The organism is Paenibacillus sp. BR1-192, assembly GCF_029542445.1.
In the GTDB taxonomy this organism is placed as follows: domain Bacteria; phylum Bacillota; class Bacilli; order Paenibacillales; family Paenibacillaceae; genus Paenibacillus_AQ; species Paenibacillus_AQ lautus_A.
Genome location: NZ_CP120718.1, coordinates 1,461,372 through 1,519,042 on the forward strand (window position 1 = coordinate 1,461,372; position 57,671 = coordinate 1,519,042).

43 protein-coding genes and 1 pseudogene (2 of these 44 cut by a window edge) are annotated in these 57,671 nt (G+C 51.2%); 32 read left to right on the plus strand and 12 right to left on the minus strand.

Annotation, left to right across the window (positions count from 1 at the left end):
* Positions 1-593: the 3' portion of a PTS fructose transporter subunit IIABC gene (locus P0X86_RS06240; RefSeq protein WP_277748122.1), read on the plus strand. The gene continues 1,426 nt to the left of window position 1, outside the view; 593 of the gene's 2,019 nt are visible here — the last part of the coding sequence; its start codon lies off the left edge, out of view; its stop codon occupies positions 591-593.
* A 131-nt stretch (positions 594-724) separates the two neighbouring features.
* On the opposite strand, the gene P0X86_RS06245 is transcribed toward P0X86_RS06240, so the two are convergent.
* Entirely contained in the window at positions 725-1,705 is a 981-nt protein-coding gene (locus P0X86_RS06245; RefSeq protein ID WP_277748123.1) for a BtrH N-terminal domain-containing protein, read from the minus strand.
* The gene (locus tag P0X86_RS06250; protein WP_277748124.1) at positions 1,689-2,261 is read right to left on the minus strand and encodes a PadR family transcriptional regulator; all 573 of its coding nucleotides are present in this window, start codon (positions 2,259-2,261) and stop codon (positions 1,689-1,691) included. The genes P0X86_RS06245 and P0X86_RS06250 overlap by 17 nt, the downstream gene beginning before the upstream one ends.
* A gap of 841 nt (positions 2,262-3,102) precedes the next feature.
* Here P0X86_RS06250 and P0X86_RS06255 point away from each other — a divergent pair.
* The 8 genes from P0X86_RS06255 (at position 3,103) to P0X86_RS06290 (ending at position 14,451) form a co-directional block, all read left to right on the plus strand.
* Positions 3,103-4,806 (plus strand): alpha-L-fucosidase, encoded by a 1,704-nt coding sequence (locus P0X86_RS06255; protein ID WP_277748125.1) that lies wholly within the window; start codon positions 3,103-3,105, stop codon positions 4,804-4,806.
* A 117-nt stretch (positions 4,807-4,923) separates the two neighbouring features.
* Entirely contained in the window at positions 4,924-5,958 is a 1,035-nt protein-coding gene (locus P0X86_RS06260) for a glycoside hydrolase family protein (RefSeq protein WP_277748126.1), read from the plus strand.
* Between the two features lie 414 nt (positions 5,959-6,372).
* Complete coding sequence (locus tag P0X86_RS06265; protein WP_192569563.1) at positions 6,373-7,323, plus strand: ABC transporter permease; 951 nt, start codon at positions 6,373-6,375, stop codon at positions 7,321-7,323.
* A 16-nt stretch (positions 7,324-7,339) separates the two neighbouring features.
* The gene (locus tag P0X86_RS06270) at positions 7,340-8,212 is read left to right on the plus strand and encodes a carbohydrate ABC transporter permease (protein ID WP_096775111.1); all 873 of its coding nucleotides are present in this window, start codon (positions 7,340-7,342) and stop codon (positions 8,210-8,212) included.
* A gap of 138 nt (positions 8,213-8,350) precedes the next feature.
* On the plus strand, positions 8,351-9,931 hold the full coding sequence (locus tag P0X86_RS06275; protein WP_192569562.1) for an extracellular solute-binding protein: 1,581 nt from the start codon (positions 8,351-8,353) through the stop codon (positions 9,929-9,931).
* Positions 9,932-10,141: 210 nt separating this feature from the next.
* Entirely contained in the window at positions 10,142-11,167 is a 1,026-nt protein-coding gene (locus P0X86_RS06280; protein ID WP_277748127.1) for a response regulator, read from the plus strand.
* A complete protein-coding gene (locus P0X86_RS06285) occupies positions 11,164-13,008 on the plus strand; it encodes a cache domain-containing sensor histidine kinase (RefSeq protein ID WP_277748128.1) in 1,845 nt (614 codons plus the stop codon). The genes P0X86_RS06280 and P0X86_RS06285 overlap by 4 nt, the downstream gene beginning before the upstream one ends.
* Before the next feature lie 576 nt (positions 13,009-13,584).
* Positions 13,585-14,451: a helix-turn-helix domain-containing protein gene (locus P0X86_RS06290; RefSeq protein WP_277748129.1), complete on the plus strand. Its 867-nt coding sequence runs from the start codon at positions 13,585-13,587 to the stop codon at positions 14,449-14,451.
* A 204-nt stretch (positions 14,452-14,655) separates the two neighbouring features.
* Here P0X86_RS06290 and P0X86_RS06295 read toward each other — a convergent pair whose 3' ends face one another.
* Complete coding sequence (locus P0X86_RS06295) at positions 14,656-15,135, minus strand: GNAT family N-acetyltransferase (RefSeq protein ID WP_277748130.1); 480 nt, start codon at positions 15,133-15,135, stop codon at positions 14,656-14,658.
* Positions 15,136-15,530: 395 nt separating this feature from the next.
* Here P0X86_RS06295 and P0X86_RS06300 point away from each other — a divergent pair, with 395 nt between their 5' ends.
* The gene (locus tag P0X86_RS06300) at positions 15,531-18,110 is read left to right on the plus strand and encodes a class III lanthionine synthetase LanKC N-terminal domain-containing protein (protein ID WP_277748131.1); all 2,580 of its coding nucleotides are present in this window, start codon (positions 15,531-15,533) and stop codon (positions 18,108-18,110) included.
* Positions 18,107-19,363: an MFS transporter gene (locus P0X86_RS06305; RefSeq protein ID WP_277748132.1), complete on the plus strand. Its 1,257-nt coding sequence runs from the start codon at positions 18,107-18,109 to the stop codon at positions 19,361-19,363. The genes P0X86_RS06300 and P0X86_RS06305 overlap by 4 nt, the downstream gene beginning before the upstream one ends.
* Before the next feature lie 866 nt (positions 19,364-20,229).
* Here the strand turns inward: P0X86_RS06305 and P0X86_RS06310 are convergent.
* A complete protein-coding gene (locus P0X86_RS06310; protein ID WP_277748133.1) occupies positions 20,230-22,050 on the minus strand; it encodes a glycoside hydrolase family 97 protein in 1,821 nt (606 codons plus the stop codon).
* A gap of 285 nt (positions 22,051-22,335) precedes the next feature.
* On the opposite strand from P0X86_RS06310, the gene P0X86_RS06315 reads away from it, so the two are divergent.
* From P0X86_RS06315 to P0X86_RS06345, 7 genes are all read left to right on the plus strand, one after another.
* Positions 22,336-25,116: a discoidin domain-containing protein gene (locus tag P0X86_RS06315; RefSeq protein WP_277749004.1), complete on the plus strand. Its 2,781-nt coding sequence runs from the start codon at positions 22,336-22,338 to the stop codon at positions 25,114-25,116.
* A 78-nt stretch (positions 25,117-25,194) separates the two neighbouring features.
* Positions 25,195-27,789 (plus strand): glycoside hydrolase family 95 protein, encoded by a 2,595-nt coding sequence (locus tag P0X86_RS06320; protein ID WP_277748134.1) that lies wholly within the window; start codon positions 25,195-25,197, stop codon positions 27,787-27,789.
* A 221-nt stretch (positions 27,790-28,010) separates the two neighbouring features.
* The gene (msrA, locus tag P0X86_RS06325) at positions 28,011-28,976 is read left to right on the plus strand and encodes a peptide-methionine (S)-S-oxide reductase MsrA (protein ID WP_277748135.1); all 966 of its coding nucleotides are present in this window, start codon (positions 28,011-28,013) and stop codon (positions 28,974-28,976) included.
* Positions 28,977-28,997: 21 nt separating this feature from the next.
* Positions 28,998-29,165 carry a hypothetical protein gene (locus P0X86_RS06330; RefSeq protein WP_213580391.1) on the plus strand — a complete coding sequence of 56 codons (168 nt, stop codon included), beginning with the start codon at positions 28,998-29,000 and terminating at the stop codon, positions 29,163-29,165.
* A 221-nt stretch (positions 29,166-29,386) separates the two neighbouring features.
* On the plus strand, positions 29,387-30,349 hold the full coding sequence (locus tag P0X86_RS06335) for a phosphotransferase enzyme family protein (protein WP_277748136.1): 963 nt from the start codon (positions 29,387-29,389) through the stop codon (positions 30,347-30,349).
* 306 nt (positions 30,350-30,655) lie between these two features.
* Complete coding sequence (locus P0X86_RS06340; protein WP_096775120.1) at positions 30,656-31,270, plus strand: hypothetical protein; 615 nt, start codon at positions 30,656-30,658, stop codon at positions 31,268-31,270.
* 72 nt (positions 31,271-31,342) lie between these two features.
* A complete protein-coding gene (locus tag P0X86_RS06345; protein WP_277748137.1) occupies positions 31,343-33,223 on the plus strand; it encodes a cyclic nucleotide-binding domain-containing protein in 1,881 nt (626 codons plus the stop codon).
* Between the two features lie 61 nt (positions 33,224-33,284).
* Here P0X86_RS06345 and P0X86_RS06350 read toward each other — a convergent pair whose 3' ends face one another.
* Positions 33,285-34,499: an L-dopachrome tautomerase-related protein gene (locus tag P0X86_RS06350; protein WP_277748138.1), complete on the minus strand. Its 1,215-nt coding sequence runs from the start codon at positions 34,497-34,499 to the stop codon at positions 33,285-33,287.
* A 145-nt stretch (positions 34,500-34,644) separates the two neighbouring features.
* The gene (pyk, locus tag P0X86_RS06355) at positions 34,645-36,060 is read right to left on the minus strand and encodes a pyruvate kinase (protein WP_009594353.1); all 1,416 of its coding nucleotides are present in this window, start codon (positions 36,058-36,060) and stop codon (positions 34,645-34,647) included.
* Between the two features lie 175 nt (positions 36,061-36,235).
* Between pyk and P0X86_RS06360 the strand changes: the two genes are divergently transcribed.
* Positions 36,236-37,015: a helix-turn-helix transcriptional regulator gene (locus P0X86_RS06360; protein WP_096775124.1), complete on the plus strand. Its 780-nt coding sequence runs from the start codon at positions 36,236-36,238 to the stop codon at positions 37,013-37,015.
* 44 nt (positions 37,016-37,059) lie between these two features.
* Here P0X86_RS06360 and P0X86_RS06365 read toward each other — a convergent pair whose 3' ends face one another.
* A complete protein-coding gene (locus P0X86_RS06365; RefSeq protein ID WP_277748139.1) occupies positions 37,060-38,016 on the minus strand; it encodes an LCP family protein in 957 nt (318 codons plus the stop codon).
* A 184-nt stretch (positions 38,017-38,200) separates the two neighbouring features.
* Here P0X86_RS06365 and P0X86_RS06370 point away from each other — a divergent pair, with 184 nt between their 5' ends.
* The gene (locus tag P0X86_RS06370; RefSeq protein WP_277748140.1) at positions 38,201-38,950 is read left to right on the plus strand and encodes a MerR family transcriptional regulator; all 750 of its coding nucleotides are present in this window, start codon (positions 38,201-38,203) and stop codon (positions 38,948-38,950) included.
* Between the two features lie 341 nt (positions 38,951-39,291).
* Positions 39,292-39,498 (plus strand): annotated as a pseudogene (locus tag P0X86_RS06375) (KGG domain-containing protein); the annotation flags it as partial.
* 139 nt (positions 39,499-39,637) lie between these two features.
* Here the strand turns inward: P0X86_RS06375 and P0X86_RS06380 are convergent.
* Positions 39,638-39,982 carry a winged helix-turn-helix transcriptional regulator gene (locus P0X86_RS06380; RefSeq protein ID WP_277748141.1) on the minus strand — a complete coding sequence of 115 codons (345 nt, stop codon included), beginning with the start codon at positions 39,980-39,982 and terminating at the stop codon, positions 39,638-39,640.
* Positions 39,983-40,136: 154 nt separating this feature from the next.
* On the opposite strand from P0X86_RS06380, the gene P0X86_RS06385 reads away from it, so the two are divergent.
* Both P0X86_RS06385 and P0X86_RS06390 read left to right on the plus strand, forming a co-directional pair.
* Complete coding sequence (locus tag P0X86_RS06385; RefSeq protein ID WP_096775126.1) at positions 40,137-41,075, plus strand: aldo/keto reductase family protein; 939 nt, start codon at positions 40,137-40,139, stop codon at positions 41,073-41,075.
* Positions 41,076-41,339: 264 nt separating this feature from the next.
* Entirely contained in the window at positions 41,340-45,392 is a 4,053-nt protein-coding gene (locus tag P0X86_RS06390; RefSeq protein WP_277748142.1) for a tail fiber protein, read from the plus strand.
* A gap of 85 nt (positions 45,393-45,477) precedes the next feature.
* Here the strand turns inward: P0X86_RS06390 and P0X86_RS06395 are convergent, their stop codons facing one another.
* The gene (locus P0X86_RS06395; RefSeq protein WP_277748143.1) at positions 45,478-46,452 is read right to left on the minus strand and encodes an aldo/keto reductase; all 975 of its coding nucleotides are present in this window, start codon (positions 46,450-46,452) and stop codon (positions 45,478-45,480) included.
* Between the two features lie 274 nt (positions 46,453-46,726).
* Between P0X86_RS06395 and P0X86_RS06400 the strand changes: the two genes are divergently transcribed.
* The 7 genes from P0X86_RS06400 to P0X86_RS06430 all read left to right on the plus strand — a co-directional run bounded on the left by P0X86_RS06400 (position 46,727) and on the right by P0X86_RS06430 (position 52,739).
* Positions 46,727-47,041, plus strand: a complete 315-nt coding sequence (locus tag P0X86_RS06400) for a DUF2628 domain-containing protein (RefSeq protein WP_277748144.1) — start codon at positions 46,727-46,729, stop codon at positions 47,039-47,041.
* A 196-nt stretch (positions 47,042-47,237) separates the two neighbouring features.
* Positions 47,238-47,702 carry a DinB family protein gene (locus P0X86_RS06405; protein WP_277748145.1) on the plus strand — a complete coding sequence of 155 codons (465 nt, stop codon included), beginning with the start codon at positions 47,238-47,240 and terminating at the stop codon, positions 47,700-47,702.
* A gap of 129 nt (positions 47,703-47,831) precedes the next feature.
* The gene (locus P0X86_RS06410; protein ID WP_213580401.1) at positions 47,832-48,341 is read left to right on the plus strand and encodes a CYTH domain-containing protein; all 510 of its coding nucleotides are present in this window, start codon (positions 47,832-47,834) and stop codon (positions 48,339-48,341) included.
* 364 nt (positions 48,342-48,705) lie between these two features.
* Positions 48,706-49,377 (plus strand): helix-turn-helix transcriptional regulator, encoded by a 672-nt coding sequence (locus tag P0X86_RS06415; protein ID WP_096775132.1) that lies wholly within the window; start codon positions 48,706-48,708, stop codon positions 49,375-49,377.
* 57 nt (positions 49,378-49,434) lie between these two features.
* Entirely contained in the window at positions 49,435-50,607 is a 1,173-nt protein-coding gene (locus P0X86_RS06420) for a MalY/PatB family protein (protein ID WP_277748146.1), read from the plus strand.
* 148 nt (positions 50,608-50,755) lie between these two features.
* Positions 50,756-52,270: a Na+/H+ antiporter NhaC gene (nhaC, locus tag P0X86_RS06425; RefSeq protein ID WP_036662210.1), complete on the plus strand. Its 1,515-nt coding sequence runs from the start codon at positions 50,756-50,758 to the stop codon at positions 52,268-52,270.
* 82 nt (positions 52,271-52,352) lie between these two features.
* Entirely contained in the window at positions 52,353-52,739 is a 387-nt protein-coding gene (locus P0X86_RS06430) for a RidA family protein (protein WP_277748147.1), read from the plus strand.
* 114 nt (positions 52,740-52,853) lie between these two features.
* Here P0X86_RS06430 and P0X86_RS06435 read toward each other — a convergent pair whose 3' ends face one another.
* On the minus strand, positions 52,854-53,609 hold the full coding sequence (locus tag P0X86_RS06435; RefSeq protein ID WP_012819295.1) for a YheC/YheD family protein: 756 nt from the start codon (positions 53,607-53,609) through the stop codon (positions 52,854-52,856).
* An 80-nt stretch (positions 53,610-53,689) separates the two neighbouring features.
* Complete coding sequence (locus tag P0X86_RS06440; RefSeq protein ID WP_012819296.1) at positions 53,690-54,082, minus strand: hypothetical protein; 393 nt, start codon at positions 54,080-54,082, stop codon at positions 53,690-53,692.
* A 147-nt stretch (positions 54,083-54,229) separates the two neighbouring features.
* On the opposite strand from P0X86_RS06440, the gene P0X86_RS06445 reads away from it, so the two are divergent.
* Complete coding sequence (locus P0X86_RS06445) at positions 54,230-54,595, plus strand: MmcQ/YjbR family DNA-binding protein (protein ID WP_145038895.1); 366 nt, start codon at positions 54,230-54,232, stop codon at positions 54,593-54,595.
* 121 nt (positions 54,596-54,716) lie between these two features.
* Here the strand turns inward: P0X86_RS06445 and P0X86_RS06450 are convergent, their stop codons facing one another.
* Positions 54,717-55,991, minus strand: coding sequence for a chitinase (locus P0X86_RS06450; protein ID WP_277748148.1), 1,275 nt, complete (start codon positions 55,989-55,991; stop codon positions 54,717-54,719).
* A 397-nt stretch (positions 55,992-56,388) separates the two neighbouring features.
* Here P0X86_RS06450 and P0X86_RS06455 point away from each other — a divergent pair, with 397 nt between their 5' ends.
* Positions 56,389-57,671: the 5' portion of an MATE family efflux transporter gene (locus P0X86_RS06455; RefSeq protein WP_012819299.1), read on the plus strand. 70 nt of this gene lie beyond the right edge of the window; only the first 1,283 of its 1,353 coding nucleotides appear in the window; the start codon lies at positions 56,389-56,391; the stop codon falls past the right edge of the window.

A 57,671-nucleotide genomic window follows, 5' to 3' on the forward strand; every position in this document is an offset into this window, starting at 1 on the left:
AAGCGATAGAGGATCCTGCGGGAGTAGGTGAATCGTCGACAGTAGACGCGGCTGCACCCATGGCTGCGGACTCAGCTGAAGTGGATTCAACCGTGATCCATAATGGTACAGCAACGGAAGTTTCTGCTATCCGCGTTGAGAAATTGACGGATATTGTGACACCGGATCTCATTAACCTGAATTTGGTCGGAACGACACAGGATGCTGTGATCGACGAAATGATCGGTATATTGGAGCGGAATGGGGCGGTAAGAGCTGACGGAGATTTTAAACAGGCCATATTAGCCCGGGAACAAGAAAGCTCCACAGGCATCGGCATGAATATTGCGATTCCTCACGGTAAATCGGATGCTGTCCTGAAGCCAAGCGTGGTCTTTGGTATCCAGCAGGAGGGCGTTGACTGGAAGAGTCTGGACGGCAGCGAAGCCAAACTGATCTTTATGATTGCCGTGCCGCGTAATAGTAAACAGAATGCGCATTTGAAAGTGCTGCAAATGTTGTCCCGCAAGCTGATGGACGATGAATTCAGAGAAGCGCTCTTGGCGGTGACAACGAAGGAAGAGGCCTATCAATTGCTCGATCAGGTGCATTAATTCAAGAGACTGAATGAATTCACCTAGACCAGCCCCGCACAGAAATGAGCGGGGCTGGTTTTGTCTGTTTCTCGACTTACTTCCGCAAAATCCACGGATTTGCTTGTCAGCCGGCGCCATGCCAATCGCTTTCACAGCAATAACTCCATGGCTGCGCGTTCTTTATCCGCAATCTCCAGCAAGAGGTTGGACGCGTGCTGTAGCTCCTGGTGGTTACCTGATCTTCCCGCAAGGTCGATCGATGCGGAGACACTGGCCCACATTGGCGCGATCTCCGTAAACAAAAGGTAGGCTTGTTCGATTTTCGGGTCTTCCAACCGATCGGCGCATTCCTTCAAGTAATCCCGATACAGATTCCGAAACAAAGCACCGCCGGTTCCCGCACGCTCCATCAGCAATGCGGTCAGGCATAAATCATGTTCGAAATGGTTGCTGCGGGAAGGCCACTTCAGGATCTCTTTGCTCATTTTTACAATGCCTTTATTCCCAATATTGCGAATGGGCGGGTTCAGATAGTCATGCGCATTCTTGGTCAAGGATTCGCGTAATGCGGGAGCGAGCGGCGGTAAGGCGTCGATTGGCTTGAGCGTAAATGAGCGATTTCGGGAGCTCATGGCTCCTTTTGCGTTTCTGGCTGCGGCCAAGCTTGTCAAACGCGTCTTCACCAGTCCGCCCTGTTGCCAGGTATCTGCCATGTAGGCATATTCGTCATCCACGCCGTATAGGACCGCATAGTGACCGGCAAAGTGCACTTTGTTGGTGAAATAGTCCAAGTAATAGGAATCCAATTTCAGACCAACCGGAATTCCGCGTTCGATGCAGCTTCGTACGTTCCGCCATGCTTTGTCGACGGACGACGTTTCTTGAACATTAACGGTCAAACCCAGCCTGTCGGCGAGGTTGGCTGTTAACTTATCCACTTTCACCCTTCCTCCGATGAACGGAAAATCCATTCCCTTCGAGTCCCAATAAATGAATCCGAGCCCCTGTCCGAGTCCGAACAGCATCGGCTCCGATAGCTGGACTCCTGCATGTTGCATTAAATTGCCCATGGTGGTCGTTTCGCAATGGTCGCCTTGGTAAGGAACAAAACCTTCAATGATGGTGGTCATCTTCCCTGGTCTCCTTCGACAATTCATTAATTAGACTGGCAACGAACGCTTGCTCACTCTCCATTAGGCTGATCGGATGCAAGAACAGCGCCCTTACGTTCAGCGGCAAATGGACGCCGCCCTGGGATTCGAATTTTTGCTTTAAGCCTGTTGAAGCCTCCCGAAGAAAATCCAACCGTTTCCGCAAGGCAGCCATGGCCATGTCGTTCCCGATAAGAGGCAATGCGGCTAAACCGAGATCGAAGCGGTTGTCGCGTTCCCGTGCTGACGAAAGACTGTCAAGGACTTCATCTTTCAGCTTGACCATACCGGCTTCGGTGAGGACAAACCGGGTCGGCATGGGTCCCTTGCCGGATTTTTCGTCGGATTCCTCGGATGCAATCCATCCTTTATCGCTCAGTTTCCTCAGTCCTACGTAGATTGAAGTCGTGCCGATGTTGGCCCATTCCCGATAGCCTCGTTGATCGACTAACTTCTTGATATCGTACCCCGAAGCTTGACGACATTCTGCGATCATTTGCAGCAGCATGAATTCGACGTTTGAAATAGGGTGCATGAAGAACCCCCTTGTCTTTTAATATTTCACATATGTAATATAACACCAGTGGAATATAAGATCAACAACGGAATTCAGACACTCGACAGTACGCCGAAAGATAATCATTGATACTAAACCTTTAAAACCATGAGCGGATGAATTGAAATGTATGAGTATCACGGATGGGCAACTATTAGAGAGAGTTCTTCAATTGAATTTTCAAATGACAAAATAATAGGTGATCCTTTTTTATAGCGAATTAATTTCCATTAAACTAAAGCCAGCCGTTTACCCGGCAGGCCTTCGGAATTCGGTGTTATAAATCGTATTTTCGTTTTTCAGTTCCAGTATCTTAGCAGAGATCGAACCGAAGACGTTTATTACATGTATGTTACTGACGTAAATAATGAGCAGTATCTAAAAAAGTTTGAAAGTAACCTTGGAATTGATATTGATCCATATGATTCAACACAAAATGAGTTGATACTGACTAAAGTAGGAGTAGAGAATTGGAGAAAAGTTTTGCCGCCAGAATTGTTGTAATAAAGTTTTTCTGGATATGATTTTGACGAAAGCATGACGGCAAATTACTAACTTCATGAAATAAAGTAAAGTGGAGCCGTTTCCTATTCGGGAGCGCAGCTTCTTTTTATGTTATAACCAGGCTGAAAAGGAATGTAATCTAAGAAAATTCAACTCATTTACAGTTTACATATCTATCGAATGAACCATACTTTCCCCCCACCTCAACAAAACACAACCTCAACCCAAAAAAACAAAGAGGCTGCAACAGCGTACCTTCTATAATGGAGGTTACTAGACTGTCGGACCGTTAACTGGCAGGTGGGGAGGGACAAACATGAAGCGGGATGAATACATGGATGGGGCCGGATGGGAGCAGGAACGCTCGGATATTATCCCGACTGATCTATTGGTGAACGACCGAGATCACAATCGTCGGATAGCCTGGTGGAGGGAAGCGCGTTTTGGGCTGTTTGTGCATTGGGGGCCTTACTCGATGCTGGGCGGAATGTGGAAGGGCGAGCGAGTGGATGCGAATTATGCCGAGCATATCCAGCTTAGGGGGAAGATACCTGTAGCTGAGTATGCAGAAGCCGCAGCCGGTATGAATCCGGAGGCGTTCGATGCGCATGAGTGGGTGTCGCTGGCCAAGCGGTCGGGGGCCAAATACCTCATCGTGACGGCGAAGCATCATGACGGGTTTGCCATGTATGATTCCAAGGTTTGCGATTATTCGATTACCCGGCATGCAAATTTCCCGAGAGATCCGATCAAGGAGCTGGCAGAGGCATGCGAGGCCGAGGGGATTCGGCTCGGGATTTACTATTCTCACGCCATGGACTGGCATCATCCGAATTCGCAGGGGAACACGCTGGATTACCCGGGGAATATCGGTGCATGGGATCTGCTGGAGGACTGGATCGACGATCAGGATAAGCGGGAACGCTTTGAGCGTTATCTTCATGAGAAGGCTCTTCCCCAGGTCGAGGAGCTGCTGACCGATTACGGCCCGATCGGGTTGATGTGGTTTGATTGCGGCCATAAGATCAGCGACGAACACGCCGTGTGGTTCCATGATCGGGTACGCCGGCTGCAGCCGGATTGCCTGATTAACAAGCGGCTTCGGGATGACCGCTTTGCGGATTACGGGAATCCGCATGATAACCAGCTGCGATTTCATCCGGTGCAGCAGGACTGGGAGTCGATTCATACGCTGAATGATTCTTGGGGATTCCGGTATGGCGATGACCATTGGAAGAGTCCGGAGGAATTGATCGACCAGCTGCTGCGCGTGGCAGCGGCGAACGGCAATCTGGTGCTGAATGTCGGTCCGCTCGGAAACGGGGCGATTGACGAGAAGTCGAGAAGCCTGCTGGAGACGGTGGGCAGCTTCCTGGAGCGGAACGGCGAGGCCATATATGGCACGAGCGGCAGTCCGATCGGTACGCCGCAGTGGGGCTACTGCACCTGGAAGCCTGAAGAGAACAGCTTGTATCTGCTGGTTAGAGATTGGCCACAGGACGGTTATTTGATTCTGCCCGGTCTCGCAAGCGGAGTTCAATATGCGAGGCCTATCGGCTCGAAGGCCAAGGAGGACCGCCTGCCGATCCGGCAGCTTGGGCGATGGGACTGGCAAATTGATGTGCGTTCGGTACCTCAGGACGCCTATGCGACTGTGCTAGAGCTGAAGCTAAGCGGGGAGCAGCTGGAGAGCAACGGGACTCCTAGATTCATATCTTCAATGCCGAATACGTTTTGGGCATATGATGGTGTTATCGAGGGCGACGGCCTGCGCCGCGACAATGGAAAAAGAGGGCATGACGGCGTTACCGGGTGGACCGCTCCACATGCGGCTGTTCAATGGGCGTTTCGTTCGGAAGAAGAAGCGCCCGTCCACTGCCGAATCATCGTCACCTTGTCCGCCTCAGCGGATCAGGCGGGGGACGCTTTGAATTGTCCCTGGATGAACAGAAGCTGGCTTGTACCGTTTACGATACGGGCGGGGACGGATGCTGGGGAGATTTTGAGATCGGTCAATTGACGATTCATTCGGCAAGCCTACACCGTCTTGAAGTCCGCGGAATATCGCTGGCATCGGATTCTTTGATGAATTTGCGCAAGGTTACGCTGCTGCCAATGGAAGGGGAGTGAGGAGTTTATGAAAATCGTATTTGATCCTGCACCGGTTGCAGGAGGCTTTCGAATGCCGGGGTATTGGGTATGGTGCGGCAGCGTCATTCGAGGCGAGGATGGCCGCTACCATATGTTTGCTTCGCGCTGGCCGAAATCCATGCCCATGCACCCCGGATGGCTCGCGGCCTCGGAGATCGTCCGTGCCGCCGCCGATCATCCGGCAGGACCGTACGTGTACGAGGAGACGGTGCTTGGGGCCAGGTCTCCGGCCTATTGGGACGGCTGCAGCGTGCACAATCCGCATATCGTGAAGGTTGATGGCATATATGTGCTCTATTATATGGGCACGACGTTCCCGTTTCCGCTGCCTGACGAAGGGGAGGCGCTGCTGCCGCACGATCCGCTCGCCGTGGTGGCTAGGGCCAACAAACGGATCGGCGTTGCGACCGCCCCTTCCGTAACCGGCCCTTGGACACGAAGGGATCTTCCGGTTCTGCTGCCGCGCCCGAATCAGTTTGACAGCTTTTTCGTGTCCAATCCGGCACCCTGTGTTCATGCCGACGGCTCGGTGCAGCTGATCTATAAATCCCGGCCCTACGAAGGGCATACCTATGGCAACATGCAGCTGGGCTTGGCCAGCGCTGAATCGGTATACGGTCCATACGCCCGCAAGCCTGAGCCGCTGTTTCCGCCTGCCATTCATATTGAAGATCCCTTCATTTGGCGTACGGCACGGGGGTACGAGATGATTGCCAAGGACATGGACGGCACCATCTGCGGAGAGCGCTATAGCGGGGTCCATGCGTGGTCGGCAAACGGAGAGCAGTGGGAGATGACAACCCGGCCAGGGGAGCCGGCGTATTCCCGCAGGGTACTGTGGGACGATGGCGCGGAGCGGCTGATGGGCAACCTGGAACGGCCGTTTTTGCTCATGGAGGACGGTCGTCCGGCCTGGATGTTCGCAGCGACCTCGAATGGAACCAACGGATTTCACGACTGCACGGAAACCTGGAATATGGCGATTCCGATTCGGGAGATGGAGGAGAAGGAGCACGAATAGGGCAGCCTTTTCCGGTGCAAACGAATGGATGAGCTTGTTTTTCCCGCGAAGCCGCATGTGATATATTTACGATCCAGATGATCCATCGGATCTCTCCTGATAACCGGGGGACCGCCGTCCTGCAACACCGAACCGAGCATCGTAGTCGAGCGAGGTTCGTCACACGACGGCAAGGTTGTTCCCATGGACACAGTAGGCCTGTGTCCATGCCCCATAAGCATAAGCCCTTTGGCGAAACTTGGCCGCATTAGACCGGGTTCCCTAAAGGGTTCTTTTTTGTGTCACACCCCTTTCGCCGTGCCCTCTACAAACACAATCGTAAAAAAACACATCGACAAACAAATGCCGCCATTGTTGGCGAAGCACTCCGCTTATAGGATGAATACGAAGGCAAACTTACAACGGGAGGTCCTTATGGCGAACATCAACCCAAGCACGCGGCTAACACCGTCAGCGCGGAGCCGGGAATGGTTATCCAGCTTTCGCAAGTACAAGGCGATATACCTCATCTCGATTCCGGGCATCCTCTATTTTCTCGTATTCAAATACGTCCCTTTATTCGGCAGTGCCATGGCTTTTCAGGAGTACAACTTATTCAAAGGCATATGGGAGAGCCCTTGGGTCGGGCTGGACCAGTTCTACCGGATGTTTCAGTACGAGGAGTTTCTGCGGATTTTCTGGAACACCCTGCTGATCGGGATGTACAGCATCGCATTCGCGTTTCCGGTACCGATCATTCTGGCCCTGCTATTGAACGAGATTCGCCTTGTCCTGTACAAGCGGGTGCTCCAGACGGTCATCTACATGCCCCACTTCCTGTCCTGGGTCATTATCGGGGGGATTGCGGTGGGCATTCTGTCTCCGACCACGGGGATCATCAATCAGATCCTGATGTGGGTGGGACTCGAACCGATTTACTTCCTTGGCGAGGAAAGCTACATTCGCAGCATTCTGATCGGCTCGGGCATCTGGAAGGAAGCGGGCTGGGGAACGATTATTTACCTGGCGGCGTTGGCCGGAATCAATCCGGACCTGTACGAAGCTGCACGCGTAGACGGCGCGAACCGCTGGCGCCAGACCTTGGCTATTACGATTCCGTCGATTCTGCCAACCATCATGATTCTATTCCTGCTGAACATCGGCAACTTCCTCGATTTCGGGTTTGAACGGGTGTTTGTGTTCCTGAACGCCTTGAACGAGAACAAGGGCGACATTCTGGATACGTACATCTATCGCGTCGGTCTGCTTGGACAGCAGTACAGCTACACCACGGCCATCGGGCTGTTCAAATCGCTCATCGGGCTGCTGCTCATTGTGGGCGGTAACGCCATCAGCCGTAAAACGACCGGAAATTCCTTATACTAGGCAGGTGACCGAAAACATGATAAAACGATCAACAGGCGAAATCGTATTCGAAATGTTCAACTATATCTTCCTGGCCGTCGTGTCGGCCGCCATGATCTTTCCGATCCTGCACGTAGCGGCGCAATCGCTCAGCAGCGATCTGGCCATCTCCAGGGGGGACGTCGGCCTGTGGCCGGTTGAGTTTACGCTCTCGAACTACGCCATCGTATTGAACGATACCTCGGTATGGCGTTCCTTCATGATCAGCGTATTCGTGACCGTCGTGGGGACGGGAATCAACTTAATCGCAACGGCTTCGCTGGCTTACCCGCTGTCGCGCAACGAATATCGGGGACGGAAGGTCATTCTCATGCTCGTCCTGATCACCTTTATTTTCAGCGCGCCGCTCATTCCCAACTATCTGCTCATTAAATCGCTGAATATGCTGGATACGGTCTGGGCCCTCATTATTCCGGGCGCCATCAGCGCATACAACCTGTTCATCATGCGCTCGTTCTTCATGAATCTGCCTAACGAGATTATCGACTCGGCAAGGATCGACGGGTGCGGAGAGCTGCGGATCATATCAAGCATCGTGCTTCCGCTATCCAAGCCGGTGATGGCGACGATGGGACTGTTTTACGCCGTGGCGCATTGGAATTCGTACTCGTCCGCTCTATACTATATCAATAGCCGAAAGCTGTTTCCGCTGCAGGTTCGCCTGAGGGAAATCGTGATCACCGATCAGATGGGAGAGATGGACACCACGTTCGAGAACTTGGCCAACATGTCCCCGGAGGGCATCAAGATGGCCACGATCGTCATCGCTACGCTGCCGATCATCCTGGTATACCCGTTCCTGCAGAAATATTTTATCAAGGGCATGCTTATCGGTTCGATCAAATCCTGATCGTAAAAGAACACAAATCCATAATAAGAACGCCAATTCTGCGCATGAGGGTTATGAGCTACGATGAAATGGATTTTACGAAAGCGCTTACCTCATGAATGAACCACTTGTCTATTTTTGCGAAAAGGGGAGAGGTTGATGAAAAAAAGTTGGACGGTCTTACTGATCGGCGTCATGATGATGACACTGCTTGCGGGGTGCGGGGGGAAAGCGGAAGAAGGAACAGGGAATACCAAGCCGGAAGGGAACGAGCAGGGCACGGCTTCCAGCAAGCTGGCATTCTCGATTTCATTCTCCACGGGCGGCAACACCTACATCGAATCGTCGCCCGACATCAACAAGGACAAATGGGTGCTGAAGCTGGAGGAGATGACGAACACCGATCTCGATATCCGCTTGATGTCCCATAAGGAATTCGATCAAAAGATGAGTCTGATGTTTGCAGGCAACGAAATTCCGGACGTGGTCGGCAATATGCGCGGGGGGCCGACGACGGGCTCCATGTCAGGCTCGGTGGAAGCGGGCGTGTTCATGCCGCTGGATGACCTCCTGAAGGAGCATGCGCCGAATCTGATGAAAATGGTCACCCCGGCGGCATGGGAGGAAGTATCGTACGACGGCAAAATCTACGGCATTCCGGCTTGGCTGGAGAACCCGTCGCGCCGCGCCACGTTTATCCGTACGGATCTGATGGAGAAGGCAGGCATCCAGGAAGCGCCGAAAACGGTGGAAGAGTATCTGGATATGCTGCGTGCCTTCAAGAGACTGGGAGTAGAGCATCCGTTCCAATACCGGGAGGGCTTTAAATACGCGGATACCTTCCTGGGGGCATACGACGTGCTGCCGTTCCAGTTCATGGAGCTGAACGGGGAAGTCGTGCCGAAGTTCTTCGATGTGGAGAACATGACCAAGGCACTGGAGACGTATAAGACGATGTACGACGAAGGCCTGATTCCGAAGGATTTCGCTTCCCTGTCCCAGGAGGATTACGGCCGGAATATCAATTCCGGCAAAGCCGGCATGTGGGCGTCCAACGGCGAGGGGCTGATCGGGTTCCGCGCCAAGCTGAAGGAAGTGGATCCTTCGATGAAGGTGGATATTTATCCTTCGCCAACGGGCTCGGACGGCAAGGGCGGCCTCGGCTTGTACAGCTCGATCTCGACCACGTATTACATCAACAACAAGGTCGGTAAGGAAAAAGCGATCGAAATCATTAAATTCCTCGACTGGATGCTGACGGAGGAAGCCGATATGTTCTTCTCCTTCGGGATCGAGGGCGAGAACTACACGATGGAGGACGGCAAGGTCAACTATACATGGCCCGTGAAAAAGGAAGAAGTGGACGAAGCGGGGTTCCGGGCCAACCAGCTGTGGTTCGTGCATGAGCTGACCTACAACAAGAAGCAGACGGCCCTGACCGAGGACGGCCAGGATGTCATTACGGCGTTCAGCGACGTGCTCAGCAATGAAGGCCGCGGCGGCATTACCTTTACGGCGAACCTGAACAGCTTCTCCAAGTTCCCGGATTTGGCCTCGACTGGAGATACGGGACCGAAATTCATTCTGGACAGCATGGTGAAGATGATTTACGGCAAGCAGCCGATATCCGAATGGCCGAAGGTGCTCGAGGAATATCGCGCCAAAGGCGGGGACGAGATCATCAGGGAAGCGACGGAACGCTGGAAGAACAAGGAGAACGTCGTGGATCGTACAAGATAACATGCAAGATAGGCAGTAGGACATCTCCAGTTTATCCCGAAAATCCTGTACAATGAATCCGACATGTAAGCGTTTTAAATAAATAAATGAATGCGAAAGTTCAAGGTATCCGCCGGTCTGCCATGCAAGGCAGCCGCTCGCGGATACCTTCTTGTTCCATTTCATGATTGCCTCATCCCTAATTCTTCTACATACAGGAGGCTGAAAATAATGCGGTTGTTGATTGCTGACGACGAACCTGTCATCCGAAGAGGGCTGGTCAAGATGGCGGAAACCTATCGCCTGCAGTTTGACGCCATCGATACGGCCGTGAACGGCGAGCATGCGCTCTCGATGATCAAGGAGACCGAGCCGGATGTGCTGCTGACCGATATCCGCATGCCCCGAATGGGCGGGCTGGAGCTGTGCCAGGAGCTGCATGAGATGTATGGGCATATTCAGATCATCGTCATCTCGGGTTACGGCGAATTCCAATATGCGCAGCAGTGCCTGGCTTACGGGGTGAAGCATTATCTGCTGAAGCCGGTGACGGGCGCGGTGCTGCACCAAACCTTTGACGCGATCGTAAAACATCGCAATAAAGGCATTGTCTCCCTGGCTTCCTACGTCGATTGGATTGAAAACATCGGGCAGGAAATTTGGATGCTGCAGACCGAACGGCTGGATGAGCTGTTGCTCGATTGGAGGGCGCATCTGCAGGCAGCGGGGCTTAGCGTCCCGCAGCTTCAGCAGCTGCTGGACGATGCAGTGGGGATGATTTTCCGGCGGCTGGTATCGAAGGGATATATGGAGGTTTCCGTGATCGAACCCATCGGCCATCATGCGGCCCAGGAACAGCTGCTGAATGAATTCGAGCTGAGGGTTAAGCGGATGACGGCCGATCTGGTGACCCAGCGCTGGGGGAATTTCAAGAATCCGCTGGATGAAGTGAAAGCGTACATCGACACGCATCTGTCCGAGGAAATCACGCTGGAGGAAGTGGCGGAGATGGCGGGGTATACGCCGACCTATTTTAGCGCGATGTTTAAGAAAATGACCAATGAAACCTTTGTCCGGTACCGCATTCACCGGCGGATGGAGCGGGCGAAGGAGCTGCTTGCGCTGCCGCATATGCGGATCATCGACGTGGCGGCAAACGTCGGTTACGAGGACTATCCCCATTTTACGAAGATGTTCAAGAAGGTAACGGGACACACGCCGACGGAATATCGGACGATGCTGGGATTTAACGGATGAAGAATAAACTGTATCGCAAGCTTTTCCTGTACTGCGTATCGATCATAGCGCTGTCCTCGTTATTGATCGGCATCGTCACGTACGCGCGTTCTTCCGCGGAGCTGGATCGGCAGCTGGATCGGCATTTGTCGCAAATCGTGCAGAATGCCTTGAATCACACGGACCTTTACATCAAATCCTATGACCGGACGATGATCTCCCTGCTGACCAACCGGGAATTGAAGAAATTCGTGGATCTGCCGAACCCGGCGGACCATTACGAATACTATCACATCAGCTCCACGATCAAGGATACGGTGTTCCGTCCCCTGATGGACCGGGGGCCCGAGCTGCTGACGATGTATCTGTTGTCTTACAACGGAAACGCGACGTACAGCTTCGGCTCCGACTTTACGGCGCCGGTGTTCAGCGAAGAGGACAAGTCGAAGCAGCTGACGGAGCTCCGCCATGCCACAAAAGACGAAAGCGGCCTCATGATTCATACGGAGAGCATTATTCCGGGACGCAGCGGCAGCGTGATACGCATGACTAGACAGATGAAGGGTTTGTCTTCCACGGCGGAAAAAGGCGTGCTCGCCATGGAGGTGCGCTCCCAGGAGCTGTCCTCCCTCTGGAAAGGCATCGATCTGGGCGAACGCGGATACTTCTATATTGCCGATGCCAGCGGTCATGTGGTTTACCAGCCCAAGGGGCTGGAGGACAACGCCTCGTCTCCCGCCCGGGATTCGAAGCTGACCGCCGCCATTATGGGCGCGGACGAGGAATCCTTTAAATATACGACGGTCGATGGAGAGCAGCGGGTATTCATGACCCGGATGTCTCCTTATTCCGGATGGCGCTTGGTAGCCTCGATTCCGCTGGAAGAGTGGCGCCAGCCGATTGCCAATATTCGCACGACGGCCTGGACGATCGGCTTGATCAGTCTTGTCGCCGCTTGTTTGCTTGCTTACCGTTTCACCCGTTCCATTACCCAGCCGATCCAGACGATTATCCGCGGGATGCGGCAGACGGAGCAGGGCCGATGGATTCCCCTGGACCTTCCTGAACGGCGGCAGGATGAGCTGACGGAAATGATGCAGCGGTACAATCTGATGGTGAGCCGGCTGTCGGAACTGATCGAGCGGGTATACGAGACCGAGCTGCAGCAACAGAAGACGACCATCGAACGGCAGAAGGCCGAGTTTCAGGCGCTTCAGCTGCAGATCAATCCGCATTTCATGTACAACACGCTGGAGACCATCGTCTGTTATGCCGAGGTTGAAGGCTCGTCCGAGATTACCGAGATGGTGTCTTCGCTGGGCTTTATGATGCGATACTCCTTACTGACCTCGCTGGAGGAGATTACGGTTGCGAACGAGCTGAACCATGTGCTGAATTACATGACCATCATGAAGCACCGGCACGACATGGAATTCGATCTTCGGGTCGAGGTTCCCCACGAGCTTCTCCTGTACAAAATGGTGCGCTTGACGCTCCAGCCTTTAATCGAAAATGCATTCCAGCATGCGTTTCCGGACGGCATCGAAGCCTCGCAGCACATCATCATCTCTGCCGGATGCAGCGACGATGCTTTCTGGGTCAGCGTGACGGACAACGGCATCGGCATGACCGATGAACAGCTGCACGAGGTTGCGGCACGGCTGTCCTACGAGCACGGCCACACGAATCATTCGCCGGAATCCTCCCTGAACCTTAGCGGTACCGGAGGCATCGGACTGCTTAACGTGCATCGCCGGATTCAGCTGGTATTCGGCGAGAGTTACGGACTCCGCGTAACCTCCGCGGGCGAGGGGGCAGGAACCACCATCCGCATGGTTATGCCGAGTCCGCCGCGTATTTAGCCAAGTCCTGCCTCTCCCGGTCATGGAGGGCAGATTCTGTGCTCGAAGTGCAAATAGAAACGCTGTCCTTAAGGTAAGGGCAGCGTTTTTCCCGTTCTCGGCAGATGACAATAAATGCATACATCAAAGTATAAGAAGTGGCCTACGGATATTCTATTCTTTTAATAATAAATTTGGCCGGCTAGGTAGCTAAGTATTTTAAAATATCTCTGAGTAAAACATAGGAAATGAATTTGAGTAGGTGAATTTGATAACAAAATTAAAGAACAAATTTCGGATTAATTTATAGGAAGAATAAGTAAATAATTTCTATAAGTTGGAAACAGTAAAATGTTGTTATATAATAAAATAAAAGGTTTATTTTTCCTTTTTACTCACAATCCTCCTTATGCTTTTATTTAACGGGTGCGTATAGTACAAAACTTCTTTGAACACTCTCGAAATGGATATATGGGAAACGAACGGATCAAAAGCCATAGTTGAAGCTTACTGATAAGTGCATTTTGTTTGTTACCATGTAGTGCCAAAGGTGCGGATTGTGAGCTTAAACAACTGATTTTATTTGAGGTGAACACAATGGGAATCGGAAAAACAATTAAAAGGATTAGAATCAGCAAAAACATTACACAAGAATCTTTGGCAAATGCTATTGGTATGAGTAGACCGTACATAGCAAAAATTGAAGCAGAAAAGCACTCTATCTCTTCAGAACGCTTAACGGATATCTTAGATTATTGTAACGTGAATTATGATGAATTTTTATTTATGATCAATGACTTTCAACTTTCTGAAAAAATGAAAATGTTAAAAACTGTAAATCAACACTACTTAAAAACAAAACAAAAACCAATTCAAGAAGTGAAAGAGTTATTAGAAGAAAAGTATAGTCAAACAAACGATATTTTTTATTATCATCTTTGGATTCTTTGTCATTGCATCCAACATCACTTTGACATTGCAAAGGTTGATGCTTCTTACATAGACTCCATTACTGATTATTTATTTGATGTGAATGAATGGTGCTACTACGAACTAACATTATTCACGAGTTTTTTATTCATGATTAATCCCAAAACTTCCTTAATGCTTTCAAAAAGATTGATATCACGAGCGTATACATACAAAGAGATGAATTCTGATCAAAAATTGTTGTCATATTTATTATTTAATTTGATTTATATCGCAATAGATATCAAAGAATATAAGTATGCAGAGAATTTATTGGAACAAGCAAAAGGGTATTTTAATAACGGTACTTCTTTTTTTGAAGAGACAATATTGTTATTTTATGAAGGTCTCTTAGAAATTCTTAATCACCATCTAGAAGGATCTATAAAGTGCAGGAAATCATTAGAAATATTTCAACATTTAGGACACGAAAATTATTATGATATTTATTTTAGCCATTATAAGAAAGTTACAAATCTATTAATTGAGTATTAGAAACGTAGATGTATCGCGGGGAATCGCTTTGTGGTGCCCACGGTACTCAATCCAAATGTATGCGGCTTTGATCCCCCATTCCATGGATCTATCTAGCATTTAAATCGATTGATCTCTATATAAAAGCCGCATGAACATTTTGGGATACAGAGCAATGCTATCATTTAAAGTATTGAGAGTAATTCTATCGATAATAAACTGTGATTATAATTGTTTTATATCTCCCCCCAATTTTTCATATTTAAATAAAACAAGTTTGTCATTAACAGGAGTTTCTTTAACTTTTTTGTACCCAAGTTTTTCATATAAATGATGATTACGGAAGCTTAAACATGGCGTATACAAAGTCCAAAGCTTAGTATCTGGAAAAATAGACTCTATATATTTCATGGAATAGGTTCCAATTCCTTTATTTTGAATTTCTGGGTCCACGAATATTTTACTTATATGCATACGTTCATTATTTCCTCGAATGTCAATAGCACCAATAATATGGCAATGCTCGTGCAAAATAGTAAAATGATGAGCTTTTTCTATATTATCTTTTAATGTTTCAAAAGATTCACAAGCAGGGTTTGTTTCAAAATCTTCATATCTTAATAAGTCTTCTAGAAATGCAGCTTTTTGAATACTGAGTAATCTTGGAATGTCATCGAAAGTTGATTGCCTGAAATGAATTTGCATTATGGAGACCTCCGTTATATTTTTTCTTGTTCTATGAAAGGTAAACTTATTTTAAAAGCATTAAAGAATGTTCATAAATTATGTAAGAGATTTTGCACATAGATGCGCCAATTAAATATAGTAATTGAAATATAGTATAAAATAGGATACAAAATATGTCATATATTAAATAATCTGCTTTAATAGGATTATCTACTAAATAGTAGACAATAAAAATGATAAAGGGAGAGATAAAAATGTCAAACGTATTGAACTTACAATCTTTGAAAGCTGAAGAAGACCAATTTACATTGGTTGCTGAAGGGTATCCTGGTACAAGCTGGACTTTGATGTAAACAAAACAAAAATATCCGGCTAACTTCTGAGTTAGTCGGATATTTTTATCTTACCATGAGGTGATTTTTATTATTAGCGATAAACAATTAAATTTATTATATATTGAGAATGATATTGACGCCTATCAACCTCTTGAAGTTTATAAAGAGATATTAACTAAGAACCAGATTAATTTTGTTAGAGATAAAATTTTTTTGAAAGTGCAGTATTCAGATAGGATACTCCCTGATTATGGTTGGAAGATACATGTATCTGCTATTCCATCGAACGCAGAAATGATTCTAGATCAGGTAAGTACATATTGTCACACTAATCAGATAACATTTAAAGTTATACTAGATCCGGAGGTACTGGCTCGGAATCTTTCCAAGTCTGGAAAGCGTAGTTCTTCTGGAAAGTTTATTACAATTTACCCCATAAACGAAGACGATTTTGTTAATACCATTATTGCTTTAGGGGAAAAATTGAAAAATTATAATGGACCATATATTTTATCTGATAAGCGGTATGAAGATTGTAAAGTTCTTTATTATCGTTACGGCAGAATGAATATTAAGGAAAAACGATATATCAATAATAAGTGGCGCCATGTAATTGAAGGACCTAATAAGGAAGTATATATCGATGACCCTATGCCGCGCTATAATCAGCCTAGCTGGATTATCGATCCTCTTGAAAAATGCACCGGTAAAAATGCTATAGAGGGAAAATTCTGTAACGGTAAGTATACAATTAATGATGTAATACACATGTCAAATAGCGGAGGAGTATATCTTGCAAAAGAGGAAAATACACAACAGACAGTCATTTTAAAAGAGGCACGTCCATCATTAGCGCTATTAAAAAATGGCGTAGATGCGATAGGACTTAGAAAAAATGAAATGGAAATTTTAAATGTACTAGCCGATTGTCCTGCAGTACCTAAACTACGAGATCATTTTTATGAATGGGAGCACTTCTTCATTAGTGTTGATTATATTCAAGGGAAGACATTTCATCAGATAGTTACTGATCCTGTCTTTATTGATAATAAACAATCTAACCCCCAATTGAATTTAAAGCTTGGTGTATCAATATTTATTGAAATTTTAAAATCATTACGTTCAGTGCATCAGTGCGATGTGAGTATTGGGGATATTTCAGGATATAACGTAATGATTACACCGACTGGCCAAGCTAAGTTTATCGATTTTGAATCAGCTACAAATAAGGAAATGGCATTTGATGGATCATATTTCATGGAAACACGTGGATTTCGTTATCATAAACTTAGAGAGGATTTAGCAAACCGATTTGAAGTTGATATAGAAGGAGTTGGCTTGCTATTTTTATCCTTTTTCCATAATACAGGAAGCTTCTATTCAGTTTCCCCCGATAATGTTAAGAAGATTCTGGACGGGCTTCTTAAAGATTCGATAATTACGAAGGGGATATTTGAAATTCTAGAAAAAATGATTTTTAGTGCTCATCACTTTCAATTTGATTCAGCAATTCAAGAATTGTCAACTCAAGGGATGATGCTTGAAACAAAAACAAATACTTTTTATACCACTGCTGGTATCAGAAACTCGGTAAAGATTACATTGCAAAAGACTTATGAATGCTTGTTAAATAACGCATGTTTGGATAGTTCAGGACGAATTTTTCGTTTTGTAAATCAAGAAAAACAATTAAGTTTATGGCGCGGATCGTTAGGTGTTTTTTTAACCATTGAAAAACTGGAAAATGTCCTTTCATTGAAATCCAGCAAAATAAACGAATTAGGTGATAAGCTTAATCGATTCATTAATCAAACCTCCATTGCTAATCCTTCATTTTTTGATGGTAACGCTGGCATAGCTCTTGGTACATATAAAAGCAAAAGACTTCAAAGCCAGCATATAAATAAAATCTTAATAACAGACGTCATTGAGTTAAATCTTTATGAAGGTATCTGTGGAATTGGGTTAGCCTATCTTCATATTTACCGATTCAATAAAGCGGACAATCATCTGCTAGAACAAGCATCTTTGATAGGAAAAGAAGTGGTAAAGGGATTAAAAAATTTTAAAGAAAAACAATTTAGTGTACAAGAACTGGGTTTTTACAATGGCTTATCTGGAATCTCTTATTTCCTTTTAGAACTGTATGAGGATACTAAGAATCTAGTGTTTTTTGATACGGCATACCAAGTCCTTGAACATTGTATAAATTCAACAGTTACTATTAATGATGCTTTGTATGTACCGTTTTCTCCTAAAAGTTCTAAATATCACATTGGATTTTTTGGGAATGGTGGAGTTGCTTTGACACTAGCAAAATTGATCTATCTTCAACCATCAGAAGAACATTTGTTTTTATTGCAGGCCTTAATAAAGCCGATGTATAACCAATATATAACAGGTATTTCCTATGGAGATGGTTTAGCAGGTAATCTTAAGATACTATTGGCTCTTCAAAAATATAATTTTGTGTCCCTAGATGAAGAATCCCTAAATAAATTAGTAAGTACTTTACTAAGATTCACATTTGTTTTTCAAAATCAGATTTATTTCCCAAACGGTAATTTGAATATGTTAGATTTATCCTATTATGGTGGGATGAGCGGAGTCATAGATGCCTTAATTGAATATTATCGTTATTGTGAGATGATCACATGAAGTTTAAAAATTTCTCAACGAATATAAAAATTCGACTTATCACTTCTTTTTTTACGAGAACAATTTCATTGGCAACTACACCTTATTTCATTATTTATCTTGCTAATCATGTTGGTAAATCTCTCACCGGAGTAATTTTAATTGTAAGTTTAATTGGTAGTTTTATATCCTCTATTATTGGAGGATATTTAGCAGATCTTTATAATCGCAAGCATGTACTTTTGTGGGGGCAAGCTTTACAGATTATTAGTTTACTAGGTTTAGCGACCACACTATTTATACATGAAAAAGTAATACAAAACATTTTCGTTACTATAGCTTTATATGTATTTTTCATATTTCAAAGCATAAGCAGCAATATATACAAACCAGCATATAATGCGCTGGTTATGGATTCTACAAATTCCAGTAATAGAGAATATATATATAAATTTAATTATTGGATGATGAACTTGTCTATGGCGGTAGGCGCAGGTATTGGAGGTTTTTTTTATAAAAGCTATCTAATTGAATTAACTTTCGTAGCGGCCATTATTATTTTAACCATTTCTATAATTCTGCAGTTATACTTGACTAACCATTCACAGGTATACACAGCAAAAAGTAATAATATTTTTAAAGGTTTAAGTAATCAGTATGCAATAGCCTTAAAAGATACCAAGTGGGTAATTTTTGTACTAGGAAGCGCCTTAGTTTTTTCTGCTGAATTTTCACTGAGTAATTACACTAACGTAAGGTTGTCTCAAAATTTTGAAGTAGTTAATTTATATAATATTCGCATTGACGGGATTATAGGGTTTTCTATTCTACAAATATTAAATACTTTACTAGTGGTGTTTTTTACATTTGTAATCCAAAATAAGATCAAAAAGTTTAATAAGTTGAACAACTTAATTGTAGGATTATCCCTTTATATATTAGGGTATACTGCGATATCATATAGCGACCAACTGTTTATTCTTTTAGTATTCATGGTTATAGCTAGTGTTGGTGAACTTATTTTCTCACCATATTGGCAATCGGAGCAAGTTGCTTTAATACCAGTAGATAAACGGGCATCATATTCAGCCCTTAGTGCATTATCCAATACTGTTGCAACTTCGTTAGCTAGTTTATATTTGATTTTATCGGAATACATTTCAGCCTCAGTAATTTCTTTAATTATTTTTAGCTTATCTGCTGTAGGTGTCGCATGCATCATTATGGCCATCAAAAGAAATGTTTTAATGCAGGATAGTTCAGCAAAAATGTAAAATAGTTTTTTGAGAAAGTAGCAAAAAATGAATCCACACAAGATTGGGAACTGGTTTTTTCACTAAGGAGTATATATAAGCTCTAGGCAAGATCAAGAGTGATTTATAGCTTCCTTTGCCTCGCCTTTAGAGGGCAAGCCGATTCTTGCTCCTTTCTTAGATGGCACCCTTACTGTTTGAACTTTGGCCTCTTAGGTGTTTTATTGTCTAATTGTTCAGATTTTAATCCAAAAAGTATCAGCTAAAGAGCTCCGGGCGAATCTGCCTAGAGCTCTATTTTGTTGTTTCATTTTTTAATCATTTTTAATTCCATACCCGGTAATTGAAATTTACTATTCTTTTATACTACATTAGCTATCTTCAAGCAGTCTGGACTTTGCGCATCTTTTATTTTCAGTAAAGCAAATCAGGGGATGATCTTAAGCTTAATTTGAGATATTCCAGAAACAAAAATAACCAAGCGTTTAACTCAAAAAAAGGTAATACAGGATGTTGAAGCGCTGTTGCATAACCTGACTGAATTTAAAAATCAGATGGAGATAATAATTATGAGGCTGTTCGTATAATTAAAATGGGTAAATAAACTATCGATAAAAGTTACTTTTGATTTGAGAAAATTAACATCCAAAACATCCAACTTAGGTTATGGAATCTCGAAGCCTTCATCGATTCTATAAGGATCACAGAAGCACCAACTCCGTCCTCCAATCTTAGTGATTCTTTATCGATCTCTATTTGACAGTTTGTCGCCTAATCGTTCACCATCTTATTCATGGGGATGGCAAACAAATAGCTCTGACTCTGTTATTGACGAATTGATTGAGCATATACGCTATCGTATTCTAAGCAATCATTCTCCGATTTTTTCAAAACGGCGTGAGATGGATGGATAGACCTCCATATATCTTCAGGCGCTTCGTGATCGTATCTGTGCTGCAGCAGGTTTCCGTGCGAATCTCAATGGGAGGAAGAACGGAACGATAACGATATTCGTCCGGCTCTGCCTGCTCCTGATAGATCACTGCTTGGTATGCCGTATGATCGTCAAGGAAATCCAGCGGGATTCGGGCATCTCGTCCTCCTGCGGCACAGATGGAGGCGACGAACCATTCCGTACCGGATCGTCTGGCGATCGTAACGTACCGGCCCGGATAACCTTCCAGCAGCCGCGTCTCATCCCAGACGGCAGGAACCTCGGCCAGCAGCGGCTTGCCCGGATGGTCAGCGAACACGGAGATCGCATCCGCATAGTGCTGGATGCCGGACTCGAAGAGGATGGCCAGAGCGAGCTGAAGCCCCTGGGTCGTGTTGGTCTTCCTGCTGAACGTGACTGGCGTAAAGTCCATGGATCCGATCACATTTCGCGTAAACGGCAAGGTACAGAGATGAACCGCATTCGGGCCTTCACTCTGCGCCCGGTAGTATTCCGCGCCGTAAACGCCTTCTCTTGTCATCACATGAGGCCATGTCCGGTGCTCCCCGCTCGGTTTGGTGGATCCGTGGAAATTAACCATTAGCCGGTGTCTGGCGGCGGATTCGGCGATGGCGTCGTAGACCTGGAGCGTCTCTTGATTGTCGCTGTCGAAGAAATCGACCTTGATCCCAACCGCACCCCAGGAGGCCCACAGGCGTAATTTCTCTTCTCGGAGTTCCTCCGTGTTCAGCCCTTGATAATGCGTCCACAGCCAGATGCCGACGCCGCGCTCCTTCGCGTAATCGATCAGCTGAGGCGCATCCAGCACACCCTCCCAGCCGCCGTCTACGACGACGTATTCCCATCCCATCCCGGCGGCAAAATCGATATGCTGCCGCTGAATATCCATATCGCCGCAAGAACCGCCCTCCGCGTACCAGGACCAGGCTGCTCTGCCCGGAGCGATCCAAGAGGTGTCTTTCAGCACGGGCGGGGGACATAGGTGAGTCGTTACCGATGAAGTCACCAGATCCCCGAGCGATCCGATGATCATGACGCGCCAAGGCGTCGAGAGCGGAAGCTGCGCGGCAATCGGCGTTTCCTGATCCGGAGCGTACGAGATGCGAAGCTTCCGGCCGTCTTGCTCATCGGCTGCGAGGTGACTGGCGCCATAACCGCCGTCCACGGCAGCTTCTGTCAGCAGCAGCCATTGCTCCTCTGTCGATTGAACCAAAAGCGGGAAGCCGAAATGCCCTCCCCGAAGATCGTTCGGCATGGCATGGTCGTAGGTTCGTTCATAACACCGCATGAACGGCTGCGCCCAGACGTTAAGCATCCGATCCTCCGGCAGATGGAATCCGGAGATCTCGTTCTCGATGCGAATATCACCTTCTCCTTGCAGCTCATAACGGTAAGCAGCGCCGTCTCGAAAAGCGCGGAATCGAATCCTCACCTGATGATGCTCGACGGAAGCCAGGAGCACCAGCTCGCTAGCTTCGTAAGACTGCGATTTTTGCTTGCCGGTCATCAGCTCGTAACGCTCCGTGATCGTGTTGTGCTCAACCCCCTGGATGCGGATGTTTTGCTGAAATTGGTATCTGTCCGTGATGAGTCCGAGCGGGGATCTGTCAAGAACCCGGAATCCCTTGTTCATAACCGTATACAAGAGGGGACCGTTATGCGCCTGCTCCAGGGTGATCTGCAAATTCCCGTCAGGGGAAAAAAGCTGAGCATGAAACGGCGCCGACAGAGATGGGGACAGCTCATGATCCATAAACGAAACTCCTTCCTTGTCGCTACCAAAATGACGTACCCATTGCAGCCTCATTGTAACGGACAAAGGGAAGGCTTAGCATACGGCTCCGTTCGCTCCGGGTTGTGTTTTCTTACGTTGTGTTACTCCGTAAAAAAACACGGCCCTTCCGCAAGTTACGGCATGGTCTGGCGGGAGGCCGCTGTTTTAACATGGAAGCATCAAGAGGCGTCTGAAAGGAGGGTATCCTGTAATCGCGGGTAGATCGTTAATCACTACACTAGGACAAAGGATGGGTGATGATTGATGAGACAGGTGCGCAGGCGTAACGGACAGGTAAGAAGGGGGAGTATTATATTGCTGCTGGGTATTCTGCTGTTTTCGTTCAGCAATCCGCCAATACAGGGGGAAACGGCGGCAGCCGGTGGGTTGGAGCGGGTTAACCTTGCAATGAATAGGCCGGCAACGGCCAGTTCGGAGATCAGCGGGCGTGAAGCCGGGAAAGCCGTGGATGGCAGCAAGGATACCTATTGGCAGCCGGCGAGCACGGATCGTGAGGACATGAGTGTGCACGTTCAGGTGGATCTGGGGAGCGAGCAGTCCTTCAACCAGGTCGTCCTGGACTTAAACCGGGGAGATAATTTGGGCAGCATCGAGATTGATTATTCCCTTGACGGCGAGTCTTGGACCAGAGCCTATGCGAAAAACGGGGGCATTCGAGCGGACGGTCAGGAAGTCATGGCGTTTGATTCCGTAAGCGCTTCCCAAATGCGGGTGACTCTGCAGCTCAGCCGAAATCTCAACGTTCAGCTTAAGGAGTTGGAGGTTTATATGCAGGATGGAGATCAAGGGATTCCGTCGGACGTAACGGAGCTGGCTTTCGTGAAGCCGGATGGTACTCCTTATAACAACAATGATGAACGGACCTTGGACATTGGAGAAACGTCGACCTTGGAGGTGCGCGGCAAACGAGCCAACGGAGAGTGGGTTGCGCTCCCTCTAGGCCAGGTACAATACCATGCTGCGGGGAGCAGCATGGCCGTGGATGCAACTGGTTCCGTAACCGGAGTCAAGGTCGGCGCCACGCGGATGTATGCGGAAATCAGCGTTAATGGCCAAACGGTTGGGACGCCGGATTTCTGGTTTGTCGTGAAGGATGATCAGGAATTCCGGGATGCGAAATATATTGCCTTCAGCTCGTTCACGCATCCGACGTTAGTCCAGAAGATCGGCGAGGCGGCGATCCTGGATGACGGCAAGCCATTGCCTGTCGTCACGATCGCTCCGAATACGGATGGGACCGTTAGCGCCAGATGGTTCAAGGACGGCCAATCCAGAGGTTCGCTGGGCACAAAGACGCTGCAAACGGGGATAAGTCAATCGATCACTCTTCCGGGCGGGATGAAGGTACCGGGCACGCACGAAGTGAGGATGACGTTCCAAGCCGCGGACGGGGGAACTTACTACGACAGCTTGTTTTACACCGTCATGCCCAAGAAAGGGATACCTGACGGTCAGAGTCATATCGCATATACAGGAAAGGACGGAAGAATGGCGTATGTTCCCGATTATAAAGGAAATCGGATCATCGATTTCTCGAATGTCGGTTATATGGGCGGCGGGGTGAAGCTTCCCGACGTGCAGGCGAGGATCGCCGTGCAGCCAACCGGCGGGGATGATACGGCGATGCTGCAAGCGGCGATCGACGAGGTGTCGCAGCTGCCGCGCGACGCAGACGGCTTCCGAGGGGCCGTGCTGCTGAAGAAGGGCACGTATCTGGTCGGCGGATCGCTGAACATCCAGGCGAGCGGCGTCGTGCTCCGGGGCGAGGGGAAGAGCGAGGACGGGACCATCATCCGCGGCACGGGAACAACGGCCAGAAATTTGATCGTCGTGGGCGGAACGAATGGCGCAACGATTGTGGACGGCACGGAGACCGATATCCAGGATCTGTACGTTCCGGCAGGCTCGCGTTCCTTCCATGTCCAGGATGCCTCTGACTATCAGGTAGGCGATTCCGTCATCGTCCGGAGGATCGGCAACGACCGCTGGATTCATGAAATCGGCATGGATCATATCTACATGCGGCCAGGAACCGGAGGAACGCAGCAGTGGTCCCCGTTCAATCTGGATTTTGACCGCGTGATTACGGCGATCGACGGCAACCGGATTACGGTGGACGCTCCGTTAGCGAATGCCGTTGAGCGTCAATGGGGCGGGGGCAAGCTGTTCAAGGCGACGGACGAATCGCGAATCGAACAGGTAGGGATCGAGAACATGCGCGCCATATCCGATTTTGATCCGAGCAAGACCGACACGAAGATGGATAACGATGTTCTGGACACTCCGTATTACTCCGATGAGGACCATGCGGAACGTTTCATCATGATGAACAGCGTGAAGAATGCCTGGGTACGAGAGGTGGCCGGCTACCATTTTTCCTATGCCTTGGTGCAGGTCGGGCGGCAGGCCAAGTGGGTCACGGTGCAGGACAGCGAAATGCACGACATGGTGAGCATTATTACCGGCGGGCGGCGTTACAGCTTTTTTATCCAGGGGCAGTTAAATCTGGTGCAGCGCAATTATACGGAGACTTCACGCCATGCTTACGTCATTGAAAGCCGCGTGCAAGGGCCGAACGTGATGTACGACAATAAGGCCACTCGCGAATACAATACAAGCGAGCCGCACCACCGCTGGTCGACAGGCGGTTTGTACGACAACGTCAGCGCGCGCATCAGCGTCCGCGACCGGGGATGGCTGGGCAGCGGACACGGGTGGGCCGGCGCGAATTACGTCATGTGGAATACCGAAGGCGGGCTTGTCGCCCAGAAGCCCCCAACTGCCCAAAACTATGTCATCGGGCATATCCCTACCGAAGACGGCTTGAACGTGAAGCCGCTCGTTCCGAGTGCCTACGATCCAAGACCTCGCGAGGACGGCTATTGGGAATATGCCGATCGGCATGTGGCGCTCCAGAGCTTATTCATCCAGCAGCTGAAGGATCGCCTGGGACAGCATGCGGTAGATCATCTGGCCCGAACGCCGGTGGGCGGCGGTGCGTTGGATATACCGGAACAGCCTTAATCATATATAACGAACAGGGGATGTTCAGGGAGAACGCTGAGCATCCCCTTTTTCTTGAAGAAGGAGACGTGTTGGATTATGGAGAGGGAGACAACAGGAAGTAATGCCGAGTATTCTCTTGAAGGGCATCTGGGAGGTCGTGATCTTGCGGGGCAGCCAGAGGTGACGGGGGGGATAGATGTTACCGCTTCGCGGCGGCCTGACATCTCCGCAAATCGGGGCTTGCGGTTGTGGTACGATTCCCCGGCAGCGGAGTGGAATGAAGCTTTGCCGATCGGGAACGGTCGCCTGGGAGGCATGGTCTTTGGCAAGCCTTCGCTTGAGCGCGTGCAGCTAAATGAAGATTCTCTATGGTATGGAGGTCCGGGGAGGGGAGCCAATCCTGACACCTCCGGGTATTTGAGCGAGATCAGGCAGATGCTCTTCGATGGGCGCCAAGCCGGGGCCGAGCATTTAGCCCGGATGGCGATGACCTCCTCCCCGAAATACGAGCAGCCGTACCAGCCGCTGGGCGATCTGCTGCTCAAATTCCTGGACGGGGAGGAAACGGTGGAGCATTATGAACGAGAGCTGGATCTGGAACGGTCGATGGTGACCGTATCCTATTCGTTCCGGGGCATCCGATTTCGCAGGTCGTATTTTGCCAGTGCGCCGGATGGCGTGCTGGTCATTCGCCTGTCTGCCGACAGGCCGGGGGCGCTGACGTTTGCGGCGAACCTGATGCGCCGTCCTTTTGATGGGGGGACGGTATCATTGCGTTATGATACCCTGCTGATGGAGGGAGAGTGCGGTGCGGACGGCATTTCCTTTGGCATGGCGCTGCGCGCTGCTGCTGTGGGAGGAGCCGTTCGAACCATCGGTGATTTTCTCTCGGTAGAAGGAGCGGATTCTGTTACGCTGCTGCTGTCAGCCCAGACGACCTTTCGATGCCGGCAGCCGGCCCAGGTCTGTCTGGAACAGCTGGACCGTGCGGCAGGCATGTCGTACGAGCAGCTGGTAAACCGTCATCAGACGGAGTATCGGGAGAAGTTTGAACGGTTCTCGCTTACGCTCGGCACAGGCAAGAACGGAGCGAGCAGGGCGGAATGTTCCGATAGCGGAACTGCCTTTTCGAATGGGACGGAGGTAATCCGCGCTTCAGATCGAGTCGAATATCCTAATGGAACAGAAGACGACCAGCCGTCCCTGCCCACCGATCGGCGGCTGAATTTGCTGAAGGCTAGAGTGAAGACGGAAGGCGCTTCCGCAGAGAATAGCGACCCCGAATTGATTGCCTTATACGTGCAGTACGGGCGATACCTGCTCATCTCCTGTTCCAGGCCCGGATCTCTTGCTGCGAACCTGCAAGGCATATGGAATGACAGTTTCACCCCGCCTTGGGAGTCCAAGTATACGATCAATGTGAACATTCAGATGAACTATTGGCCGGCAGAGCTGTTGGGCTTGGCGGAGTGCCACGAGCCGTTGTTCGACCTGATCGACCGGATGCTCCCGAATGGCCGCGATACGGCTCGGGAGATGTATGGCTGCCGCGGCTTCGCGGCGCATCATAATACGAATCTTTGGGGAGAAACCCGGCCCGAAGGGATATTGATGACCTGTACCGTATGGCCGATGGGAGCCGCGTGGCTGTGCCTTCATCTGTGGGAGCATTACCGGTTTGGCGGCGATGCGGATTTCCTGCGGGAGCGGGCGTATCCGGTCATGAAGGAAGCGGCAGAATTCCTGCTGGATTACATGACCGTGGATGAGGTAGGGAGACGGATCACCGGCCCCTCCGTGTCGCCGGAAAACCGATTCGTGCTTCCGAACGGAGCCGTCGGCAGCCTCTGCATGGGGCCCGCCATGGACGGGCAGATTGCGACGGCTTTATTCCGTGCCTGCCTGGATGCCGGCCATCTCGTCGGAGATGAGCCTGCCTTCTTGGAGGAGCTTCAAACGGCGCTGGAGGAAATTCCGGAACCGCAGATTGGAAGGCATGGAGGGATCATGGAATGGCTGAACGATTACGAGGAGGCCGATCCCGGGCACCGGCATATCTCGCAGTTGTTCGCCCTGTATCCGGGAGAGCAGATTGATCCTGACCGGTCCACTGAGCTTGCCGAGGCGGCTTACAAGACCTTGGAGCGGCGGCTTGCTCATGGCGGCGGCCACACGGGCTGGAGCCGCGCTTGGATCATCAATTACTACGCCAGGTTGCAGCGCGGAGCGGAAGCGCACGAGCATCTCGTGAATTTGCTGGCTTCCTCGACTTATCCGAACCTGCTGGATTGCCACCCGCCTTTTCAAATCGATGGTAATTTCGGCGGGATTGCCGGCGTTGCCGAAATGCTGCTGCAGTCGCATATGGATGAGTTAAGGCTGCTCCCCGCCCTGCCCCCACAGTGGAACAGCGGCGAGGTGAAGGGGCTTCGGGCCCGCGGCGGCTTTGTTGTCGACATGCGCTGGGAGGAAGGCGAGCTGACCGAAGTGAAGATCCGCGCTGATAGAGCCGGCGAGTGCAGGATTTGGTCCCGTGCGGCACTTGTCCTCATAGAGGAGAAACAGCTGGGAGAGGTAACTCTGATGAGTACCACGATATCCCGCAGAGGCCATGGCTGCTCTATCCGGATGCAGCAGGGTACCAGCTGTTGCTTGGAGCGGCCTAAAAGGGGCGGCTTAAAGAACGGTTAAAGAATAAAATGGCTGACGTACCTCGATAAACGACGAAAGCAACCCGCTCGCTAAGGCTGCCGCCAAAGCGGGTTGCTTTCTCATTCCTGAAGCTATCTTGGAGGAGATATAGCCGATTAACACACCAATTAAACGTTATGAGACTTGCTGCCATTGCGGCCTCAAGGCTACACTAATATCATCATGAAACAGACAACGATGGATGAAAGGAGCGGATAGCCTTGAAGCATGGAAGCGGCAAGACCTCATTGGCGACATTTGCGGGCGGTTGTTTTTGGTGCATGGTGAAGCCGTTTGACGAGCTGCCCGGCATCCTTTCCCTGGTTTCCGGCTACACGGGCGGCCATACGGAGAATCCGACCTACGAAGAAGTAGGAACGGAAACGACGGGGCATTACGAAGCCGTGCAAATCCGGTTTAACCCGGATGTGTTTCCGTACTCACGGCTGCTGGACATCTATTGGCGCTTGATTGATCCAACGGATGCGGAAGGCCAGTTCATGGACCGCGGGGCGTCTTACCGGTCGGCGATTTTCGTGCATGACGAAGCGCAGCGCGAGCAGGCGGAAGCCTCCAAGCGCAGCCTGCAGCTTAGCGGCCGGTTCAAGGGGAAGATCGTGACGCCGATCCTGCCGGAGGCTCCCTTTTATCCCGCGGAGGATGTCCATCAGAACTACTATAATACCCACCGGTATGACTATAACCGGTATTATGAGGGTTCCGGCCGGGATTCTTTTGCGAAGCGGCATTGGAGGCGCAAAGAGGATCAGGATGAGCTGCGCAGGCGTCTTACCGCGATCCAATACGCGGTGACGCAAGAAGGCTTGGACGAGCCTGCCTACGATAATCCGTATTGGAATCACGCAAGCCGGGGAATTTACGCGGACGTGGTGAACGGCGACCCTCTGTTCAGCTCGACCGATCAATATGATGCGGGTACGGGATTGCCGGCTTTTAGGAAGCCGCTGCACGAAGGATATATCAGCAAAAAGGGGGATCTCCGCGGCGGCAAGGTACGCACCGCGCTCTACGGCAGATTGTCCGGCTCTTACCTGGGACATCTGTATCATGACGGGCCCCAGCCGGGCGGCCTGCATTATCAGGTAAACTCCGCGGCGCTGCGTTTTATACCGGGGGAAGCGCTGGTCCGGGAAGGTTACGGTGAATTCGCCGGGCTGTTTGAGTAGGGAACGGATGGAGGCCGTCTTATGATAATCAAACTGCTGTACCTTGTAGCGAATTTGTTTTTTCTGGCAGGGATACTGCTCTCCCCGTATAGCACAGCTTCCAAAGTGTTGATGTATATCGTCATGAGCCTGATTCTGGCGTTCGCATTCAAAAGATTATCTAAGGAAGAAGGCGGGGGAGAAGGATAGTGCCGTAAACTTCACCTATACCCGTTCTCTCCCACCCGCATGGCTGGCGCCTCCGTTAGAATAGGATTGGGCAAGACCAATTCTTGCGTCCATGTGCGGGAAAGGGGTGACGTTGTTGAATACGATTCATATTCACAATGGGATACAGATGAGAGGACTTGTTACTTAGGATAAGTCGAGGTTTAAGTCCTCTCACGCTGTAGCGGGAGGAAAAAGAGCAAATGATGAAGTTAACGACGATGGTTCGCGGACTTGCTGGTGACAAGGCCGCCCGCGAGCTGATCCGCAACTGGGAGTTTGACGAGGGAACGCTGAAGTTTTGGCGGGCCAGTTCCAACTTCGTATATGTGTTTAACCGCGATGGAGAGCGTTATTTCCTCCGGTTTAATTTTGAGGAAGAACATACGGCCCAGCAGCTGGCGGCCGAGCTGGAATTCATGCAGTATTTGCTTAAGCACGAGTACCCTTGCGTCGCGCCGATTCCTTCGGTGAACGGGAAATGGATCGAGACGATTCAGGTACCGGAGGGGCAGTATCACGGCGTCGTCTTTAGCGCCGCCGGAGGGATTGCATTACATGCCACTCCCACCGCGCGCCAATGCAGGGACTGGGGGAAATCGCTCGCAAGGCTGCATACGCTGTCCAGCCGATATGAACCTGGAGCCGTAAGGCGAAGAAGCGTGGAGGACATCCTGCGTTTGATCGATCAGGTGCTGCGGCGGCATCCCGGGGAGCAGGATGCTATGGATGAGCTTCATCGGGTTAGTCTATGGTTGCAGTTCCAGCCCGCGTCGAGACAGACGTACGGCTTGATCCACTATGACTTCCAGCTGGATAACATCTTTTATGAAGCGAAGGAACGTTCATTCCACGTGATCGATTTCGACGATGCCATGTACCATTGGTATGCGGCGGATATCGTCACGGCTCTTGCCGATGCCGAGTCGGAGCATGACAAGCAGGCATTTCTGAAAGGGTATCGCTCGATCCGAAGCCTGGATCACGAGCTGGAGGCAGAGTTTTCAAGATTTCAAAGATTCAGCCGTTTGTACCGTTTTGCCAGCGTGCTGCGTTCCCTGGAGGACAGCGAGTTGGCCGATGTCCCCTCTTGGTATGAGGGGCTTCGCACGAAGCTGCTGCGCGATTGTGAGCAGGAAAGACAGGGGTTCAGGGAACCGTGGTAACCGCACGAGCCATGACGCGCAGCTTGGATGCTGGCTGCTAGCAGCCGGACGGCTTTAGTGGGCTAATCGAACCAGGAAAACCACATCGGGCACGGTGTGGTTTTTTGTCGCGGCTTCAAGGCGGCATCAGCCGAAATCATCCCCATGGATGGCATCGGGCAAGCAGCGAGCGGGCGGAAGCGAAAAAAACCCCTTCAATTTTATATAAATTGTCGAGAAATGGTAAATATTGCTTTGTTCGCCGTTCAGGCATTTGCTATGATTTTCGTACTAGGCACAAAGAATTAGAGGAATGGAGTTGAAACGATGAATCGAAAAATGATTTTATCCACGGCCGCGTCTCTTCTGGTCGGGGTAGTGGCAGGCACGGGCATCATGATGAACGACCAGGCTTACCAGTCGGTCAAGCAGGCCGTAGGAGGAAGCGCAACGAACAATGCCATTGGCGGGATCGGCAACGTCGCACAGATCGATCTGTCCAGCATGGATATTGAGAGCGCATTGATGGTCGTGCAGCAGCAGCGGACCCAGATGCTGGATGCGCAGCTTAACAACCAGATTCAGGACGTGCAGAAGCGGAACGAGGAAATCGCCAAGAAGAACGACGCCATGGCAGGCATTAACAGCGCCTTGACCGGAGAAGCGGTGGACGGCAAATATTCGATACCGGACGATCTTGCCGGCAAGCTGGCAGCGGAAGGCATCGCAGATGCATCCAAGAAGGAATATACGGCCGAGGAGCTCAATCAAGCCACGGAGAAGCTGAAGGGATCGATCGATAGTCTATCGAACTCCCAGCAAATGGACATGCTTCGCCTGCAGTCGATGACCAACAAGCGCAATGAAGCCTTTGACGTCATGACGAATTTCATTAAGAAAATGGAAGAATCACGCAGCAGCATCATCGGAAATATGCGATAATAGAGTCGTACATAATGAATAGAGAGGAATCTGCCGTCGGGCGGATTCTTTTCGTCTATGGAGAGAATGCAGATGACGACGAAGGCGATGGAGTTTTTGCGTAATCATACGCTGTTTCGCGGGGTGCCGCTGCATGAATTGGAAGGTGCCGTCCAGTCCATGCACGAGGAGCTGTTTCATGACGGGGATCCGTTGATCGTAGAGGGAAGCTACGGCAATTCCTGTTATTTCATCATGAGCGGGCAGGTTCAGATCGTTTCGAGGAATCTGATCGGCCACACGGTGACGCTGGACGTTCTGGGCGAAGGCGCGTTGATCGGGGAGGTCTCCCTGTTTCTAGAGGAAAAAAGGACTTCGGGTGCCCAGGCGATCGGCGAGGTAACGGCATTGCGGCTGGAGCAGAACGCGTTCAGCCGGCTTGCCGCGGCAAGCCCGATGTTTCACGAGAGCCTGTCGTTCTCGGCCCGAATCCGCACGATGCATGCGATGCTGAGCAAGGCGACGATCTGGGCCGCGATTCCGAACGCGGAGCTGCGCGGTCTTGCCGAGGTCACGGTCAGGCGGAAAGTATACAAAGGGGACGTCATTGTCGCGGAAGGCACCATGGCGGACCGTTTCTATATGATTGCCGAAGGACGGTTCGAAGTGCGCAGCGGGCGCCGGAAGAAGGCGGTCTATAAACCCGGGGATTATTTCGGCGAGATGGACCTGCTCAGCGGCGAAGCCCATACGGGCACGGTGACGGCGCTTGAGAACGGCGAGCTGATGGTGATGGGCCGGGATGAGTTTCATTTTGTCCTGCAGCAGTACGAACCGGTCAGGCGGCAATTTCATGAGGTGCTGCGGATTCGAAGACCCGAGCTTCTCAATGATGAGGTATCGGCGAAGCTGCAATTCACGGAGGCGGAGCAGGTGCCGGAAGCTGCAGTCGAGGCTGCCGCGACCCTGGAGGCCGTTATTCCGGCCCCTCCCAAAAAAGATCGCTGGATGGATGTGCTGCTGGCGCTCAGCGGCATTTTCGTTGCGTTCACAGGGCTTGCCATTTGGCTGAAACAGCCGGTTTGGATATATGCCGCTTTGATATCCGGCGGATTCGTTGGACCGGTTTCGTTTGTTGCTTATATGCGCAGCTCCCAGCTGCTCGGATTCAAGCCCATTCGGCTGGCAGCCGTATTCGCGGCTTCCGGCATCATCGCCGTGCCGGTTGCGTGGGTGCTGGAACGCTACTGGTCCGTCGGCAGCGGCCTGGAGACAACGACCATTGAGCATGTGCAGGCAGCGCTTCTGATCGGCGTTATCGAAGAAATTGCCAAGCTGCTCGTATGCTTCTTCTTCCTCCGCGGCCGCAAGCAGCGATTCCTGATGGATGCCGTAGTATTCGGAGCTGCGGCAGGCATGGGCTTTGCCGCGGTTGAGAGCATTCTGTACGGCTTCATGTATCTGCAGCAGCATGCGACTTCGGGGATGCTGGCCGTGCTGTGGGTCCGGGCGCTGCTGTCCCCGTTCGGGCACGGCACCTGGACGGCCATTGCCGCAGCCGGACTGTGGTATGGCCTAGGGAGATCCGCTAAACGGGGCTCGACCGCGCATCGGCTCCTGAGGATGGCTGCCCTGCTGCTGATCAGCATTCTGCTGCATGCGGCTTGGGACTATCCTTATGCGGCGGGCTTGTGGAAAATGGTCGGCATGGTCATGGTCGGGGGCATCGGCATTGCGCTGCTCTTTTCGCTCATTCGGCAAGGCACGAAGGAGGAAAGGGCGATGCATCGGGCCGTCAATCCCGCCCAGCAGGTAGAGGAACGGCTCCGGCAAGCGGTCGGCTCCGATTCGAAGCTCGGCGGTTCCGAAGGACCGGGCACTGCCCCGCCGTCTTTAACCTGCGAGGGTTGCGGCACCGTGTCGCCTGCAGGGACGCGGTACTGCGGCCGCTGCGGCCAGGCATTGCAGTTATAATACGAAAAGGGTTAGGCAGAGGGCTTGATAGCCCGAACTGCCTAACCCTTTTTCATAACCGTCAACCATATAAATACGACTTCACATCCCGGCCGATGTAGGCTCGCCATATAATCAGATTGTAAGGATCGTCCCAGTCGATGTTCTGCGGCTCCCCGAACATGCGGTGCAGTCGGTTGTTGTTGAAGATGATCGAGCCGCGCTGATCGAAAGCCACCCCGTCCACCCACAGCATTCGGTCATCGGACAGCAGCTTGTGAAATGAGCGTGTGCAGGGCGAATAATAACCGATGCCTTTGCCTTCCAGCATGGTGTAGAAGACATGGCCTTGATTGTCGGCATGCATGCCGTCGGTCGTCGTTCCTTTGCTGCCCAGAGCTTGAACGGCATTTCGAATGAGCGGATCGGGGGTATCGAAATTACGCAGCAGCCCCGTATCGACCGCATACAGATTGCGTCCGGTTACCTGGCAGTAGAAGAGCGTTTCGCGATCCGCCGCCAGGGCGATGCCGTCCGCGCCGATCCGGACCGGCTTGTTGCGGTAGACCGGCTCCGTATCGATCTCGAACCGGAACCTTGGCACGTCCTGCGTGCTGTAATGGCTGTCCAGGACCCGGCGGAATCTCTTCGTTCTCATATTGTAGACGATGATGCCCCCGTATACCTCGTGATCCGGCCAGCCGGAGCCCGAATCGGTGATATAAGCGTAACCGTTCCGGTTATCCACCACGATATCGTTCAGGAACGATGTCCGGGGCGGTGCAATATCATCCGGGATGACGATGGAGTCGATCAGGCGATTTGCGCTCAGGTCCCAGATGACCAGCTTTTGCGAGCCTTCGGGGGAGGTGTTATATGCGATTTTTCCTTGATCCAGAATCCACATCCGGTTATGTTCATCGATCTCGTAACCCAGGACGGATTGCAGCACTCGCACATCTCCCGGCGCATTCCACTCCCAGCTTGGAAAAGCATTCAGCACCGGCTTGCCGTTCACCATCACGATGGTGTTGAGCGTAGCGGGAACGCCTTCCGCCCAGCGCGGAACCGAAACATAGAAACGCCCCTGTCGGTCCACTTTGACGCCTGCAGGCATGCAGTGCTTCCAGTATTGATGCAGCTCGAACCGCTGCTTCATCGCAGCATTCGGAAAGTTCCAGTCCAAGCGGTTCCAGTGGAACAGCATTTGGTAAGGACTTGTTGGGTGATGAGCTTTCCTTGCATGGGGAAGGGCAGTCTGCTGCTGCATCCCCATAGGATGGTAAGGTATATACATTCTGGCAAGACCTCCGGTAACGTGTTCGGTTCACCCGAAACGGGCAGCGCCTTCCTTACGAGCTTATTCCTCTGAGTTCGTTATATGCCCGGAGGGTCGGATTGGCGCTGCTTAAATCATCGGAGAGGTCTTGTTGCGTGTTTCGTTACACTTGCAGAACCTTAATCAGATTCGTGTTGCCGGATTGACCGATCGGCACGCCGGCAGACAATACGATAATGTCGCCTTTTTCGATGTAGCCTGTCTTGATGGCGTTGCGGGTCGCGGACTCGAACATTTCGTCCGTTGTGGTAACCTTGTCGCCTTTTACCGGGATGACGCCGGAGAGCAGGCAGATTTTGGCCAGCACTTCTTCATGCTGCGTGACGGCGATGATCGGTGCTTCCGGACGATATTTCGAAATCATCCGCGCCGTAAATCCGCTCTCCGTTGACGTAATGATGGCTTTGGCATTCAGCACGAGGGAAGAGCTGACCGCGCCTTGGCTGATGACCTCGGTAATATCGGCTACTTGTTGTCTGGATTTGAAAGCGAACTGGTCCTTATAATCGATCATGGTCTCGGCGCGGCGGGCGACTGCCGCCATCGTACGCACGGATTCCACCGGATATTTGCCAGCGGCGGATTCTCCGGACAGCATGACCACGTCTGCGCCCTGGATCACGGCGTTCGCCACGTCGCTCACCTCGGAGCGGGTAGGGCGGGGATTGACCTGCATCGATTCCAGCATATGCGTTGCCACGATAACCGGCTTGCCTGCCAGATTGCATTTATCGATCATTTCTTTCTGCATCATCGGCACTTCTTCGATCGGCACTTCGACGCCAAGGTCGCCGCGGGCAACCATGATTCCGTCGGAGGCTTCAATGATGTCGTCCAGGTTCTCCATGCCCTCTCCGTTTTCGATCTTGGAGATGATCTGCACATGCTCCGCGCCGCGTTCCTTCAGGATGCTGCGGATTTCGCGGATGTTGTCGCCATGGCGCACGAAAGATGCGGCAATGATCTCTATGTCGTTGTCCAGTCCGAAGCCGATATGCATGACATCACGCTCGGTGACGCCGGGCAGCGTCGTTTTGATGCCGGGCAGGTTGACGCCTTTGCGCGGTTTGAGCACGCCGCCGCTGACGATTTTGCAAAGAATGTCCGGTCCGTCGACGCGAATGACGTTCAGGTCCACGAGGCCGTCATCGATCAAGATGCGGTCTCCCGGTTTCACGACTAGATTCAACTCGGCATAATTGACCGAGATGCGCTGGGCGTCTCCCAGAATTTCTTCGGTCGTCAGGATCAGTTCCTCACCCGGTTTCAGAAGGCAGGAAGCCTCTTTCAGCTTGCCGATCCGGACTTCGGGACCTTTAATGTCCATCATGATCGGGACATACGTGTTTAATTCGGATGCGGCCTGGCGAACATTCCGAATCCGGGCCACGTGATCCTCCGGCTCGCCATGTGCCATATTCAATCGGGCGACCGTCATCCCCTCCTGAATCATATTTTTCAACAGCTCGATGGAATCGCATGCCGGCCCCATCGTACAGATGATTTTTGTCTTAAGCATGGTTGGTTGTTCCTCCTTTGTATTTGCACCCTGCGGCAATGTTGCAGCACTCGGGCTTCTAGAAATGTAAAGCTTATGAACTACCCTAATGATCACATTGTAGCCTGTCTTGTCGAATCATGATATGAACTATAGTACAATGAATGGATTATAGTAATGCATATGAGGTGAAATTATGGTCACTCCGGTTGAAGTTCGGCAAATTAGCGGCGTCGATTGGTATGAGGAAGCAGACCATGGAAAGAGCGCATGGCGGCTAAGCGTGACGACCTATGGAAAATGCGTATATTGGGTGAATGGAGATAAGCAGATTATGGAGAAGGGGGAACTGCTGCTTATTCCGGCCGGCGTTCCGTATTACGGCAAAAGCATCCCTACCGTGACGCACACGCAAATGGTCGTTCAATGGACGGGAGAGCCGTCCACGGCTTTATCCGCGCTTGAACGGGAAGAAGCGTTGAAGCATAAGCCGGGCTGTTACGAATTGATCCACGAACGTTTGAAGGCGATCCACCAGCAGTGGCGGGAGCGCCCGTCTTATTATGCAATGATGATAGAAGCATTATTGACAGAAGTGTTGATTTATATCAGCCGAGAGCTGGATCGGGGCGTTATCACGCCTGAGAAGCACTTGCATGCGGAACGGATGAAATCTTACATTGAGCGGCATTACCGGGAGAGAATAACGAAAGAGGAGCTCGGCGATGCCATCGGCAAAACGCCCAATTACGCTGCGGCGCTCTTCAAGAGCGTCACGGGACAGACGATCAGCCAGTACGTGCACGCCCAGCGGATGAAACGGGCAGCCTATCTGTTGACGGAATCGCAGCTGACGGTACAGGAGATTGCGGTATTTCTCGGCTATCAGGACCTCTCCTACTTCTACAGAATCTATAAGCGGTTCACAGGCAGTGCTCCGTCGGAGCTGCTGCATGAGCGTCCGCGGACGGTCTAGCCGAAAAAAAGAGGGCATACGCCCTCTTCGTTTGCTTGCCGGCTTTATTCAGCGGCATCGCTTTCGAACAATTCCTTCACGTACTGCCGCAATTTGTTTTTATCCACGCCGAGCACCTGGGCCCGTCCGACCTTCTCGTTGGTCAACAGCGAGAACGGCGGGATCTGCTGCTGATCGACTTTGTCCAGGTTCACGTCAAACCCGAGCGCCATCAGCTTCAGCATTTCCTTCGGGCTTAAGTCCGTCTCGATGTAAGGCGCGATCGAATCCAGGATGCCGGGCAGCTTGATGAGCGAGCTCGTGGTCTGCATTTTCTTGGCGACTTCCGTCATGAGAATCCGTTGTCTTTCGGTACGGGCAAAGTCGGACCTCGCATCGTGCCGGAACCGGACATACTGCAGCGCCATTTTGCCGTCGAGGTGCTGCAGCCCTTGTTTTAAATCGATGTCGTACATATGCTTGTCGGCTTTGCTTGTGTAATACATGTCTTTCTCTACTTCAATGTCGACCCCGCCGATGGCGTCGACCAGGGCGATGAATCCGACAAAATCGGTGTAAACATATTTATGTATGGGCAGGTCCAACAAATCGCCGATGGTCTGTCTGGTCAGCTCGATGCCGCCGTAAGCAAAAGCCGAATTCAGCCTTCCTTTGCCATGACCGGGGATGTCCACGTAAGTGTCCCGCAAAATCGAGAACAAATGGGCGCTTTTCGTAACGGGATCGATGGAGGCCACCAGCATGGTATCGGATCTTCCGGCATCGTCTCCCCGGGAGTCTCCTCCGATCAGAAGAATATTGACGCGTTCTTTGCCCTCCCACTTCGGAATTTCAATGACCTCTTCCTGTGCGGCCCCCGTGCTGCCCGTTGGCTTCACCGGATTTGAAGCGGTCGAGATTTGGTTTGAGAATTGTATGATAGCGTAGGTATAGTACGAGATAATCCCCAAGATTCCAACGGATAATAAGAGCATGGCGTATTTGAACCATTTCCTTTTCATCGTTTCCTATAACATCCTTTCTATTAAACTGATTGCATAATGGACCATTCTAGCAAAATAATGAGCAAAAATCATATTTTCTTGAGAAAAGCGATTCCGGAGATTCGAAAGATCCGGGATCCATGATCATGTTGACTCTCCTCCAAGGGGAGGCCTTAGACTGTAGATCGAAGGAGGGAACAGCATGCTGTACACGGTAAAAGAGGTTTCGGAACTGTCCGGGGTAACCATCAAGACGCTGCATCATTATCACAAAATCGGACTGCTGCAGCCTGCCGAGATCAGCGATGCGGGGTATCGCTTGTACGGCGCGGCGGAACTGGAGCGCTTGCAGCAAATCCGGTTCTACAGGGAGATGGATTTTCCGCTGGAACAAATTAAAGAGCTGATGGAGGAAACGCCGGATCGGCTCTCCATTCTCAAGGAGCAGGAGAAGCTGCTCCTGGCCCGGTGGAATCGGCTGGAGCGCGTTCTGCAGACGTTGAGGCAGTCCATAGAATACGTTGGGGAGGGAAGACGAATGGAGCCGGAAGAAATGTTCAAAGGGTTTGATAGCGAAGAAGAGTGGAAGGATGCCTTGGCTGAGCAGAATCAACATTTGAAGGAGCGGTACGAGGTGGATTTGCTTGACGGTGCACCGATGGATGTTCCCAATGTGAACGAGCAAGCGAAGGAAGCGGCAGGCTTCATGGCCGGCATGGCCAATGCTTTGAAAACGGGAATCAGGCACGATGATGAGCGTGTTCAAGATGCGATCCACGAACATTTGCGATTTATGAACGAGCATGGCCACGCTTTTACCGCCGCCGATTTTGCCGGGCAAACGAAGTTTTTCCTGCACGATGAATTCCATCTTCGGATGCTGGAAGAGCAGCAGACGGGGCTGGCTTATTATCTGCATGCGGCTGCAGAGGCGTATGCGAATCTGACGTAAATCCTATGATGAAGCCGCGCGAGCCGCGGCTTTTGTCATTTCTGACGCATACATGGATTCCGCATGAACCAGCCGGTACGGTTTCAGCGGCGAGGAGAGCCGCGAATGGCGTTGGGCGAACGGCCTGCTGCCAGACGGTACCGGCAATTTCGAATACGTGGCGAATCCGGCGGCTTATGGCGACGTTCCTGTATTAAATCCTCCCTCCAAACCAGCACTTTACGCTGGGAACAGGTCCCTATGTGGTGAGCGAAGGAATCGAAAAGTAATGTTTAATTTTTTTCCGAAGGGTTAAATAGATGACGTAGCAGCAACAAAAAACAACTTAGGAGTGATGAACAATGGCTAACAACAACGGCAACAAAATGAGCAGAGAAGAAGCCGGACGCAAAGGCGGCGAAGCAACGGCCAAGAATCACGACAAGGAGTTTTACCAAGAAATCGGCCGTAAGGGCGGAGAGGCCACATCGGATTCCCACGATAAGGAGTTCTACGAGGAAATCGGCCGCAAAGGCGGAGAATCCCGCGGCAATCAAAACAATAACGATTAAATGAAGTCGACAATCTAAAAATAGCAAGCTTTTAACAAAGCAGCGGCGGTTCCCGTTAAACGGAATCCGCCGCTGCTTTTTTTGAGCTAACCGTCGGGTTCGGATCGTTTGCCGGACGCTGTCAGCTATCTTGAATTTAAGTCCACCGTGCTGCCCACAGCTTCATTTCCTTGCAGATGACATGCAGGTCCATGCCCTTCGGCGTTAGGGTGTATTCCACCGTAACCGGAACGGTAGGGAATACTTCGCGCTCCAGCACGCCCTGTTCTTCCAAGTGGCGAAGCGTCGTGGTCAGCGCCCGCGGGCTGACATTCGGGATTTGCCGCTGCAGCTCGCCAAATCGTTTCGTGCCTCCAAAGAGCTCCCGAATGACGAGAAAAGCCCACTTTCCCCCTAGGACAAGCAGCGTTTTTTCGATATTGCATTCGATATGTTCGGGAGTTTTCGGTATGTAACTGCTCGCTTTATTTCCCACAACCATAGGCTCCTTCCGGTATTCTATTAACTATACTCCAGTATATCAGCTATCCTTCCTATAATATAGTGAAGAACTTTTCACTTCTTCCGTGGGAATAGGAACTACTTTAGAATAGTTCATGTAGCATCCAAGTTAATCTATTGAAGGAGGATTTGCCATGAAATACAGAAGATTAGGACGCACAGGTCTCAAGGTCAGTGAGGTCAGCTTGGGAAGCTGGCTTACATACGGAGGTTACGTTGAACGCGAGAATGCGGTTAACGCGATTAAAACGGCTTATGATCTGGGCATTAACTTCTTTGATACGGCGAATGTTTACGAGAAGGGCGCAGCCGAAGTATTGGTAGGCGAAACCTTGAAAGCGTATCCGCGCGAATCGTACGTGCTGGCCACGAAGGCCTTCTGGCCGATGGGTGACGGCCCGAACGACCGGGGTTTGTCCCGCAAGCACATTATGGAGCAGGCGCATGCCAGCTTGAAGCGCCTTGGCCATGATTACGTGGATATTTTCTACTGCCACCGCCATGATCCGGAAACGCCGCTGGACGAGACGCTTCGCGCGATCGACGACCTTGTTCGCCAGGGCAAGGTGCTCTATGTCGGCGTCAGCGAGTGGCAGGCATCGCAAATTGCGGAGGCATTGACGGTAGCGGATCGTTACCTCCTCGACCGCATCGTGGTCAATCAACCTATCTACAATATGTTTGAACGTTATATTGAAAAGGAAATCATTCCGCTCAGCGAGCGCTCCGGCATTGGGCAGGTCGTATTCTCCCCGCTGGCACAAGGCCTGCTGACAGGGAAATATACCTCTGCCTCCGATATTCCGGCTGACAGCCGTGCCGCGAAGCTGGAATGGATGCGCAAAGGCATTACCGAGGAGAAAATCGCGAAGGTTCGCGAGCTGGAGAAGATTGCGGCAGAGCTTGACGTGTCCGTGGGCAATCTGGCGCTTGCGTGGATTCTGCGTCAGCCGAACGTAGCCAGCGCACTGGTCGGCGCAAGCCGTCCGGAGCAGGTAACCGAGAATGCGAAGGCATCCGGTATCGAGCTTAGCGAAGATGTTCAGACTCGCATCGAGGAGATTCTGAAATAGGAATCGAATGCACCCTATCTCGGTGATCCGGGAGACAAGAGAACCCGGGGATAACATAATAGATTGGTTTAATAAGGTGGCTTCTGACTTGGTTCAGGGCCATCTTTTTTTGCATACTCCTGATCATGAAGTTTTCTTCACTCAGCTTGGCGTATGTTTAGATGCTTGAAAAATACCGATTGTCCTTTATAATACTCTCTAGTAATATTATAATACTGATTAGTATTATAATAGGACGAATGCATTAGGGGGAGAAGTTGCAATATGCAAAAACGAAGGCGAATGGCATACGCGAATTGGTTGAAGGTGATGTTGTCCATTCTAATAGGTTTGGAGGTTGTACTGGGTGTGTTCGCATCTCCTAAGACGGTTAAGGCGAACCTTCCAGACGCTCAATATCTGGGGGAGATCCGTCTATTTCCTTACCGGGATGGTCCCGAAGGGTGGATATACTGTGCAGGGCAGGTGTTAACGATAAATCAGGTAAATTCGCCTTTGTTTACTCTATTGGGCAGCAACTTTGGCGGGGATGGCACCAGGACGTTTGCATTGCCTGATTTACGGGAGGAAGAACCGGTACCGGGCATGGGATACTATATCGCGGCTGAGGGATTGTTTCCGAGAGGCAGTGGATTGACCTCCAATACGATGCTGGGGGAGCTTCGACTCTTTCCCTACTATATGGAGATGAATGATAACTGGGTGACGACGGATGGCCGCGCTTTAAGCAATTCTGACCCTCTGTACGGCATCTACGGCACTGCATTCGGCCAAGACTGGCAGGGCAGCTTTAAATTGCCGGAGATTGACCCTGTGCAGCCCAACATCCGGTATTTCGCCGCCAAGTCCGGGATCCAACCCAGTACGGCTGGTGCCGTATACATGGGCGAGACACGTCTGTTTCCTCTGGATATCCCTGCCCTCTCTTCTTTTAAGGCGGACGGTAAACTGCTGAATGTTGCCTCGAACATGGCGCTGTACGGCTTAATCGGCAACGCTTTCGGGGGATCGCCGGATCAAACGTTTGCGATTCCCGATCTTGGAGTCGATCCGCTGACAACGTATTATGTATTCCAAACGGGAATCGTTCCTGTCTTGCAGCAGGTTCAGCCCGTTAGCGTGCCGGATCAATACACGACGGCGGAGTCCACCGTATTAAGCGTTCCTGCACCGGGTGTTCTGAAAAATGATTCCGATGCCATGATCGCCAACATCGTGGATCTGCCTGCTCATGGAAAGATAACATTTCATAAGAATGGCTCCTTTACCTATACGCCGGATGCCGATTTTGTTGGCACAGATTCATTTACATATATCGCTAGCAACAATAACAAGAGCGGCAGCGTAACCAGCGTTACCATCCACGTGGCAGAGCCTGAACCCCGGATAAGCGGTGTAACCGATGGAGGAATTTATAATCACGAAGTGACGCCTGTTTATACCCATGGCACGGGAACGCTGGACGGGCAGCCCTTTGCCAGCGGTACGACCATCCGCAAAGATGGCCAGTATAGACTGATCGTCGAGTCGCCTCGCGGAAAAACGGTCAAGGCCGATTTTGAGATCGACCAAACGGCGCCTTTGGTTTCAGGCGTGGCAGATGGAGGCCAATACGATCGGGAGCTGCAAATCTTCTTCAATGAAGGGAGCGCAACGCTCAATCAGCAAGCGTTTCGAAGCGGAGACAGGGTTAACACGGAAGGGGAATTCGATCTCGTCGTAACCGACCGTGCAGGGAATAAGGCTGAGGTTCATTTCTCGATCTATTTCCCTAAAACCGTGACGTTCGACAGCAACGGGGGGTCTCCCGTGGCAGATGAGGTCGTCCCTCATCATACAACGGCAACGAAGCCCGTTGATCCGGTAAAACCCGGTTATGCCTTCGGGGGGTGGTATATGGATCGAATCTTTCAGCTTCCATTTGATTTTAAGACACCCATTCTGGCTAACCTGACGCTGTATGCCAAATGGAACGATGCGGATGCGCCTGTCGTGGTGGATCGGGTTCCTCTGCATCTGGCGGATGACGTGCCGATCGGGACGAAACTTGAATTCACGTTCGATGAACCCGTAACCGCAAGCAGCGGCAAATACATATCGATTATGAGAGCGGCGGACCATCAAAAGATCGAGTCGATCGACATAACCGATAGCTCCCGCGTCAGCGTGATCGACGAGAGGGTTGCGGTAAGTCTGACGCGACAGCTGTCGTATCTTACGCGTTATTACATCGAAATAGAGGAGGGTGCATTTCAGGATGCAGCAGGCAACCTCTATGCAGGCATGAAGGGCCCTGGAGATTGGAGCTTTACAACGGAGGCTGGGCCTGTCGCAGCACCGTTAGCACCTGCAAATTTGACGGCTACAGCAGGAGATGGTGAGGTGTCCATACTGTGGTCCACCGTTACGGGTGCGACCTATTACGATATTTATTCCGGGACGGAGTCCGGCGTATACGGGAGCTCACCGATCGCAACGGTTACGGGTTCGACGTATTCGGCACGGAATTTACTGAACGGAACGACTTATTATTTTGCGGTGAAAGCCGGTAACGTCGGGGGTTCCAGCGCATTTTCGGAAGAGGTGAGCACAAGACCGGCCGGTGCCGAGATACCCGTTCCGGGCGATGCGGATTTAAGCGGATTAGCATTATCGCATGGAACGCTTGCTCCGGCATTCAACCCTGCTGTCACCAGCTACAATAGCCATGTTGGAAACCGTATAACGGAGATCCGCATAACGCCGATCCTTTCCGATCCTCAGGCAACGGTGACGATAAACGGTAAGGCTGTCTCCGCCGGACAGGCATCAGATCCGATCAGCCTAGCGGTAGGAAGCAACACCATTCATCTTGTGGTTTCGGCTCAGAACGGAGCTGCGAAAACTTACACGGTGGATGTGACCAGAGAGGCAGCCGCTTCTCCTGAACCTGAACCCGGAAATCCTTCCAATCCGGGGACGCCGGGCGGCGGATCAGGATCTTCGGAAGGTCAAGGACCTGGCGTAAGCGGGAGTTCTCAAGCAGGTCAAGGGGAAGGCTCAGGGCAGAGCCCGTCAGGCAGCAGCCACGTCACGTCGTATTTCAATGATGTATTGCAGACCGGCTTGATATCATCGGAGATAACGAAAGAGAATGGACAGACCGTGCTGACCGTCAAGATGAACGGAGACAGGCTCCAATCGCTGCTGGCACAGGAGAAGAACAGCCGACCGATCGTCCGGCTGCGCGCCACGGAGGGGCTTGATCAAGCCGTGGCGGTTCTGGATGGCAAGTCAGCCAAAGCGCTTGAAGCAAGCGGAGCGATGATTGCCTTCGAGACCTTGGCAGGCAGCGTCCGTATTCCGGTTCAGGCCATTTCCGAACAGATCGGCAGTCTTGCCGGAACGAAGGAAGGCACGATTCAACTTGGGCTAGCCGATGGCAACGCCGCGATCAGCGCAAAGCTGAAGCGGGTCGGGAACGGGAAGTATTTTGGTGAACATTATGGCTCCATAGACGTTAGCGTCGCAGCCTATGATCAAGGAAAACGGCTAAGCGGAAATACCTATTCCTATTATGTGGAGCTGGAAGTTCCCGTGGCAGAGAGGGCGGTTGCCATCGTGACAACGGCCGTCCTGCTGGATGATCAAGGGAAGGTTCATCACGCACCAACCCGGCTGGTTACGCGGGAAGGCCGTACTTACGCCATAATAAAAGGTTTATACAGCGGGACGTATGCTTTAATCAGCCACGACGAAGAATTATCGGATATGAAAGGCCATTGGGCCGAGGCGGCGGTGAACGAGATGGCGTCACGTCTTCTCGTTGGCGGCAGAGGCGGCGCCGGATTCCATCCGAATGAACCGGTAACCCGTGCGGAATTCGTCACCATGATGGTACGCTCGCTCGGTTTAACGGAGCAAAGCAATACAAGCACGTTTCAAGATGTAACTTCCCGGGACTGGTATGTGGGGGCCGTTTCGGCAGCAAGCGGGAGCGGACTCATACACGGTTATGCCGACGGGACTTTTTTGCCGAATGGCTTGATCTCCAGACAGGAGGCGATGGTTATTTTCGCAAGAGCGTTAAAGTTCGCTGAGGGTTCCCCAATGGTAGAGGCCATGGATTCGGAGGCTGTGCTGGCTGCTTTCCAAGACCGTGCCGAATTGGCAAGCTGGGCGAAGGCGGCTGCAGCCGAAGTGGTTCACAGCGGACTCATGAGCGGTTACGATGCCAAGCTGAGACCACGGAGTGATATGACCAGGGCGGAAACGGCAACGATTCTTCTACGGATGCTATCAGCTTCGGGGATGATCGGAGATATGCCGTCTAAATAGTGGTTTTCGAGTATAGAAGAAAAAGAGCTGCACCGAAGGGCCGTTGGTCCCGGAGCAGCTCTTTGTATTAGCGGAACATCGCAGCTTACCCCAGCCGATACGTCGCAAACGGCTTGGCATGAACAAAGCCGTCGCTGATTTCATCCAGGCTCGAACGCAGGGACTCGTCCAGCTTAATCTCGAGGCTTTTCAGGTTATCGTCCAGCTGTTCGGTCTTCGTAGCCCCGACGATGACGGTCGAGACGGCAGGGCGGTCCATCAGCCAGGCAATGGATAGCGCGCTGGGAGAATGGCCGTGCTCTGCTGCGAGCTGGTTTACTTGTTGACCGAGCTTCAGATTGTGTTCTTCAAGGAAGCGATTGAAGTTCGGGTCCGTTTCCGCGCGGGAGCCGGCAGGCTTGCTTGCGCCCTGACCGTATTTGCCGGTGAGAATGCCGCCGGCCAGCGGGAAATACGGAATGATGCCAACGCCCTGATCGAGACAGAGGGGGACAAGCTCCAGCTCCGGCGTACGGTCTGCCAGGGAATAACTCGTTTGGGTCGATACATAACGGGCATATCCGCGCAATTCGCTGATTCCGTGCGCCTTCATGATTTCCCAAGCGGCATAGTTGGAGGCGCCGATATATCTGACCTTGCCCGATGTTACCATGTCGTCCAGCGTGCGCAGGGTCTCCTCAAGGGGAGTGTCCGGATCAAACGTATGGATCTGATATAGGTCTACATAGTCGGTTTTCAGCCGCTTCAAGCTGTTCTCCAGCTCTTGCTGCAGATGATAGCGGGAGGAGCCCCGTTCGTTCGGTCCTTGGCCGTTCACGAGTCCGGCTTTCGTGGCTAATACGACGTTATGGCGTTTGCCGGCCAGCGCCTCACCGATGATGCGCTCGGATTCCGATCCGGCGTAAATATTGGCGGTATCGATGAAATTGATGCCACGGTCCAGCGCGTGATCCAGGATCCGGGTGGATGTTTCTTGGTCGGCTCTTTTGCCAAAAGCGTTCGTGCCGAGCCCCAGCTCCGAAACCTTGAGGCCGCTGCTGCCAAGACGGCGATAATTCATGCTTAATCCCACTCCTCTATGTATAGATTTCCTATAGTATAAACATGATCCAAGAGGCGCTTCAAATGGATCGAACGCATAAAAGGTATGAAGATGTAAGATTCTACATCTTTTTTCGACAATATCTAAAAAAAGTGATTAACTTCCATACCATGAAATGGTAATATAGTCGTAGGAGAAAAGATTCGGATTAACCATGAGATTTACTGCTTAAGAACTACTTCGGATGTTGGAGTACGACTTCTTTTTTTCACTAATCGTTGGAGTGTGAATCATGAAGATTTATCTGAAAAATGATGCTGGGGTAACGAAACAAGTGAAGGTAGGTTTTAGCTGGACGACGCTATTCTTTGCATTCTTCCCGGCATTGTTCCGAGGCGATCTGAAGTGGGCAGTCATCATGTTTATTATCTCTGCCGTAGTCGGTCCTTTTACATTGGGAATCGGGGCTTGGATCAGCGGAATCATATTCTCGTTCGTGTATAACAAGATATATATTAAGGAGATGTTGGAGAAAGGCTACCGTCCTGCCACGGAGGAAGCTAGAGCCGTTCTTGAAAACAACCACATCATCGCTAGAGCGGCATAATTCTATTTGCATGCATAAAGCCTGGAACTGAGTGAATCTTTCATTCATAGCTCCAGGCTTTACTATATTCTTTAGCTAACGATGAAGCGATTCGTGACTAAATTCTAAAGGTAACGCGAATTGTCTTAGGACTCCTTGCGATAGGCAAAATAGTACGATAGGATAGTTACGTACGAATTGGAAGGGGGATTATGATATGAATGAAGCGATTTTCAACCAATTGGATTTTGCCAGAGGAGCAACCTTGAAATCGGTGGAACAACTAACGGAACAGGAAGCGGATATCATCCCGGAAGGATTCGCGAATAGCATTCGCTGGAATCTCGGGCACATCTACACCGTAACCGAGCAGTTCGCTTTTGCGACCGCGGGCGAGCAGCCGCGTCTTCCGGAAGGATTCGAGGCATGGTTTGCAACCGGAACCAAGCCGGCCGATTGGACGTCGAAGCCGCCTGCGCTGTCCGAGCTGGCAGAGCTTTTGCAGGAGCAAACCGCCCGAATCCGCGAAACCTTCTCGAATCGCCTGGACCAGGCCTCTGCCCACCCGCTGACGATCGGTCCCGTGACGTTCCAAACCGTCGGCGAGTTTCTTACGTTCAGCTTGTACCACGAAGGCATGCACACGCAGACGATCAAGGTTTATAGAAAATTGATAAAGTAATGCATGAACTCGAAGCGATAGAAGTATGCCCAGCGTATACCTTCTATCGCTTTTGATTTGTCGCTAGGGCTGTGGGTCCTTATAATGGAATCAGCAGAATCGGAATGACGAATGGAGGACATCACACTCATGGCGATTGAAATCGAACGCAAATACCTTCTGGAGGCTTATCCCGATGAGTTGATTCAGGAAGGAAGCATCGTGGTCGAGAAGGAGCAGTTCATCGAGCAGACGTATTTGGCATTGGATGGGGACCAGGAGCTGCGGGTCCGGAAAATAACGGATCTGACATCGGGTCGGCTTGAATTCACCCATACGTTCAAAAAAGGGTGGGGAATTGCCCGGGAAGAAGTTGAATATGCGATTTCCGAAGGTCTCTACGATCAGGTAGTCAAGGCGCATGGGGCGATTCCGTTGACCAAGAGACGGGTAACCGCCCGTTGGGGCAGCACGATCATCGAAATCGACGATTATGCGCAGATAAGCTTGCTAGTGCTGGAAGTCGAATTTCCTTCCCTGGAAGCCGCTGACGGCTTTGTGCCGCCGGCATGGTTCGGACGAGATATCAGCACGGACAAACAATACAGCAACAAAAAGGTATGGCGGGATCTGCAGCTTCAAGCAGGCAGGGAAGCCTGAGCGGAATAAGGCTCGAATAGGGCTCGAATAGGGCTCGAATAGGGCGGCAGGCGCTTGGGACAAGCGCGGTCAGTTCAGATGAGGGGGCAACGCCCTCACCATACGGTTGGAACAAAGGCTCTTGCGGCAGGTTCGCAAGAGCCTTTTACTATGGCATGCAGCAAACAGAGCGCGCAGCTATCGAGATACACCTTCGCCGGATGCCTGCTTATTCGAGCATTCGGACAGTCATCGACTTTTTTTGACAAAAATATTGTAAACGGTTTATTGTTATAATATAATATTATCATGATAATTAATTATTATTCTTCAATGGACGATATCCATAAAAATGATGGCGTATCAGAGAAGGGAGAGGCTCTTTATGAATGAAAACCAGCAGCTGCTTGAAAGCTATTTTCCAATCGCTTCGTTTATCGCGGCGATCATCGGACCTCAATGCGAGGTGGTCGTGCACGATATCAGCGATCCGGAACGCTCTATCATCTTTATCGAGAACGGCCATATTAGTGGACGCCGGGTCGGCGATGCCTCCACCGACCTCGTGTTGAAGATTTTGAAGGCGGAGGCCTACCGCGAAGAGCAGTTCATCGCGAACTACAAAGCTTCCGGCGCTCGGGGGCAAACCTTCCGGTCGTCTACGTACTTTATTAAGAACGGAAGCGGCGAGCTGGTCGGTCTTATGTGCCTGAACATCGACATCACGCATATGGAGGTTGCCGCTGATTGGATCAACAGCATTTTGCGGGGAGGCTCGCTTACGCCGCCGGCCGCCCTGGATGCACCCAAGGAGGACAAACCTTCCACCGAATACCTGCAGGGGAACGTGGACGATTTGCTTCAGCACATCATCCAGACCGTCCTAGGCAAAATCAGCATTCCGGCGGACCGTTTATCTTCGAACGAGAAGATCGAGATTGTGAAGGAATTGAACGAACAGGGCGTATTCCTGCTAAAGGGCGGGGTTTCCAAGGTTGCCGCTGCTTTATCCATATCGGAGCCTACCGTGTATCGTTATTTGCAGAAGCTGAAATAAGCGGCCTTTTATCCTGTTAAACATGCATTGCATCCTGAGACAATGGAAGGTGACATCATGACATATAACTTTGACAAGGTCGTCAGCCGGTATGGAACGAACAGCGCCAAATGGGACGGCATGGCGCAGAGCATGGGGAACGACATGATCGCTCTCTCCGTGGCGGATATGGATCTGCCGGCACCGCCCATGGTGGTGGACAAGGTAGCGGAGGCGGCGCGTCACGGCATTTACGGATATACCGACCCGTTTCCGCCTTACTTCGAAGCGGTCCGTGCTTGGCTCGATAAGGCCTACGACTGGCAGGTCGAGCCCGAATGGATCGTGTTTTGTCCGCGCATTGTGCAGGCCGTTTCGGTCATTGTTCAGAAATTCGCGGAAGCCGGAGACAGGATTCTTGTCCACACGCCTGTTTATCAGCCTGTTGCGAAAGCGGTTACGCTAAATGGCCGGATATTGGTTGAAAGTCCGCTGGTGCTTGCGGACGGGCGATACGAGATCGATTTTGACGATATGGAACGACGGATGCAGGAAGGGATCAAGATAGTCCTGCTCATATCCCCCCACAATCCGGTGGGCCGCGTATGGACGAGGGAGGAGCTTGAACGCATGGCGGAGCTTTGCATCCGGTATGACGCACTGATTGTGTCCGATGACATCCATGCCGATTTCATTCATGAAGGTCACGAGCATACCGTCATCGCCAAGCTGTCCGAAGAGGTTGCGAACCGTTCCATAATCTGCACGTCGCCGGGCAAAACCTTTAACCTGGCGAGTCTCGAAATCGCCAACATCGTCATTCCCAATGCTGCGCTGCGGGAGCAGTTTCAACAAGGTTTGCTGCAGGCGGGGATTCATAATCCCACATTCTTCGCCGTGCCCGCGCTGGAAATTGCGTATACTTCGTGCGATGAATGGCTGACGGCGCTGCGCGCTTATATCAAAGACAATATTGCTTATGCTCGAACCTTCATTGTCGATCATATGCCTGAGCTGAACGTCATCGAACCTGAAGGAACGTACCTGCTATGGATCGACTGTAAGGCAGTGAGCCGTCATGAAAAGGATCTGGTGGAGTGGATCCAGGAAAAGGCGCGCGTCAGCGTCAGCTTCGGCTCATCCTTCGGTCCCGGCGGTGAAGGCTATATCAGGGTCAACGTGGCTGCGCCGCGCCCTGTGTTGCAGGAAGGCCTGAAGCGGCTTGCCGCGGCTTATCCACTAAAGCGTTAACAATCAAAGTCTAAGAGATCAGAAGGAATAAACTTCAAAGGCTTACCAACCTTATCACGCAAGAAAAACTTCCGCTATATGCGGTATGTCTTCTACAGAAGGTTACGTCGATTGACGTTTTCTTATTTACATCCAGGGGGAATTCATAATGGCTAAGCCAACAGAGGAACGAATGATTAAGCAGCCGACCATGTTTCTGGCGCTGCTTCCGATTTTCACCATGGTAATCTTGCTGTGCCTTGGTTACGTATTGTTCGAGCTGCCGCCCGAGCCGCTGATTATTGTATCCGCCATCGTCGCAGGTTTGATCGCGATTAAGCTGGGGTACAGCTACAACGATATATTGGAATCCATTTCGCAGAAAATAGCGAAAACCATGCCCGCCATCCTCATCCTGATTGTGGTCGGATTTATGATCGGCGCGTGGATGGTCGGCGGAACCATCCCGATGATGATTTACTACGGCCTGAAAATCATCGATCCGCAGTTTTTGCTGATCACCGCTTTTCTCGTTACGTCCGTGGTCTCCGTATGTACGGGCACTTCCTGGGGATCCGCGGGTACGATCGGGGTCGCCTTCATGGGCGTTGGCGCCGGCATGGACGCCAATCTCGCGGCTGTGGCCGGCGCGGTTGTAGCAGGGGCTTACTTCGGGGACAAGCTTTCGCCGCTTTCGGATACAACCAACATCGCGGCCTTGTCGACCGGCGTTAACCTGTATGAGCATATCGGCCATTTGCTGTACACGACGCTGCCGTCCTTCTTCGTGGCGGGGATCGTCTACGTGGTCACGGGCTTGAATACGCATGTGTCCAGTACAGGAGTTCCCGAGAAGGTAACCGACATCATGAACACCTTGGCAACGATATACGACTGGAACCTGCTCCTGATCCTGCCTGTGCTGATTGTGCTGTACGGCTCGATCACCAAGAAACCTACGATTCCCGTCATGCTGCTGTCGTCGATCGTGGCGATGGCGAACGGCATGATCTTTCACGGCTTCACGCTGCATGACGTGGTAACCTCGGTTGTCAGCGGATTCGATATCGCGATGGTTCATGTCAGCGGATTTGATCCGAATACCGTCATTGCGGACATACCTCGCCTTATTAATCGGGGCGGCATGAGTTCCATGATGGGAACCTTGCTTATCTGTTTCAGCGCAATCACATTCGCCGGCACGATATCGCTGACCAAGTCGCTGGAGCTGATCGTGGACAGGCTCTTGAAGCATGTGCGTTCCACAGGCTCCTTGATCCTGGCGACGATTGCAACGGGGCTAACCATGATCGGCGTAACCAGCAACGGACAAGTCTCCATCCTGATGCCGGGCGAGATGCTCCGCGAGGCTTACATCCGCCGCGGTCTGCATCCGAAGAATCTGGGACGGACGGTGGAGGATTCCGCCGCCATTACCGAACCGATTCTGCCATGGACGGCAGCCGGTGCCTATATGGCCGGAACGCTTGGCGTAGCAACGCTATCCTATTTGCCTTGGGCGGTGCTGTGCTGGACAGGCATTATTTTTGCAACGATTTGGGGCTTTACCGGGTTCGGCATTGCCAAACTTACGCCTGAGCAGCAAAAGGAAATGCTGAAGGAATACGATGATCCGCATCACGGAAGCCGAAAAGACGCTGCAGAAGCTGCATCGGCCCATTAATACAGATGATGATGTTTTGGAAGATGGTAACCAACCATAAATATAAATGCGTAATACTATGCGCTGCAGAGGAGAGAACACCATGACGCAACAAGAAAGAAAAACCATCGCAACCCAGCAGGCTCCAGGAGCAATCGGCCCTTATTCCCAAGCCGTGCAATACGGAAATCTGCTGTTTACCTCCGGCCAGCTCGGCATGGATGCGTCGGGGCATTTCGCGCCGACGGTAGAAGAGCAGGCGAAGCGCTCCCTGCTCAACGTGAAAGCGATCCTGGAGGCTGCCGGCTTCGGCATGGAGCACATCGTCAAGACGACCGTGTTCCTGAAGGACATGAACGATTTCCAAGCGGTCAACGAGGTGTACGCTTCTTTCTTTGCAGAACCGTATCCGGCACGGAGCGCCGTAGAGGTAGCCCGATTGCCGAAGGATGGCTTAGTTGAGATTGAAGTGGTAGCCAGAAAGCCGTAATAATAAGCGCTCTTCCAGGTATCCTGATAATAAGCTTTTAAAATGAGATTACAGCCAAAAAACGGCCGGGCATGATGCCCGGCCGTTTGGTTTAAGCGGCTGAAGTATCCTCGTTTATTTCGTACGCCCATAATGCTTACCGTAAGACAGCACTCTATGGTAGAGGCTGCGGTCCTTTAGATTTTTGAGCGGATAAATTTGCGGTCGGGTGTTGACCTCGAGAATCCACGGTCTGCCTTTCGAATCGACAGCCACGTCCAGGCCGAGTTCCTTGAATCCTTTATAATGGCGGTCAAAGTTTTTGCCTACGGCAACGCCGAGTCCCTTGAGTTCAGACTCGAGCTGCTGGATGAAGGCCGAGTCGAAATTGGCGCCGCTCATCGTTTTCTTGAACGTGCCGATGGAGCCGCCTTGATTATAATTGGTGGCCACTTTGTTCGGGTTGCCGACCTTCGTGAACAGGGCGGTGCCGACCCAGGCGCCCTCCCGGGTTTTCTGGACCATCACCCGGATATCGAAAGGCTTGCCATTGCTTTTGGCCAAGCGAATTCCTTTTTGCAGCAGATAAGGTCTGCTCCCTGCAAAGCGATTCAGGTCGCGGTACAGCTGAGATGAGCTCGAGTACGACGTTTTCGTCGTGTTCAGCTGGCTTTGGTAGCCTCCGCCGGTTTTGCGGATCCGGATAATGTTATTGCCGCCAGAGCCATCCGTAGGTTTGAAGAAAACCGTGGTGTAGTCCGCCAGCATAGCATTCAGGTTTTTTTTGCTGAACGGCAGCGTGTGGGGCACGTACTGCCTGAAGTAAGCATCTTCGTTCAACCATTTCGTTTTCTTCCACTTGCTTTTGATGGTACTGCTTTTATAGCTCATAGTTAAGAGGCTCACCTCTCTTTTTTGTTCAGCATATGCCGATAAAGTAGAGCAAGCCTCCACGATGGCCTTGAGCCAAGCTATGTGCTCGAAAACAATTTTTTATCGAAAAACAATAAGGTGATAAATAAAACTGCTGCGACAAGCAAAATCGACGCTGGAATGATAAAGGCCAGCAGGGTTGCCGTATTCTGCATTTGGTAATACATCAGCATGCCCAGCGGCATGATCCCGCCCCCGAGCAAACTCGTCCAGAAGTGCATCGCGGCGGTTCTTTTCATGCTGAGCTTGTCCCGAAAGACGTAGTAGAACATGCCATAGGCAAACAAGGTCAGCCAGCCTACCACCAGGATATGGGCGTGCCCTGCAACCATGCTGTAGCTGCTTCTGCCTGCCATGTCCGCTCCGATCAATGCGCCGATGAGCATATAAATGGCCGCGATGCGCATCAGCCATTTGCTGTATTTCAACATGGATAAATTCCCCCTTGCATCTTGAATCAGTCCCAATATACAAGAGTTGTATGAACGGAGCATGAACAACATATCAAACGGAATTGAACAGGGAAACATCATCTACTATAATCAAATAGATCTGATCTTGAAGGAGAGAATTTCCAGGTGCGAAGCCCACTCATTGCTTATTGTCTTTCGAAGAAAGCCGCAGCCGAGGATTATCCGTTCGGACCGCTTCCGATCGTCATGAAGGTCGGCGGCAAAATGTTTGCCCTGATTACCACCACGGCAGGGGAGAAGGTCAGCCATATTTCCCTGAAATGCGATCCGGTCATCGCGGAGAATTTGCGCGAGCAGCATGACGCCGTGCAGCCCGGATACCATCTCAATAAGAAGCACTGGAACACGGTGACCGTCGATGGCTCCCTAACGGAAGCAGACCTGCGCGATATGATCGACCATTCCTACGATTTGGTGCTGAAGAGTTTGCCGAAAGCGCAGCGCGTTGCCATCTCCCAGCGGCTGGTATGAACGCTGCTCCAAAACATAATCGCCCTATGGCAGCGTGGTGGCCGCAAGCCATCCATCCGCCAAGGGCGATTTTGCATGATCCATCAAACGTGATGGATCCGAGCTTCAGGCGGGTTCCGCATCAGAACGGTTTCATCCCTAACGTATCGACCTTCTCTCCGGTAATATCGACGCCCATACGGCCCGTGATATCGCGGTAATGTCCGGCGCGCCGCTGCACGGGACTGCCCTCGGTTTCCCCGAGGTTCGCTTCCAGGCCGTTCAAGACCATCACCGTTGTGCCGAAGCCGGGACTGCCCAGTCCCCTGAACTTCTCGAGCGGGGAAGGCTTCCATCTGCCGACCATCACGTCATGGGCGGAAGGTTTCGGGTCCTGCGGCGTCATCCAGAAGAGGATGGCGGTCATGTAGCCGATCTTGCCGTCGGCGGCAACGATCTCGGGATGGTCCAGCAGCACGCTTTTATCCCCATAGATAATGGAGCTGAAGAGTCCGTAGTTGAAGTTCCAGCTGAGCATGATCGGTCCCCGCCCATAATAGCGCTTGTCCGGCGATCCGGGATACAGCTCTGCGCTTGCCGGATCAACGAAGGCATCCATGTTGACCCCTGTCCGGCCGGCGATGTTTTCGTTCCAGAACAATCCCCAGCGAAGCGGACCGCCGGGAGCGGCAGCCCAGCCCCCGCCGGTTTCGTGGGAGAGATTGGCCAGGAAGGCGGCCAGTTCGCGCTTGCGGTCCTTCTTGAACCCTTCCTTGAGAAAGGTGCCGCCGTCAATGATAACGGTTTCAATCGCTTGGTTAAGGTTCTCGGCCGAATGGAAATCCGCCGAACGCACGACGAGTGTTTCGACCCGGGCATCTTTGTCCAATCGGTAAATCTCTTGGGCAGAAGGGGCTCCTTGCCGCGTGCGGATCTTGATCTTCAGATTGGACACCTCGGCCACCGCGCGAATCAGGTTGTCGTAAGAGAAATAGTCCGTCTGATCGGCTTTATAGTATTCTTTTCCCTTGGCGACGTTAAACCATGCGGCCGAACCTAGCCTGTAAGGAAATAAAGCCTCGAAGTCTTCCTCCGACAGCAGCGCTTTAACCGCTTCGATCGACTTTTCCGGCGTGTAATCCGGATCAAGGCCTTCCCAGTGCCGGTCGATCTCCTTGCGGCTGATCAAACGGTGCTCCCCAATCGCCAGGGAATCGGCTGGATTCCCCGTGAATTGTGCGAAAGCCGTGGTGTCGGTCGGGATGCTGGACGGCGTTTTCATTGGCGATGCCTCGGCTTGGGGCGCCTCATCGGCAGCAAGGGCTTGAAGCGGGGTCATAAGGAGGGCAGCGCTGAGGGCTGCAATCATGCTGCGCTGAACCATGTTGCGGGATAACGGATATTTCCACACGGTCATACACATTCTCCTCTATATCGTTGGGATGGAATTACATTGCCATCATATATACGGCATGTCCTTTTGTACATAGTCAGGAAATCCCACGGCATCACGCGAATTTAGCATGTTACATGATCTTTAGGGCGATCAAGCGGGGAGAGATGAGACAAGGGTCAGGGGATTTGCTGCGGAATCCTCCAGGATGCCGTCGAAGTTCGATAACCGGCTTTCGTAACGTAGTGCAACCAGACGACTAGTTTTTTACCGTAAAAACATTATAATGTTATTATGTTTTTGATTCTATGAATCTACTATACGGCGGGAAGGATGCTTCACTTCATTTGGTTCTGTTCATTTGCATAATTTCGTATATATTAGAGATTCATCATCTTATAGTCGAAGAAGGTTAGCTGACATGAGTTTATTTGTTCGGGAAAAAGGATTCTACAAAAGTTTTTTCTGGCTGACGCTTGTGATCGGGATGCAGAACCTGATATCGGTCGGCGTGAATTTGTCGGACAACGTCATGCTGGGAGGATACAGCGAATCGGCGCTGTCGGGCGTCGCGCTGGCGAACCAGATCCAATTCCTGCTGCACATGCTGGTTCTGGGCGTATGCGAAGGTTTGGTCATCATGTCGTCCAGATTCTGGGGAGCCAAGGATTTAGGCTTGATCAAAAAAGCGGCAAGCATCGGCATGCGAATGGCCATCCTTCTCAGTATCGTGTTATGGGTCATCGTGTTCTTTTTCCCGCACGAGGTATTGTCCTTGTTTACCAAGGAAGAGAACGTCATAGCTGCCGGCGTGGAATATTTGCGCATCATCTGCTTCTCTTATATCTTCTTTGCGGTCACCAGCTCCTTGCTGGCTTCCTTAAGAAGCGTGGAAACGGTAAAAATCGGCTTCGTGGTATCGCTGTCCACCTTGGTTATCAACATCTGCTTGAACTACATCCTGATTTACGGGTATATGGGCTTCCCGGAGCTGGGCGTGTCCGGATCGGCTATCGCTACCCTGACGGCGAGGATCATTGAATGCGTGATCGTCATCGTGTATGTTAAGCGGTTCGATCGCAAGATCCTGTTAAAGTTGCAGGATTTCCTGAAGTTCGATATGGAGCTCTTCAAGCAGTACATTCGCGTAGGCTCCCCGATTCTGATGTCCAATACGATATGGGGGCTCGCCATGGCGGCGCAAACCGCCATCCTGGGGCATATGGGGGAATCCGCGATCGCCGCCAACAGCATTGCTACAACGATTTTCCAGATGGTGACGGTCATCGTGTACGCTTCCGCCAGCGCAACGGCCGTGCTGATCGGGAAGACCATCGGCGAGGGCATGATGGATAAAATCATATCGTATGCCAAAACGCTGCAGATTCTGTATATCCTGCTCGGTTTATTGACGGGGGCCGTGCTGTTTGTGATCAAGGATTTCGTGCTGGGCTTCTATTCGATATCCGATGAGGCCAAAACGCTTGCCCTGCATTTCATGACGGTGCTGTCGATCACCGTGGTCGGAACGGCCTACCAGATGCCGGCTTTGACGGGCATCGTGCGGAGCGGCGGAGACACCCGCTTTGTGCTGTACAACGATTTGATATTTATGTGGCTGATCGTGCTGCCCTCATCCGCCTTATGCGCTTTTGTGTTCCATTTATCGCCGCTTGCCGTGTTCATCTGCCTGAAATCGGATCA

What these genes read in the sequence shown, in the direction of transcription:
- P0X86_RS06245 (WP_277748123.1), bottom strand. Translation starts at nt 1,705, where the DNA reads ATGACCACCATCATTGAAGGTTTTGTTCCTTACCAAGGCGACCATTGC.
- P0X86_RS06250 (WP_277748124.1), bottom strand. Translation starts at nt 2,261, where the DNA reads ATGCACCCTATTTCAAACGTCGAATTCATGCTGCTGCAAATGATCGCA.
- P0X86_RS06255 (WP_277748125.1), top strand. Translation starts at nt 3,103, where the DNA reads ATGAAGCGGGATGAATACATGGATGGGGCCGGATGGGAGCAGGAACGC.
- P0X86_RS06260 (WP_277748126.1), top strand. Translation starts at nt 4,924, where the DNA reads ATGAAAATCGTATTTGATCCTGCACCGGTTGCAGGAGGCTTTCGAATG.
- P0X86_RS06265 (WP_192569563.1), top strand. Translation starts at nt 6,373, where the DNA reads ATGGCGAACATCAACCCAAGCACGCGGCTAACACCGTCAGCGCGGAGC.
- P0X86_RS06270 (WP_096775111.1), top strand. Translation starts at nt 7,340, where the DNA reads ATGATAAAACGATCAACAGGCGAAATCGTATTCGAAATGTTCAACTAT.
- P0X86_RS06275 (WP_192569562.1), top strand. Translation starts at nt 8,351, where the DNA reads ATGAAAAAAAGTTGGACGGTCTTACTGATCGGCGTCATGATGATGACA.
- P0X86_RS06280 (WP_277748127.1), top strand. Translation starts at nt 10,142, where the DNA reads ATGCGGTTGTTGATTGCTGACGACGAACCTGTCATCCGAAGAGGGCTG.
- P0X86_RS06285 (WP_277748128.1), top strand. Translation starts at nt 11,164, where the DNA reads ATGAAGAATAAACTGTATCGCAAGCTTTTCCTGTACTGCGTATCGATC.
- P0X86_RS06290 (WP_277748129.1), top strand. Translation starts at nt 13,585, where the DNA reads ATGGGAATCGGAAAAACAATTAAAAGGATTAGAATCAGCAAAAACATT.
- P0X86_RS06295 (WP_277748130.1), bottom strand. Translation starts at nt 15,135, where the DNA reads ATGCAAATTCATTTCAGGCAATCAACTTTCGATGACATTCCAAGATTA.
- P0X86_RS06305 (WP_277748132.1), top strand. Translation starts at nt 18,107, where the DNA reads ATGAAGTTTAAAAATTTCTCAACGAATATAAAAATTCGACTTATCACT.
- P0X86_RS06310 (WP_277748133.1), bottom strand. Translation starts at nt 22,050, where the DNA reads ATGGATCATGAGCTGTCCCCATCTCTGTCGGCGCCGTTTCATGCTCAG.
- P0X86_RS06315 (WP_277749004.1), top strand. Translation starts at nt 22,336, where the DNA reads ATGAGACAGGTGCGCAGGCGTAACGGACAGGTAAGAAGGGGGAGTATT.
- P0X86_RS06320 (WP_277748134.1), top strand. Translation starts at nt 25,195, where the DNA reads ATGGAGAGGGAGACAACAGGAAGTAATGCCGAGTATTCTCTTGAAGGG.
- P0X86_RS06330 (WP_213580391.1), top strand. Translation starts at nt 28,998, where the DNA reads ATGATAATCAAACTGCTGTACCTTGTAGCGAATTTGTTTTTTCTGGCA.
- P0X86_RS06335 (WP_277748136.1), top strand. Translation starts at nt 29,387, where the DNA reads ATGATGAAGTTAACGACGATGGTTCGCGGACTTGCTGGTGACAAGGCC.
- P0X86_RS06340 (WP_096775120.1), top strand. Translation starts at nt 30,656, where the DNA reads ATGAATCGAAAAATGATTTTATCCACGGCCGCGTCTCTTCTGGTCGGG.
- P0X86_RS06345 (WP_277748137.1), top strand. Translation starts at nt 31,343, where the DNA reads ATGACGACGAAGGCGATGGAGTTTTTGCGTAATCATACGCTGTTTCGC.
- P0X86_RS06350 (WP_277748138.1), bottom strand. Translation starts at nt 34,499, where the DNA reads ATGTATATACCTTACCATCCTATGGGGATGCAGCAGCAGACTGCCCTT.
- pyk (WP_009594353.1), bottom strand. Translation starts at nt 36,060, where the DNA reads ATGCTTAAGACAAAAATCATCTGTACGATGGGGCCGGCATGCGATTCC.
- P0X86_RS06360 (WP_096775124.1), top strand. Translation starts at nt 36,236, where the DNA reads ATGGTCACTCCGGTTGAAGTTCGGCAAATTAGCGGCGTCGATTGGTAT.
- P0X86_RS06365 (WP_277748139.1), bottom strand. Translation starts at nt 38,016, where the DNA reads ATGAAAAGGAAATGGTTCAAATACGCCATGCTCTTATTATCCGTTGGA.
- P0X86_RS06370 (WP_277748140.1), top strand. Translation starts at nt 38,201, where the DNA reads ATGCTGTACACGGTAAAAGAGGTTTCGGAACTGTCCGGGGTAACCATC.
- P0X86_RS06380 (WP_277748141.1), bottom strand. Translation starts at nt 39,982, where the DNA reads ATGGTTGTGGGAAATAAAGCGAGCAGTTACATACCGAAAACTCCCGAA.
- P0X86_RS06385 (WP_096775126.1), top strand. Translation starts at nt 40,137, where the DNA reads ATGAAATACAGAAGATTAGGACGCACAGGTCTCAAGGTCAGTGAGGTC.
- P0X86_RS06390 (WP_277748142.1), top strand. Translation starts at nt 41,340, where the DNA reads ATGCAAAAACGAAGGCGAATGGCATACGCGAATTGGTTGAAGGTGATG.
- P0X86_RS06395 (WP_277748143.1), bottom strand. Translation starts at nt 46,452, where the DNA reads ATGAATTATCGCCGTCTTGGCAGCAGCGGCCTCAAGGTTTCGGAGCTG.
- P0X86_RS06400 (WP_277748144.1), top strand. Translation starts at nt 46,727, where the DNA reads ATGAAGATTTATCTGAAAAATGATGCTGGGGTAACGAAACAAGTGAAG.
- P0X86_RS06405 (WP_277748145.1), top strand. Translation starts at nt 47,238, where the DNA reads ATGAATGAAGCGATTTTCAACCAATTGGATTTTGCCAGAGGAGCAACC.
- P0X86_RS06410 (WP_213580401.1), top strand. Translation starts at nt 47,832, where the DNA reads ATGGCGATTGAAATCGAACGCAAATACCTTCTGGAGGCTTATCCCGAT.
- P0X86_RS06415 (WP_096775132.1), top strand. Translation starts at nt 48,706, where the DNA reads ATGAATGAAAACCAGCAGCTGCTTGAAAGCTATTTTCCAATCGCTTCG.
- P0X86_RS06420 (WP_277748146.1), top strand. Translation starts at nt 49,435, where the DNA reads ATGACATATAACTTTGACAAGGTCGTCAGCCGGTATGGAACGAACAGC.
- nhaC (WP_036662210.1), top strand. Translation starts at nt 50,756, where the DNA reads ATGGCTAAGCCAACAGAGGAACGAATGATTAAGCAGCCGACCATGTTT.
- P0X86_RS06430 (WP_277748147.1), top strand. Translation starts at nt 52,353, where the DNA reads ATGACGCAACAAGAAAGAAAAACCATCGCAACCCAGCAGGCTCCAGGA.
- P0X86_RS06435 (WP_012819295.1), bottom strand. Translation starts at nt 53,609, where the DNA reads ATGAGCTATAAAAGCAGTACCATCAAAAGCAAGTGGAAGAAAACGAAA.
- P0X86_RS06440 (WP_012819296.1), bottom strand. Translation starts at nt 54,082, where the DNA reads ATGTTGAAATACAGCAAATGGCTGATGCGCATCGCGGCCATTTATATG.
- P0X86_RS06450 (WP_277748148.1), bottom strand. Translation starts at nt 55,991, where the DNA reads ATGACCGTGTGGAAATATCCGTTATCCCGCAACATGGTTCAGCGCAGC.